51 protein-coding genes (2 of these 51 running past the window's edge) are annotated in these 57671 nt (G+C 60.8%); 28 read left to right on the forward strand and 23 right to left on the reverse strand.

The genetic code is table 11. The annotated features are described in order from the left end of the window. Positions 1-1405 carry the 5' portion of a sensor domain-containing diguanylate cyclase gene (locus tag H045_RS13820; protein ID WP_015372673.1) on the reverse strand. 977 nt of this gene lie to the left of the window's left edge, so the window shows 1405 of its 2382 coding nt (coding positions 1-1405); its start codon is at positions 1403-1405; its stop codon lies off the left edge, out of view. Positions 1406-1541: 136 nt separating this feature from the next. After that, the gene (gene rlmKL, locus H045_RS13825; RefSeq protein WP_015372674.1) at positions 1542-3806 is read right to left on the reverse strand and encodes a bifunctional 23S rRNA (guanine(2069)-N(7))-methyltransferase RlmK/23S rRNA (guanine(2445)-N(2))-methyltransferase RlmL; all 2265 of its coding nucleotides are present in this window, start codon (positions 3804-3806) and stop codon (positions 1542-1544) included. A gap of 531 nt (positions 3807-4337) precedes the next feature. Here rlmKL and rmf point away from each other — a divergent pair. Further along, positions 4338-4553: a ribosome modulation factor gene (gene rmf, locus H045_RS24585; RefSeq protein WP_002553055.1), complete on the forward strand. Its 216-nt coding sequence runs from the start codon at positions 4338-4340 to the stop codon at positions 4551-4553. A gap of 447 nt (positions 4554-5000) precedes the next feature. Here rmf and H045_RS13830 read toward each other — a convergent pair whose 3' ends face one another. From H045_RS13830 to sctC, 4 genes are all read right to left on the reverse strand, one after another. Further along, on the reverse strand, positions 5001-6041 hold the full coding sequence (locus H045_RS13830) for a quinone-dependent dihydroorotate dehydrogenase (RefSeq protein WP_015372675.1): 1041 nt from the start codon (positions 6039-6041) through the stop codon (positions 5001-5003). A gap of 85 nt (positions 6042-6126) precedes the next feature. Next, positions 6127-6588 (reverse strand): transglycosylase SLT domain-containing protein, encoded by a 462-nt coding sequence (locus tag H045_RS13835; RefSeq protein WP_015372676.1) that lies wholly within the window; start codon positions 6586-6588, stop codon positions 6127-6129. Continuing rightward, the gene (locus H045_RS13840) at positions 6581-6976 is read right to left on the reverse strand and encodes a winged helix-turn-helix domain-containing protein (protein ID WP_003230338.1); all 396 of its coding nucleotides are present in this window, start codon (positions 6974-6976) and stop codon (positions 6581-6583) included. Before H045_RS13840 ends, H045_RS13835 begins: the two co-directional genes overlap by 8 nt. A 166-nt stretch (positions 6977-7142) precedes the next feature. Continuing rightward, entirely contained in the window at positions 7143-8600 is a 1458-nt protein-coding gene (gene sctC, locus H045_RS13845; protein ID WP_015372677.1) for a type III secretion system outer membrane ring subunit SctC, read from the reverse strand. Positions 8601-8751: 151 nt separating this feature from the next. Between sctC and H045_RS13850 the strand changes: the two genes are divergently transcribed. The 8 genes from H045_RS13850 to cobA all read left to right on the forward strand — a co-directional run bounded on the left by H045_RS13850 (position 8752) and on the right by cobA (position 20315). Beyond that, on the forward strand, positions 8752-9978 hold the full coding sequence (locus tag H045_RS13850; RefSeq protein WP_015372678.1) for a CmpA/NrtA family ABC transporter substrate-binding protein: 1227 nt from the start codon (positions 8752-8754) through the stop codon (positions 9976-9978). A gap of 13 nt (positions 9979-9991) precedes the next feature. Then, a complete protein-coding gene (locus H045_RS13855) occupies positions 9992-10567 on the forward strand; it encodes an ANTAR domain-containing response regulator (protein WP_003230332.1) in 576 nt (191 codons plus the stop codon). 412 nt (positions 10568-10979) lie between these two features. Further along, the gene (locus H045_RS13860; protein ID WP_015372679.1) at positions 10980-12191 is read left to right on the forward strand and encodes a nitrate/nitrite transporter; all 1212 of its coding nucleotides are present in this window, start codon (positions 10980-10982) and stop codon (positions 12189-12191) included. Further along, the gene (locus H045_RS13865; RefSeq protein ID WP_041931632.1) at positions 12191-13861 is read left to right on the forward strand and encodes a bifunctional protein-serine/threonine kinase/phosphatase; all 1671 of its coding nucleotides are present in this window, start codon (positions 12191-12193) and stop codon (positions 13859-13861) included. Before H045_RS13860 ends, H045_RS13865 begins: the two co-directional genes overlap by 1 nt. 224 nt (positions 13862-14085) lie before the next feature. Beyond that, a complete protein-coding gene (nirB, locus tag H045_RS13870; protein ID WP_003230327.1) occupies positions 14086-16539 on the forward strand; it encodes a nitrite reductase large subunit NirB in 2454 nt (817 codons plus the stop codon). After that, positions 16536-16853: a nitrite reductase small subunit NirD gene (gene nirD / locus H045_RS13875; protein ID WP_003230326.1), complete on the forward strand. Its 318-nt coding sequence runs from the start codon at positions 16536-16538 to the stop codon at positions 16851-16853. The genes nirB and nirD overlap by 4 nt, the downstream gene beginning before the upstream one ends. After that, complete coding sequence (locus H045_RS13880; RefSeq protein ID WP_003230324.1) at positions 16853-19561, forward strand: nitrate reductase; 2709 nt, start codon at positions 16853-16855, stop codon at positions 19559-19561. Before nirD ends, H045_RS13880 begins: the two co-directional genes overlap by 1 nt. A gap of 10 nt (positions 19562-19571) precedes the next feature. Beyond that, a complete protein-coding gene (gene cobA / locus H045_RS13885) occupies positions 19572-20315 on the forward strand; it encodes a uroporphyrinogen-III C-methyltransferase (protein ID WP_041931513.1) in 744 nt (247 codons plus the stop codon). A gap of 60 nt (positions 20316-20375) precedes the next feature. On the opposite strand, the gene H045_RS13890 is transcribed toward cobA, so the two are convergent. From H045_RS13890 to ppsA, 8 genes are all read right to left on the reverse strand, one after another. Continuing rightward, positions 20376-21356, reverse strand: a complete 981-nt coding sequence (locus H045_RS13890; protein ID WP_003230320.1) for an OmpA family protein — start codon at positions 21354-21356, stop codon at positions 20376-20378. 107 nt (positions 21357-21463) lie between these two features. Further along, positions 21464-22054, reverse strand: coding sequence for an RNA polymerase sigma factor SigX (gene sigX / locus H045_RS13895; protein WP_003230319.1), 591 nt, complete (start codon positions 22052-22054; stop codon positions 21464-21466). An 85-nt stretch (positions 22055-22139) separates the two neighbouring features. Then, positions 22140-22964, reverse strand: coding sequence for a mechanosensitive ion channel family protein (locus H045_RS13900; protein ID WP_003193288.1), 825 nt, complete (start codon positions 22962-22964; stop codon positions 22140-22142). A gap of 2 nt (positions 22965-22966) precedes the next feature. Then, positions 22967-23212 (reverse strand): hypothetical protein, encoded by a 246-nt coding sequence (locus H045_RS13905; protein ID WP_003230316.1) that lies wholly within the window; start codon positions 23210-23212, stop codon positions 22967-22969. A gap of 87 nt (positions 23213-23299) precedes the next feature. Next, positions 23300-24295, reverse strand: coding sequence for a zinc transporter ZntB (locus H045_RS13910; RefSeq protein ID WP_015372682.1), 996 nt, complete (start codon positions 24293-24295; stop codon positions 23300-23302). A gap of 25 nt (positions 24296-24320) precedes the next feature. Then, on the reverse strand, positions 24321-24809 hold the full coding sequence (rraA, locus tag H045_RS13915; protein ID WP_085986475.1) for a ribonuclease E activity regulator RraA: 489 nt from the start codon (positions 24807-24809) through the stop codon (positions 24321-24323). Between the two features lie 178 nt (positions 24810-24987). After that, positions 24988-25977 carry an alpha/beta fold hydrolase gene (locus H045_RS13920; protein WP_003230313.1) on the reverse strand — a complete coding sequence of 330 codons (990 nt, stop codon included), beginning with the start codon at positions 25975-25977 and terminating at the stop codon, positions 24988-24990. Between the two features lie 105 nt (positions 25978-26082). Next, positions 26083-28458, reverse strand: coding sequence for a phosphoenolpyruvate synthase (gene ppsA, locus H045_RS13925; protein WP_003230312.1), 2376 nt, complete (start codon positions 28456-28458; stop codon positions 26083-26085). A gap of 179 nt (positions 28459-28637) precedes the next feature. Here ppsA and ppsR point away from each other — a divergent pair, with 179 nt between their 5' ends. Continuing rightward, a complete protein-coding gene (ppsR, locus tag H045_RS13930; protein WP_003230310.1) occupies positions 28638-29456 on the forward strand; it encodes a posphoenolpyruvate synthetase regulatory kinase/phosphorylase PpsR in 819 nt (272 codons plus the stop codon). Positions 29457-29517: 61 nt separating this feature from the next. Here ppsR and H045_RS13935 read toward each other — a convergent pair whose 3' ends face one another. Beyond that, positions 29518-30942 carry an aminotransferase-like domain-containing protein gene (locus H045_RS13935; protein ID WP_032869684.1) on the reverse strand — a complete coding sequence of 475 codons (1425 nt, stop codon included), beginning with the start codon at positions 30940-30942 and terminating at the stop codon, positions 29518-29520. 109 nt (positions 30943-31051) lie between these two features. Here H045_RS13935 and H045_RS13940 point away from each other — a divergent pair, with 109 nt between their 5' ends. The 5 genes from H045_RS13940 to H045_RS13960 are packed head-to-tail and all read left to right on the forward strand — an operon-like array spanning position 31052 to position 36576. Continuing rightward, the gene (locus tag H045_RS13940) at positions 31052-31996 is read left to right on the forward strand and encodes a DMT family transporter (RefSeq protein WP_003230305.1); all 945 of its coding nucleotides are present in this window, start codon (positions 31052-31054) and stop codon (positions 31994-31996) included. 26 nt (positions 31997-32022) lie between these two features. Continuing rightward, positions 32023-33885, forward strand: coding sequence for a molybdopterin-synthase adenylyltransferase MoeB (gene moeB, locus H045_RS13945; protein ID WP_015372683.1), 1863 nt, complete (start codon positions 32023-32025; stop codon positions 33883-33885). 15 nt (positions 33886-33900) lie between these two features. After that, complete coding sequence (locus H045_RS13950; RefSeq protein ID WP_003230301.1) at positions 33901-34815, forward strand: PLP-dependent cysteine synthase family protein; 915 nt, start codon at positions 33901-33903, stop codon at positions 34813-34815. 37 nt (positions 34816-34852) lie between these two features. Beyond that, positions 34853-35845: a serine O-acetyltransferase gene (locus H045_RS13955; RefSeq protein ID WP_003230299.1), complete on the forward strand. Its 993-nt coding sequence runs from the start codon at positions 34853-34855 to the stop codon at positions 35843-35845. A 2-nt stretch (positions 35846-35847) separates the two neighbouring features. Then, the gene (locus H045_RS13960) at positions 35848-36576 is read left to right on the forward strand and encodes an alanyl-tRNA editing protein (protein WP_015372684.1); all 729 of its coding nucleotides are present in this window, start codon (positions 35848-35850) and stop codon (positions 36574-36576) included. Between the two features lie 65 nt (positions 36577-36641). Here H045_RS13960 and H045_RS13965 read toward each other — a convergent pair whose 3' ends face one another. From H045_RS13965 to H045_RS13990, 6 genes are all read right to left on the reverse strand, one after another. Next, positions 36642-37505, reverse strand: coding sequence for an MlaD/PqiB family protein (locus H045_RS13965; protein ID WP_236277817.1), 864 nt, complete (start codon positions 37503-37505; stop codon positions 36642-36644). A gap of 197 nt (positions 37506-37702) precedes the next feature. Then, positions 37703-38893, reverse strand: a complete 1191-nt coding sequence (gene prpF / locus H045_RS13970; protein ID WP_003230293.1) for a 2-methylaconitate cis-trans isomerase PrpF — start codon at positions 38891-38893, stop codon at positions 37703-37705. A gap of 11 nt (positions 38894-38904) precedes the next feature. Next, positions 38905-41499 carry a Fe/S-dependent 2-methylisocitrate dehydratase AcnD gene (gene acnD / locus H045_RS13975; protein WP_015372686.1) on the reverse strand — a complete coding sequence of 865 codons (2595 nt, stop codon included), beginning with the start codon at positions 41497-41499 and terminating at the stop codon, positions 38905-38907. A gap of 139 nt (positions 41500-41638) precedes the next feature. Beyond that, on the reverse strand, positions 41639-42766 hold the full coding sequence (prpC, locus tag H045_RS13980) for a bifunctional 2-methylcitrate synthase/citrate synthase (RefSeq protein WP_003230290.1): 1128 nt from the start codon (positions 42764-42766) through the stop codon (positions 41639-41641). Between the two features lie 43 nt (positions 42767-42809). Then, positions 42810-43703 carry a methylisocitrate lyase gene (gene prpB, locus H045_RS13985; protein ID WP_003230289.1) on the reverse strand — a complete coding sequence of 298 codons (894 nt, stop codon included), beginning with the start codon at positions 43701-43703 and terminating at the stop codon, positions 42810-42812. Further along, a complete protein-coding gene (locus H045_RS13990) occupies positions 43700-44413 on the reverse strand; it encodes a GntR family transcriptional regulator (protein WP_015372687.1) in 714 nt (237 codons plus the stop codon). The genes prpB and H045_RS13990 overlap by 4 nt, the downstream gene beginning before the upstream one ends. 271 nt (positions 44414-44684) lie before the next feature. Here H045_RS13990 and rloA point away from each other — a divergent pair, with 271 nt between their 5' ends. The 8 genes from rloA (at position 44685) to H045_RS14030 (ending at position 51717) form a co-directional block, all read left to right on the forward strand. Next, positions 44685-45221 carry a retropepsin-like aspartic peptidase RloA gene (gene rloA, locus H045_RS13995; protein ID WP_015372688.1) on the forward strand — a complete coding sequence of 179 codons (537 nt, stop codon included), beginning with the start codon at positions 44685-44687 and terminating at the stop codon, positions 45219-45221. Positions 45222-45226: 5 nt separating this feature from the next. After that, complete coding sequence (rloB, locus tag H045_RS14000) at positions 45227-46759, forward strand: osmotic stress tolerance membrane protein RloB (protein WP_003230283.1); 1533 nt, start codon at positions 45227-45229, stop codon at positions 46757-46759. Next, positions 46759-47745 carry an alpha-L-glutamate ligase-like protein gene (locus H045_RS14005; RefSeq protein WP_003230282.1) on the forward strand — a complete coding sequence of 329 codons (987 nt, stop codon included), beginning with the start codon at positions 46759-46761 and terminating at the stop codon, positions 47743-47745. Before rloB ends, H045_RS14005 begins: the two co-directional genes overlap by 1 nt. A 102-nt stretch (positions 47746-47847) precedes the next feature. Then, positions 47848-49191 carry an aminodeoxychorismate synthase component I gene (pabB, locus tag H045_RS14010; RefSeq protein WP_015372689.1) on the forward strand — a complete coding sequence of 448 codons (1344 nt, stop codon included), beginning with the start codon at positions 47848-47850 and terminating at the stop codon, positions 49189-49191. A 225-nt stretch (positions 49192-49416) separates the two neighbouring features. Further along, the gene (locus H045_RS14015) at positions 49417-49719 is read left to right on the forward strand and encodes a type II toxin-antitoxin system HigB family toxin (protein WP_015372690.1); all 303 of its coding nucleotides are present in this window, start codon (positions 49417-49419) and stop codon (positions 49717-49719) included. Continuing rightward, positions 49719-50075 carry a helix-turn-helix domain-containing protein gene (locus H045_RS14020; protein ID WP_015372691.1) on the forward strand — a complete coding sequence of 119 codons (357 nt, stop codon included), beginning with the start codon at positions 49719-49721 and terminating at the stop codon, positions 50073-50075. Before H045_RS14015 ends, H045_RS14020 begins: the two co-directional genes overlap by 1 nt. 147 nt (positions 50076-50222) lie before the next feature. Beyond that, the gene (locus H045_RS14025) at positions 50223-50957 is read left to right on the forward strand and encodes a phosphoadenylyl-sulfate reductase (RefSeq protein ID WP_003230278.1); all 735 of its coding nucleotides are present in this window, start codon (positions 50223-50225) and stop codon (positions 50955-50957) included. A 31-nt stretch (positions 50958-50988) separates the two neighbouring features. Continuing rightward, complete coding sequence (locus H045_RS14030; protein WP_015372692.1) at positions 50989-51717, forward strand: aspartate/glutamate racemase family protein; 729 nt, start codon at positions 50989-50991, stop codon at positions 51715-51717. Positions 51718-51734: 17 nt separating this feature from the next. Here the strand turns inward: H045_RS14030 and H045_RS14035 are convergent, their stop codons facing one another. Next, on the reverse strand, positions 51735-52421 hold the full coding sequence (locus tag H045_RS14035) for an HAD-IA family hydrolase (RefSeq protein ID WP_015372693.1): 687 nt from the start codon (positions 52419-52421) through the stop codon (positions 51735-51737). A 303-nt stretch (positions 52422-52724) separates the two neighbouring features. On the opposite strand from H045_RS14035, the gene H045_RS14040 reads away from it, so the two are divergent. The 4 genes from H045_RS14040 (at position 52725) to H045_RS14055 (ending at position 54830) form a co-directional block, all read left to right on the forward strand. Next, on the forward strand, positions 52725-53081 hold the full coding sequence (locus H045_RS14040; RefSeq protein ID WP_049818587.1) for a helix-turn-helix domain-containing protein: 357 nt from the start codon (positions 52725-52727) through the stop codon (positions 53079-53081). Between the two features lie 50 nt (positions 53082-53131). After that, positions 53132-53497 carry a DUF2784 domain-containing protein gene (locus H045_RS14045; protein WP_003230271.1) on the forward strand — a complete coding sequence of 122 codons (366 nt, stop codon included), beginning with the start codon at positions 53132-53134 and terminating at the stop codon, positions 53495-53497. Between the two features lie 54 nt (positions 53498-53551). Beyond that, positions 53552-54130: a DUF4337 domain-containing protein gene (locus H045_RS14050; RefSeq protein ID WP_003230268.1), complete on the forward strand. Its 579-nt coding sequence runs from the start codon at positions 53552-53554 to the stop codon at positions 54128-54130. A gap of 364 nt (positions 54131-54494) precedes the next feature. After that, positions 54495-54830 (forward strand): hypothetical protein, encoded by a 336-nt coding sequence (locus H045_RS14055; protein ID WP_003230266.1) that lies wholly within the window; start codon positions 54495-54497, stop codon positions 54828-54830. 1095 nt (positions 54831-55925) lie between these two features. Here H045_RS14055 and H045_RS14060 read toward each other — a convergent pair. Further along, positions 55926-56567: a hypothetical protein gene (locus tag H045_RS14060; RefSeq protein ID WP_015372695.1), complete on the reverse strand. Its 642-nt coding sequence runs from the start codon at positions 56565-56567 to the stop codon at positions 55926-55928. A gap of 796 nt (positions 56568-57363) precedes the next feature. Here H045_RS14060 and H045_RS14070 point away from each other — a divergent pair. Continuing rightward, positions 57364-57671: the 5' end (the start) of a hypothetical protein gene (locus H045_RS14070; RefSeq protein ID WP_015372697.1), read on the forward strand. Its footprint extends 427 nt past the window's final position; 308 of the gene's 735 nt are visible here — the first part of the coding sequence; the start codon lies at positions 57364-57366; the stop codon falls past the right edge of the window.

Raw genomic sequence — 57671 nt, forward strand, 5'->3', positions numbered from 1 at the left:
CAGTGCCGAGCATATTGACGATCAACTGGCTGCCATCTTCGCGGACCAGGGTCCATTCGCGCGCCTCGTGCAGGCTGTCCGGGCTCTGCACCAGCATGGCCTGGCTCGGCGGGATACGCTTGCCCAGCAACAGGCTCACGCTCGCGGCGCTGGCTTCCAGCTCCGACGCTAAGTGCAGGCTTTCGAGGGTGGCGCGCCCAACCACTTCGGCGGCCTTGAACCCAAGCATCTGTTCAGCACCGGCGTTGAAGGTAGTGATCACGCCGCGCAGGTCGGTGGCGATAATGGCGACTTGAGTGGCGGCATTCAGCACGCTGCGCAGCTGGCTATGGGCGCCGCGCAGTTCCTGCTCGCGCACGCGCAGTTGCACGGTGCGCTGCTCCACCAGTTTGAGCGCACGCTGACGCTGGCTGACCAGCACGTAGAGCAAGGCTGCAACCAGCAGGCTGAGCAGCCCGCCCATGCTCAAAATGCTGGCCATCGAGGAGCGGCTGGACCGGTCAAACACCTGACTGGGACGCAGGGTCAGGGCGTAGACATGGTCGCCCAGGGTCAGGCGCCGAGTCACGTTAAGGTCGCCGTCGCTTGGCGTGTTGCCTGACTCATACAGCATGCGTTGCTGCAGGTCAGAGGTGTCGACGATCTGCGTCACCAGGTTATCGCGGTCGGGCCTGGGCAGGCCGTCGGCCACCAACTGGCGCATGCTGATCGCAGCCATCACGAAACCGAACGGCTCCCCTGCCGGGGAAGCGACCGGCGCAACCAGCAGCACTCCCGGCGCGTAGGCCGGCTCCACGCCGACCAGTTGGATGGGTTGGGACACCGCCAGCTTGCCGCTCTTCTGCGCCCGCTCAAGGGTCGAGCGCCGCATGGGCTGGGCCAGCAGGTCGAACCCCAGTGGCGAGCCGAACAGGCTCTGGGTCTGGCTGTACAGCACCGGCACGTATTCATCACGCTCGGCCGCCGGGGCCAGTTCGCCGACCGCATTGAGTTCACGGATGGCAAAGGGCGTACCGTGCGCGCGAGACATGTCCTGCTCAAACCGGCTGCGCTGTTCGTGCAATACGCGGGGCGCCCACGCATAGGCGCGCGCATGCAGCAGCAAGGGCTGGGCGAAGCCGTCGAACTCTGCGCGGGTGACGTCCTGGGAATTGATGAAGAAACGTTGCAGGCTGCCCAGGCGTTGCTCCTGGTCTTCGAAGCGTTCCTGCAGGCGGCTGAAGCGCTCGCCGACCAACAATTGGAAGCGTTGGCGCACTTGCTGCTGATTGAGTTCGCGCGCGGCCCACGCAACCACGATGGTCAAGGCAACCCCTGCCAGGAATACCACCGACGCCACCATCCAGGCGGAGGCCTGCTCACTGATAAAGCCTAGTATTTTTGGGCGGACGGCTTGCAACGGCATGGACAACACTCAAGGCGCCAACGTGCGGGGATGTCACGTTGGCCAGGCCTTAGTTATAGCCATAGGCCCGGGGTTTGACCAGCCTCAAACCACTGCAGGAGCAAGTAAACTCGCGCCTGCAGTGGACAAGCATCGATCAACGCGCGGTGATTTTCCAGGCGCGGTGGATCTTGGCGTTGCGCGCAAAATCCGGGTCGAGGGTCTTGTCGCTGATTTCCTCGACGGCGTAGCGCTCGCTGAGGTTGTCCTCGAGCACGAACTTGCGGAAGTTGTTCGAGAAATACAGCACGCCGCCCGGCGCCAGACGCGCCATGGCCAGGTCGAGCAACTGCACGTGGTCGCGCTGTACATCGAAGATGCCTTCCATGCGTTTGGAGTTGGAGAAGGTCGGCGGGTCGATGAAGATCAGGTCGAACTCATCGCGGCTCGCCTCCAGCCACGCCATCACATCGCCCTGCTCCAGGCGGTTCTTGTCGGAGAAGCCGTTGAGCGAGAAGTTGCGACGCGCCCAGTCCAGGTAGGTCTTGGACAGGTCGACGCTGGTGGTGCTGCGCGCGCCACCTTTGGCGGCGTGCACGCTGGCAGTGGCGGTGTAGCAGTACAGATTGAGAAAGCGCTTGCCGGCCGCTTCCTTCTGGATGCGCATGCGCATCGGCCGGTGGTCGAGGAACAGGCCGGTGTCCAGGTAGTCGGTGAGGTTGACCAGCAGCTTCACGCCACCTTCGCTGACCTCGGTGAATTTGCCCTGGGCGCTTTGGCGCTCGTACTGCTTGGTGCCGCTCTGGCGCTCGCGACGCTTGACCACCACGCGGCTCTTGTCGATGTTGAGCGCCTGGGGAATCGCGGCCAGGGCATCGAACATGCGCGCCGAGGCTTTTTCCGGGTCGATGGACTTGGGCGCGGCGTATTCCTGCACATGGACCCAATCGTGGTACAGGTCGATGGCCATGGAGTATTCCGGCATATCGGCGTCGTACACGCGGTAGCAATCCACGCCTTCACGCTTGGCCCACTTGCCCAGCAGCTTGAGGTTTTTCTGCAGGCGGTTGGCAAACATCTGCCCGCCTTCGCTCAAGCGTGCCTGCTCGACGACAGGCGCTGGCGCCGGTTTGATCGGGTTGCCGTTCTTGTTGTACTGGCGCTCCTGCGGCTCGAGCGGGGCCTGGTCGTAAGCGGCCTGCTCGCGTTCGGCCTGGCGCTGCTCGGGGGTGCGACGCTCGCCGGTGACGAACTGATCCGGGTTGACCTTGATCAGCAGCAGCTTGCACGGCAATGCGCCGTTCCAGAACGAATACTGTTTGTGGCTGCGGATGCCCATGCGCTTGCCAAGGTCCGGCGCGCCGGTAAACACCGCCGCTTCCCAGCCCATGCAGGCCTGACGCAGACGCTCGCCGAGGTTCTGATAAAGGTACAACAGGCTGGCTTCGTCACCCAGACGCTCGCCGTAGGGCGGGTTGCAGATGACAAGGCCTTTCTGGTTCTGGTCCGGACGCGGCTCGAAGGTGCCGACTTCGCCCTGGTACACCTTGATCCAGTGGCTTAAGCCTGCGCGTTCGATGTTGTTACGCGCGGGCTGGATCAGGCGCGGGTCGGCTTCGTAGCCACGCACCCACAGCGGCGGTTTGTTCATGCCGATGGCGGCGCGTTCCGACGCTTCGGCGTGAAGCTTCTTCCACAGCGCCGGCACGTGGCCGAGCCAGGTGGTGAAGCCCCACAGTTCGCGGTTGAGGTTGGGCGCCATGTCGGCGGCGATCATTGCGCCTTCGACCAGGAAGGTGCCCACGCCGCACATCGGGTCAGTCAGCGCGCCGCCTTCAGCGGCAATGCGCGGCCAGCCGGCACGGATCAGGATTGCGGCCGCGAGGTTTTCCTTCAGCGGCGCGGCGCCCTGCTGCAAGCGGTAACCGCGCTGGTGCAGGCTGTGGCCGGACAGGTCGAGGGAGAGGATGGCTTCGCCACGGTCCAGGCGCAGGTGGATGCGCAGGTCCGGGTTGATCTTGTCGATGGACGGTCGTTCGCCAGTGGGGGTGCGCAGTTTGTCGACAATCGCATCCTTGACCTTCAGCGCGCCGAAGTGGGTGTTGTCGATGCCCGAACCATGGCCGCTGAATTCAACGGCAAGGGTGCCGTCGGGGACCATGTGCTCGGCCCACTCGATGTCCAGCACGCCGTGATAGAGGTCTTCGGCGTCCTTCATCGGGAAGCGCTTGAGCACCAGCAGCACGCGGTTGGCCAGACGCGACCAGAGGCACAGGCGGTAGGCGGTCTCCATGTCGGCCATGCCGCGCACGGCCGAGGTGTGCTCGCGGGCGTCCTCAAGGCCAAGCCCGACGGCTTCCTCGATCAGCAGGCCTTCGAGGCCTTTGGGGCAAGTGAGGAAGAGTTCAAAACGGTCCGACATGGGGCATTCCAGGCTTTTCAGCAATAAATGAACGGGCGACGCATCGCCGGTTCGGTTTTCAATCAAGCACTTTTCTTGAAGAGTGCTCGCGTGGCACGAATGTGCCGTTCCACCCCGGCGATAGGACCCGTGGGCCCTGAATACAGAGGCAGATCAATAATGTTAGGCAACAAAAAGAAATATTCCGACCCTTCGTCGAATAATAACCGACTGCAACGGGCGGGCATTCTCACCAAGGGATTGAACCCATGGCCATCGCGGGGCACATCATAGCTGGCTTTGCCGATAAAAAGGGGCGAAAAGCCATCCCAGCTTATGGCTATAGCATCCAAAACGTTACGTGCTTATGACAAAACGATCATTGAATCCATGTGACCTATTGGTTAGAACTCAACACAGGTTGGCGCCGTAACGACGCCGACACACAGGCTCGCCACGCCGGCAGCGAGCCCACCAACGGCAGAACACTCTGCCCGGCCCCAGACGAGGCCGAAGGATATCTAGACAGTCAACCAGTGAGGGAAACACCCTATGAGAAGACTCAAGCGTGATCCGTTGGAAAGAGCATTTTTACGCGGATATCAATATGGCGTTCATGGCAAATCCCGTGAGCTTTGCCCATTTACTCTACCGTCGGTACGCCAAGCCTGGATCAACGGCTGGCGAGAAGGACGTGGCGACAACTGGGACGGTATGACTGGCACTGCGGGCATCCACAGACTCAACGAACTTCACGCCGTCGGCTAATCAGGGCATCTAATTCCGACATACCACCTTTGACTATGTAACGACTTAACCACGCACGCCTTACCCAGGCGGCGGGCTTCGGCCCAGGGGCTCCTTATGGAGCCCTTTTTATTGGATGGCAAAACCCATTGAGGCTAGCGCTTTTTGTGGGTTACCCCTTGCGCGCTCAGTTAAGCGTGATTCCCTGTGGCGAGCAGGCTTGCCCTGCGTTGGGTTGCGCAGCAGCCCCAAAACCAGGCGCTGAGCCGTATCAGGTACACCGCGGTTTGCTGGCTTGGGGGCGGCGCTTCGCACCCCAACGCGGGGCAAGCCCTAATGCCAGTCAGTTAAGCGCAGATTCCCTGTGGGAGCGGTGGGTCAGTCGACCTCAATGTTTGCTGGGCCGACGCCTTCGCAGGCAAGCCCGCTCCCACATTTGATCTTGGTTACTTTGGGCATCGCGTTCGCTTAACTGAACGGCACTGGGGCAAGCCCGCTCGCCACGATGGCATCCACCGATTCGCGGATCAGCGCCGGTCCCTTGTAGATAAAGCCGGAGTACAGCTGCACCAGGCTTGCGCCGGCCGCTATTTTCTCGGCGGCGTGCTTGCCTTCGGTAATGCCGCCCACGGCGATGATGGGCAAGCGCCCGGCAAGTTCAGCCGCCAGCACCCTGACGATGTGGGTGCTCTGATCGCGAACCGGTGCGCCCGAAAGCCCGCCCGCCTCATCCCCATGGGCCAGGCCTTCGACACCTGCGCGGCTCAGGGTGGTGTTGGTCGCGATCACCGCATCCATCCCCGAATCCACCAGGGCCTGGGCTACCAGGATCGTCTCCGCGTCGCTCATGTCCGGGGCAATCTTGATCGCCAGCGGCACGCGCTTGCCATGCCGCACGGCCAGGTCTTCCTGGCGCTGGCGCAGGGCTTCGAGCAACTGTTTGAGCGAGTCGCCGAACTGCAGGCTGCGCAGGCCCGGCGTGTTGGGCGAGCTGACGTTGACGGTGACGTAGCTGGCGTGGGCGTAGACCTTGTCCAGGCAGATCAGGTAGTCATCCACTGCGCGCTCGACCGGGGTGTCGAAGTTCTTGCCGATATTGATGCCCAGGATGCCCTTGTACTTCGCCGCCTGGACCCGCGACAGCAGGTGATCGACGCCCAGGTTGTTGAAGCCCATGCGGTTGATGATCGCCTCGGCTTCCGGCAGGCGGAAGATGCGTGGCTTGGGATTACCCGGTTGCGGCCGTGGCGTCACGGTGCCGATTTCGACAAAGCCGAAACCCAACTGTGCAAAACCGTCAATCGCGGCGCCGTTCTTGTCCAGGCCGGCGGCCAGCCCGACCGGGTTGGGAAACTCGAGCCCCATCACCGACACCGGCATTTTCGCCGGCGCCTTGCAGACCAGGCCATTGAGCCCCAGGCGGCCGCCGGCACCGATCAGGTCCAGGGACAGATCGTGGGAGGTTTCCGGGGAGAGTTTGAACAACAGCTGGCGGGCCAGGTTATACATGGGCGGGCTAGACTCGGATGGCGGCGAAAGGTGGCGCGATTATAGCCGGGGTGACCACCCTGGCGCGAGGCATGCCGCCTGATCGTCAGTGACGCAGCGCAACCAGCGCCTCATACCGGGCCCAGATTTTTTGCGCATATTGCTCGCGCAATGCATCACGCTGCGGCCCCGACCCTGCTCCCGCGTTGTAGGAACCCACGGCCGTCCAGTTGTAACCGAACCGCTGGATAAACCCGGCGAGGATCGATGCGCCCACTTCCACCGACAGACAGGGTTCGCTCAGCAGCCGCTCTTCGGTAATACCCTGTTTGAGCAAGCGTGGCAGGTGCACGCTGTTGATCTGCATCAAGCCGATATCGCGGCTGCCGTCGCTGTTCGCGTTGTTCATCGCGTTCGCGCGGTATCCCGACTCCACCGCCGCGATGGCCTGCAGCAGTTCCGGTTCAATATCGTAGCGACCGGCCACGTCTTCCCAGCAATCGGCCAAGGCTCGGCTGCTGACCAGCACCGCACTCAACACGGCGCTGCTGGCCAGGCGCTTAATCATGCTGCACCTGACCACAGGCCGAGCAGAGACGCTGCTCGCGCGTCCCCTCCAACAGCGCTCTGTGCTGGACGTTCACAGGGCAAGTGAAGCGATAGCCCTTGCCATAAATCGTCTTGATAAAGCCCTTGTCGGCCTTCAGGTGTTTGCGCAGTGCATAAATGCAGCGGGTGAGCGACTCCTCGGACACCTCTCTACGGGGCCAGGCCGACTCCAGCAAATGGTCCTTGGTCATCAACGCACCACCGGATGCCAGCAGCAACCGCAGCACATGCCACTCTTTGGGCGGTAATTGAAGGTCCACATTCTGCCCGGTCAAGCGGCCATAACCATGCAAGGTCCACCCGGCAAATACCCATGAGGCTGTCAGCTCATCATTTGCGATGGCCATGGGCACCTCGGTATTGATCTACTGACATTGAATTTCTGGCTTCCTGAATCAACCGATACGGCAACGGCAGGACTATAAAAACCTGACCACCGAACCGAGCTAGGAAACGACTTATGCGCCTGAGGATTTCGATAGTCGCTACGTAGGACTTTTCGCCATACGAAGGTCACTCAGCGGACTCTGGGCTTGCGCGGTTGAAGGCACGTTGCACCCGCTCGTATTGGGCCCCGGTCAGTGGCGGCGGCCCCACGGCGCCTGCCAGCAGCTTCGGCTCGCCGCCCACCGCGCGCGCCTGGATCACAAACAGCCGCACCTGGGCGCCGCGCGCGCGGCGCGCGCCCTCGTCATCACGGCGAAAAGCCCCCAGCCACAGGCGCCGGCCCTGGGGCACACGCACCACCGTGCTGATCGCGATGCGGCCCACCGCCCCAGCCGAACCTGCCTTGAGCTTGCCGGCCATGGGCCGCCCATCCTCCAGGCTCAGTTGCATCTCGATCTGGCTCGCATCGGCAAAACGCGGCAGCACACTGGCTTCGGTGCGATAGCGCACCGGTTGCCACTGGGCATCGTCTTGCGCGGATTTGGGCAGGTAAAACGTGTGGGCGTCATGGAACACTGCCGGAACGTTTTCCTGGGTAAGGATCACCGGAAACGCCACCACTCTGGCCTTGCGACGACGTTCCAGCGCAGCCAGCTGCGTCATCAGACGGTTGTCGTCCAGAGGGTCCAGCACCTGTGTCACTGAGGGCGCGTCGTCACCCTCCCCGGACCAGGACGTCTTCAGCTTTTCCAGTTCATTACGGTCCACGTCGATCTGCCACAGCGTCACTTCAATCGGTCGCCTGGGCGTGTCGAGTTGCGTCACCAGCTCCTCGATCACCTTGACCTGAGCCGGCTTGCCCTTGATCAGCAGGCTGTTGGAGTCAGGATAAGCAATCACCAACAGGCGCTTGTCAGCCAGCGGACCACGCGCACCTTGCTCACGCTCGGCAGCCAGCACGGTCTCGATCATCGAGGCCATGCCGGGAACATTGACCTGCTCATCGCCCAGGGCGTATTGGCGATCGGCCACATGGGTATTGAACACCTGCACCACGCCAAACGCCTGATCGCCCACCGGCACCTGGGTGCGCTGGCGATCCATCAGTTGCGCCAGGTGCAGCACCTGATCCACGTAGTTGGGCGGGCCGGACACATAAAAGGTGCGCCCGGCGCTCTCGCGCAGGGGAAAGCGTGATTCATCCAACCCCGAGCGGCGCATGAACTCGCGCAGCCGGTCGACCGAGATATGCCGCAGTGTCACCGCAGAGCTTTTCGCCTCGCTGGCGTCATACACACGGAGCACCTGGCCGTCGCTGTACCAGATCAGGCCATGCTGCTCGGCGAGGGCCTGCAGGGTGTGCTGCGCCGCCTTCAGGTCGAACACGCCGGAAACGCGCGTGCGCGAGACATCGCGGCTGACCACCACGGGCAACCCCAAGGGCACTGACAACGCGGTAAAGACGGTATGCAGGCTTTCATCCTGCGCCCGATACGCCTCGGCCGAGGCGAACGTGCTTGCCCACAGCACGGCCAGGCACAGTAACCAGCGCAAGCGGGTCATGACAGGGGAATCGATCGTCACTTTGGATGTTCCTCGCAAAGAGGCGGCCATACTGAAAGCCGGCCGGGTTTCAATCTTGATGAAAACCTGACGGCCTGCCGCGGCCGCGAGGCCGTGGCATGTGCCTTGCTAAGCCTTGCTCACTGGTTTTTTGATTGAAAAGGCGGCATTGATGAACGATTCGGCAGGCAGCGGCCCGACCAGCGATCCATTGGCCTGGGTCCACGGCAGTGACGCCCCGGAAAAGAGCAGCCTCGACCTCGGATTCATGGCCTTGAGCGATTGCGCCTCGCTGGTGGTGGCGGCCACTCAGGGCTTTGCCCAACCCTACGGCTTGACCCTGAACCTCAAGCGCCAGTCATCCTGGGCCAACCTGCGCGACAGGCTGGTCAGCGGTGAACTGGATGCCGCCCACAGCCTGTATGGGCTGATCTACGCGGTGCACCTGGGCATCGGCGGCGTGGCGTCCACCGACATGGCGGTGCTGATGGGCCTGAACCAGAACGGCCAGAGCATCAATCTGTCTCACGGTCTGCAGGCACAGGGGGTGACCACTCCTGAGGCGCTGGACCACCACGTGCACCAAAGCCGTACAAAACTGACCTTCGCCCAGACATTTCCCACCGGCACCCACGCCATGTGGCTGTATTACTGGCTCGCAAGCCAGGGCATTCACCCCTTGCAGGATGTCGACAGCGTGGTGGTGCCGCCGCCGCAGATGGTTGCGCACCTGCAGGCAGGGCGCATTGACGGTTTCTGTGCCGGCGAACCCTGGGCCGCCAGCGCGGTGAAGCACAATCAGGGCTTCACCCTGGCGACCAGCCAGACGATCTGGCCAAACCACCCGGAAAAAGTGCTGGGCTGCACCCAGGCTTTCGTCGACCAATACCCCAACACCGCGCGCGTGCTGGTGATGGCTGTGCTCGAAGCCAGCCGTTTTATCGAGCAGAGCCAGGAAAACCGCCGTTCCACCGCGCAGCTACTCAGCGCCCGCGAGTACCTCGACGCCCCGCTCGACTGCATCGAGCCTCGCCTGCTCGGCCATTATGACGACGGCCTGGGCAACCAGTGGCAGGATCCCCATGCGCTGCGCTTTTTCGCCAAGGGCGAGGTCAACCTGCCGTACCTGTGCGACGGCATGTGGTTCATGACCCAGTTCCGCCGCTGGGGTCTGCTGCGTGAAGACCCGGACTACCTTCAGGTTGCCCGCCAGGTGCAGCAACTGAACCTCTATCGCCAGGCCGCCGCCGCCGTTGACGTGCCGGCAAGCCGCCAGGACATGCGCAGCAGCCAGTTGATCGACGGCAAAATCTGGGACGGCTCCGACCCCGCCGCCTACGCACGCAGCTTCCGCCTGCACGCCCTGGCGGATCACCCCAACCGCCAGGCTCAGCGCTGACAGGAGGCCACCCATGCTGCGAATCCTGTTGATCAACGACACCCCGCGCAAGGTCGGGCGGCTCAAGGCGGCGCTGGTCGAGGCCGGCTTCGAGGTCATCGATGAGTCCGGCCTGACCATCGACCTGCCCGCCCGCGTCGAAACGGTGCGCCCGGACGTGATCCTGATCGATACCGAGTCAGCCGGGCGCGATGTGATGGAGCAAGTGGTGCTGGTGACGCGCGACCAGCCGCGACCGATTGTGATGTTCACCGATGAGCACGACCCGAATGTGATGCGCCAGGCGATCAAGTCCGGCGTCAGCGCCTATATAGTTGAAGGCATCCAGGCCCAGCGCCTGCAACCGATCCTCGACGTGGCCATGGCCCGCTTCGAAAGCGACCAGGCCCTGCGCGCCCAGTTGCAGGCCCGCGACCAGCAATTGGCCGAGCGCAAGCGCATCGAACTGGCCAAGGGCATGCTGATGAAAATGAAAAACTGCAACGAGGAAGAGGCCTACACCCTGATGCGCCGCCAAGCCATGAGCCGCCAGCAGAAACTGATCCAGGTGGCCGAGCAGATTATTGCCATGAGTGAGCTGCTGGGCTGACTGTGGCAAGCCTTGTGATGGGCAGACTGGTTTTGATTGTGGTTGTGGCGAGCAGGCTTGCCCTCATGCCGTTCAGTTAAGCGCAGATTCCCTGTGGCGAGCAGGCTTGTCCTGCGTTGGGCTGCGCAGCAGCCCCAAAACCAGGCGCTGAGCCGTATCAGGTTCACCGTGTTTTGCAGGATTGGGGGCGCTTCGCACCCCAACGCGGGGCAAGCCCGCTCGCCACGGGGGCTCGTTCTTCACAAAGTTTAGTGTTGGCACAGGACTTGCCATGCATTCATCACAGGTAGCCAACGGCGGTTGCCCTTCCACGACAAAGACGTCGCACATCCGGTTTGCTTTCGCGAACCCGATGGCGGCGTTTTTTTTCGTTTTGGCCTTCTGACAAGACCCCCTACCGTTGAGGTGCGTGATGAAATCAAGCTTCTGGAAATCCGGGCACACCCCGACCCTGTTTGCCGCGTTCCTGTATTTCGACCTGAGTTTCATGGTCTGGTATCTGCTGGGCCCGCTGGCCGTGCAGATTGCCGCCGACCTGCACCTGACCACCCAGCAACGTGGCCTGGTAGTGGCAACGCCGATCCTGGCGGGCGCGGTGCTGCGCTTTCTGATGGGCATGCTGGCCGACAAGTTGTCGCCCAAGACCGCTGGGCTGATTGGCCAGGTGATCGTGATCGTTGCGTTGTTCGGCGCGTGGAAACTGGGTATTCATAGTTATGAGCAAGCCCTGCTGCTGGGCTTGTTCCTCGGCATGGCCGGCGCATCCTTTGCCGTCGCCCTGCCCCTGGCCTCGCAGTGGTACCCCGCTGAGCATCAGGGCAAGGCCATGGGCATCGCCGGGACAGGCAACTCCGGCACGGTGTTCGCCGCGTTGCTGGCCCCGGTGTTGGCCGCCGCCTTTGGCTGGAGCAATGTCTTCGGTTTTGCGCTGATTCCGTTGGTCCTCACGCTGATCGTGTTCGCCTGGCTGGCACGCAATGCTCCGCAACGCCCGAAAGCCAAAGCCATGGCCGACTATTTCAAGGCGCTGGGCGACCGTGACAGCTGGTGGTTCATGTTTTTCTACAGCGTGACCTTCGGCGGTTTCATCGGCCTGGCCAGCGCCCTGCCCGGCTACTTCAACGACCAGTATGGCCTGAGCCCGGTGACCGCCGGCTACTACACCGCCGCCTGCGTGTTCGGCGGCAGCCTGATGCGCCCGTTGGGCGGCGCCCTGGCGGACCGTTTCGGCGGCATCCGCACGCTGCTGGGCATGTACAGCGTGGCGGCGGTGTGCATCGCGGCGGTGGGTTTCAACCTGCCAAGTTCCTACGCCGCCCTGGCACTGTTCGTGTGCACCATGCTCGGACTGGGCGCGGGCAACGGTGCGGTCTTCCAACTGGTACCCCAGCGTTTTCGCAGCGAAATCGGCGTAATGACCGGCCTGATCGGCATGGCCGGCGGCATCGGCGGCTTCGCCCTCGCCGCTGGCATGGGCGCGATCAAGCAAAGCACCGGCAGTTATCAACTGGCCCTGTGGCTGTTCGCCAGCCTCGGCGTGCTGGCCTGGTTCGGCCTCTACGGCGTGAAACGCCGCTGGAGAACGACGTGGGGTTCGGCCGCAGTGACTGCCGCGCGCGTCTGATGAGTCTGCAACTAAGCGTCGCCCAGGCCAGCGCCATGGGTCCGCGCAGCGAAAACCAGGATGCCCTGCGCGTGGTCACGCCCAGCGCGGAACTGGCTGCGAGCAAAGGTTACCTGTGCGCCCTCGCCGATGGCGTCAGCCAATGTGCCGACGGCGGCCTGGCCGCGCGTTCAAGCCTGCAGGCGCTGGCCCTGGACTACTACGCCACGCCGCAGACCTGGGGCGTGGCCCAGGCGCTCGAACGGTTATTGCTCGCGCAGAATCGCTGGCTGCAAGCCAACGGCGGCGGCCAGCCGTTACTGACCACCCTCAGCGCCCTGGTGTTTCGCGGCCGGCGCTTCACCCTCGCCCATGTCGGCGACTGTCGCGTGTATCGCTGGCTGGACGGCGAGTTGCAGCGCATCAGCGAAGACCATGTGTGGGAGCAACCGGGCATGCAGCATGTGCTCAAGCGCGCCCTTGGCCTGGATCAACACCTGGTGCTGGATTTTCTCGACGGCGAACTGCGCGCGGGCGAGTGTTTCCTGCTGCTCAGCGACGGCGTATGGGCCACGCTGAGCGAACACAGCATCTGCGCCATCCTGCGCGAGCAAACCAACCTCGACATGGCCGTCAACACCCTGGTGAGCGCCGCGCACCTGGCCGGCAGCCAGGACAACGCCAGCGCGCTGCTGGTGCGCATTGACGCGCTCGGCGCCGCCACCCTGGGCGATGCGCTGGTGCAGTTGCAGCAATGGCCACTACCGCCGCCGCTCAAGCCTGGCCAGCCGTTCGAAGGCTGGGAGGTGGAAAGCCTGGTCGCGCAGAGCCGACAATCGTTGCTGTACCGAGTGCGCGACGCCCAGCAACAGCCCTGGCTGCTGAAAACCCTGCCGCGCGGCCACGACAACGACACCGATGCGGGCCAGGCGCTGCTGTCGGAGGAATGGTTTCTGCGCCGGGTGGCCGGACGCGCGTTTCCGGACGTTCACCCGGCCAGCGGGCGTCAGCATCTTTACTATGTGATGCGCGAGTACCCAGGGCTCACCCTGGCCGAGCTGTTCAAGCAGCAAGGCCCGTTGCCCCTGGCGCAATGGCAATCCATCGCCGAGCGTTTGCTGCGCGCGGTCGGCCTGCTGCATCGCCGGCAGATCCTGCACCGCGATATCAAGCCGGAAAACCTGCTGCTGGGCGACGACGGTGAACTGCGGGTGCTGGATTTTGGCCTGGCCTACTGCCCGGGCCTTTCCGAAGACCCAATGAACACACTGCCCGGCACGCCGAGCTTTATTGCCCCCGAAGCGTTCAATGGCGAGCGTCCTGCGCCTCAGCAGGATTTGTACAGTGTCGGCATTACGCTGTATTACCTGCTGACGGGACATTATCCCTACGGCGAAATCGAAGCCTTCCAACGTCCCCGCTTCCATCAACCGATCAGCGCCAGCCGCTATCGCCCCGACCTGCCGGATTGGCTGCCCCTGAGCCTTGAACGCGCCGTGGCCGCGCAACCCGCGCAGCGTTATGAAACCGCCGAAGAATGGCTGCTGGTGCTGGAGCAGGCCGACCGCCGCGAACTGAGCGTACGCCCGCGACCGCTGCTGGAGCGCGAACCGCTGAGGGTGTGGCGCACGTTGGCGCTGGTGTCGCTGCTGATCAATCTGGTGCTGCTGTACGGACTGTTGCACCACTAACGGGCAAAACGCTTCGGCTGTGAGGTTAAACGCCCAGTAAAACTGCGGTTATGCCGACTTGGCACAACCGCTGCATTAGCTCTGGCAACAACCCACATACAGCCGCCCCTTCAACGACGAAGGATCGAGCTTCCCGAGAGAACGGGACCCGGACAAAGGCGTCCTCGCTAGCTGACTAGCGGGGACGCCTTTTTTTGTTTGCGCGTGATTGGTCGGAGAGCGACATGAAAAAACTCAAATTGGTGATGATCGGCAACGGCATGGCCGGGGTGCGTACCCTTGAAGAACTGCTCAAGCTGAGCAGCGATCTCTACGACATCACCGTGTTCGGCGCCGAACCCCACACCAACTACAACCGCATCCTGCTGTCGCCGGTGCTGGCTGGTGAACAAACCTTCGAAGAGATCGTGCTCAACGACCTGGACTGGTACCTGGACAATAACGTCAAGCTGCTGCTCAACCGCAAGGTCGTGCAGATCGACCGGGTCAAGCGCAAAGTCATCGCCGAGGACGGCACCGAGGCCGAGTACGATCGTTTGCTGATCGCGACCGGTTCCACACCGTTTATCCTGCCGATCCCCGGCAACACCTTGCAGGGCGTGATCGGCTATCGCGACATCGCCGACACCCAGGCCATGATCGACACCGCCAAGACCCACAAGCACGCGGTGGTCATCGGTGGCGGCCTGCTTGGCCTGGAAGCGGCCAACGGCCTGATGCTGCGCGGCATGCACGTGACCGTGGTGCACATCGGCGAATGGTTGCTGGAACGCCAGCTGGACAAGACCAGTGGCCAACTGCTGCAAACCGAACTGGAAAGCCGTGGTCTGGTATTTCGCCTGGGCGAACACACCCAGGCCCTGCACGATGCCGGCAATGGTCGCGTTGGCTCGGTGCAGTTCAAGAACGGCGACATCATCCCCGCCGACCTGGTGGTGATGGCCGCCGGCATTCGGCCCAATACCGAACTCGCGGAAACATCAGGCATCCCGTGCAACCGCGGGATTCTGGTCAACGACACGATGCAAACCTACGACCCGCGTATTTATGCGATCGGCGAATGCGCCAGCCATCGCGGGATTGCCTACGGCCTGGTTGCGCCGCTGTTCGAACAGGCCAAGGTCTGCGCCAACCACCTGGCTCAGCTCGGCTTTGCCACCTACAAAGGTTCGGTCACCTCGACCAAGCTGAAAGTCACTGGCATCGACCTGTTTTCAGCCGGCGATTTCATGGGCGGCGAAGGCACCGAGACCATCACCCTCTCCGACCCGATTGGCGGCGTGTACAAAAAACTGGTGATCAAGGACGACATCCTCGTCGGCGCCTGCCTGTACGGCGACACCGCCGATGGCGGTTGGTACTTCCGCCAGATCCGTGAGAACCATGCCATCGGCGAGATCCGCGATCACCTGATGTTCGGCGAAAACGCCTTGGGCGACGTAGGCCATCAGGGCCAGGACAAGGCCATGAGCATGGCCGACAGCGCTGAAGTCTGCGGCTGCAACGGCGTGTGCAAGGGCACCATCGTCAAGGCGATCCAGGAACAGGGCCTGTTCAGTGTCGACGAGGTGAAAAAACACACTAAAGCCGCCAGTTCCTGCGGCTCCTGCGTGGGGCTGGTGGAACAGATCCTGATCAACACCGTGGGCGGCGCGGCCGATGTAAAACCCAAGAGCGAAAAAGCCATCTGCGGGTGCAGCGACCTCAACCACGGGCAAATCCGCCAGGCTATCCGCGAACAGCATTTGCTGACCATCGCCGGCACCATGAGCTACCTGAACTGGCGCACCCCCAACGGCTGCGCCACCTGCCGCCCGGCGCTGAACTATTACCTGATCTCCACCTGGCCCGGCGAAGCCAAGGACGACCCGCAATCGCGCCTGATCAACGAACGGGCCCACGCCAACATCCAGAAAGACGGCACCTACTCTGTGGTCCCAAGGATGTGGGGCGGTGTGACCAATCCTTCGGAACTGCGCCGTATCGCCGACGTGGCCGACAAGTACAACGTGCCGATGGTCAAGGTCACCGGCGGTCAGCGCATCGACTTGCTCGGCATCAAGAAGCAGGACTTGCCCGGCGTGTGGAAAGACCTCGACATGCCGTCCGGCCACGCCTACGGCAAATCCATCCGCACCGTGAAAACCTGCGTCGGCAGCGAGTTCTGCCGCTTCGGCACGCAGAATTCCACGCAACTGGGCATTGAGCTGGAGCACGACCTGTTCAACATGTGGTCGCCGCACAAGGTCAAGCTGGCGGTGTCCGGTTGCCCGCGCAATTGCTCGGAAGCCGGCATCAAGGATGTCGGCATCATTGGCGTCGACTCCGGCTGGGAGATGTATATCGGCGGCAACGGCGGCATCAAGACCGAAGTCGCGGAATTCTTCGTCAAGCTCAAAACCGCCGACGAAGTGCGCGAGTACAACGGCGCATTCCTGCAGTTGTACCGCGAGGAGGCCTTCTACCTGGAGCGCACCGTGCATTACCTGCAGCGCGTGGGCATGGAGCATATCAAGAAAGCCGTGCTGGAAGACCCGGCCCGGCGCAAGGCGCTGAACGAGCGCCTGCAATTCTCGCTGTCATTCGAGCAGGACCCGTGGAAAGAACGGCTTGAACAGCCGCTGCTGAAAAAGGAATTCGAGGTGATCCCCGTCAAACACCTGGAGGTGCAGGCATGAACTGGCTGGATATTTGCGCCCTCGACGACATCAACGCACTGGGCTCGCGCATCATCAACGGCCCCAAGGGCGACATCGCGATCTTTCGTACCAGTGACGACGAAGTCTTCGCCCTCGACGACCGCTGCCCGCACAAGGGCGGCCCGCTGTCCCAAGGACTGATCTACGGCAAGCGCGTGGCCTGCCCGCTGCACAACTGGCAGATCGACCTGGCCTCCGGCGAAGCCCAGGCGCCGGATATCGGCTGCGCCCACCATCATCCCGCCCGTGTCGAAAACGGCCGGGTGATGCTGGCCCTGCGGGACGCCGGTTGATGGACCGTCAGGTCACCGCGTCCACCTGCTGCTACTGCGGGGTGGGCTGCGGCGTGCTGATCGAGCATGACGGCACGCAGATCCTCGGTGTGCAGGGCGACCCGAGCCATCCGGCCAATTTCGGCAAGTTGTGCAGCAAAGGCGCCAGCCTGCACCTGACGGGCGACCTGAGCGCGCGCGCCTTGTACCCGGAGTTGCGCCTGGGCAAAGGCCTGGCCCGTAGCCGTACCAGTTGGGATACCGCGCTGGACCACGCGGCCAGCGTGTTTGCCGACACCATCGCCGAACACGGGCCGGACAGCGTGGCCTTCTATATTTCCGGGCAACTGCTTACCGAGGACTATTACAGCTTCAACAAACTGGCGCGGGCTCTGGTGGGCACCAACAATCTGGACAGTAATTCACGGTTGTGCATGTCTTCGGCGGTGGTCGGCTACAAGCGCAGTCTGGGCGCCGACGCGCCGCCGTGCAGTTATGAAGACCTCGACACCAGCGACTGCGTGATGATAGTCGGCAGCAACATGGCTTACGCCCATCCGGTATTGTTCCGACGCCTGGAGGAAGCCAAGGCCCGGCGTCCGCAGATGAAAGTCGTGGTGATCGACCCTCGGCGCACCGACACCTGCGAATTGGCTGACATGCACCTGGCCATCCTGCCAGGCACGGATGTGGCACTGTTCCATGGGATTTTGCATCTGCTGCTGTGGGAAGACTGGATCGACCGTGACTTTATCCAGGCCCATACCGATGGATTGACGGAGCTTAAACGCCTGGTGCATGACTACACACCGCAGATGGTCACGCAGCTGTGCGGGATCAGTGTCGAGCAATTGCGGTTGTGCGCTGAATGGGTGGGTACCTCCCCTGGCTTTTTGTCGCTGTGGTGCATGGGGCTCAACCAGTCCACCGCCGGCAGCGCTAAAAACAGCGCGCTGATCAATCTGCACCTGGCCACCGGCACGATTGGTCGACCGGGCTGCGGGCCGTTCTCACTGACCGGCCAGCCCAACGCCATGGGCGGGCGCGAAACCGGCAGTTTGTCGAACCTGTTGCCGGGTCACCGGGAAGCCGCCAATCCTGAACATCGCGCAGAAGTTGCCAGTTACTGGGGCGTGGATGCGTTGCCGGAGCCGACCGGGCTGACGGCCATTGAGCTGTTCGAACAGGTACAGGCCGGCAAAATCAAGGCGTTGTGGATCGCGTGCACCAACCCTGCGCAATCGCTGCCGGACCAGACGGCCGTACGCGCCGCCCTCGCAGCCTGCCCGTTCGTGGTGTTACAGGAAGCCTTTCGCACCACCGAGACCGCCGCCTACGCCGACCTGCTGTTGCCAGCCGCCAGCTGGGGGGAGAAAGAAGGCACGGTGACCAACTCCGAACGGCGTATTTCCCACGTGCGCCGCGCCATTGCCCCTCCCGCAGAAGCACGGCCGGACTGGGCAATCACCGTGGATTTTGCCCAACGTCTGCAACAGCGTCTGCGTCCGGGGACGCCGAGTCTGTTCGCCTTCGAGCACCCGGCGCAGATTTTTGATGAATTCAAGCTGCTGACCTGTGGCCGTGATTTGGATTTGTCGGGTATCAGTCATGCCCTGCTCGACGAACTGGGCCCGCAGCAGTGGCCGTTTCCCATGGGCTCACGCAGCGGCACTTCGCGCCTGTATACCGACGGAATCTTCCCGACCGAAGGGGGGCGCGCGCACTTTATCGCCGACCCTTATCGCGCAGCCAAGGAACAGCGCGACGCGCGCTTCCCCCTGACCCTGATCACCGGCCGCCTGCGCGATCAATGGCACGGCATGAGTCGCACCGGCACGGCGGCGCAGTTGTTTGGGCATGTGAACGAGGCATTGTTGAGCCTGCACCCGGATGAACTGCGCCGCCATCGTTTCAAGGAAGGCGACCTGGTGAACCTCAAAAGCCGGCGCGGCAATGTGATCGTCGCCGTGAGCAGTGACGACAGCGTGCGCCCCGGCCAGGCATTCCTGCCGATGCACTGGGGCGACCGGTTTCTCAAGGGCGGCGTGAATACCCTCACACAGCCGGCGTTCGACCCGCTGTCAAAACAGCCTGAACTCAAGCACAGCGGCGTGCGGCTGGAGGCGGTGCAGTTGCCATGGCAACTATTTGCCCTGATCGAGGGCAATGTGCAGCAACACTTCGAGGCACTGCGCCCGCTATGCGAGGGTTTTGCCTATGTGAGCCTGAGCCTGGCCGGGCGGGAACGGCCGGCGTTGCTGTTACGCGCGGCACATACCGCAGCGCCCGAGCTTGAGCTGCTGACGCGAATCGACCAAATGCTGGGCCTGCACGATGGCCCCGTCATGGCCTACGACGATCCGCGCCGCTCGATCGGCAAGCGAGTGAAGATTGAAAAAGGCCGCATCACGGCGGTGCGCCTGGCCGGTGAAACCCTGGCCCGTCATTGGCTGCAGAGCCTGTGGCTGGAAGGCCGCACCGATGACCAACTGCGCCGCTGGCTGCTCGCGCCCTTGAGCGCTGCGCCGGGTGGTGCGGCGCCAAACAGCAAAGTGCTGTGCAACTGCATGAACGTCAGTGAAAGCGCCGTGTGTGCCGGTATCGCTCAGGGCATGGACCTCAATGGGCTCAAGCAGTCCCTGGGATGCGGTACGCAATGTGGCTCCTGTGTGCCGGAAATCAAACGTCTGTTGGCAAGCCGTCCGCAGCCAATCGCTATCAGTGTGTGAGGACAGGAATATGAGCGCAAAAGTCTGGCTGGTAGGCGCAGGGCCGGGAGACCCGGAGCTGTTGACCCTCAAGGCGGTACGGGCGATGAACGAAGCCGACGTGGTGCTGATTGACGACCTGGTCAACCCGGCAGTGCTGGAGCATTGCGGCAACGCGCGCGTGATTACGGTGGGCAAGCGTGGCGGCTGTCGTTCGACGCCACAGGATTTCATCCATCGCCTGATGCTGCGTTATGCACGTCAGGGCAAGTGTGTGGTGCGACTCAAAGGCGGCGATCCGTGCATTTTCGGACGTGGCGGCGAAGAGGCGATGTGGCTGCGCGAGCGCGGGATCGAGGCGCAGGTGGTCAATGGCATTACGTCCGGCCTGGCAGGCGCAACCCAGTGCGATATCCCGCTGACGTTGCGCGGTGTCAGCCGTGGCGTAACGCTGGTCACCGCGCATACCCAGGACGACAGCCGCCTGAACTGGCGCGCGCTGGCTGAAGGCGGGACGACGCTGGTGGTGTACATGGGCGTGGCGAAGCTGGAAGAGATACGCCAGCAATTGCTCGAAGGCGGCATGACGGCGGATATGCCGGTGGCGATGATTGAGAATGCATCGCTGCCCCAGCAGAGGGAGTGCCGCAGCGTACTGTGGCGCATGCAGGATGATGCCCAGGCTTTTGCATTGAAGAGCCCGGCAATCCTGGTGATTGGCAAGGTGGCAGCGGCTGAGCAGGCGGCCTATGTAGCAGTGGTGGCGAGCGCCTGAGGCAAATTGCAGACGAAAAAAAGCCCGGCCTGAGCCGGGCTTTTTTCTACTACTCAGTAATTACTGAGCGGTAGCTTCAACCGACGCTTCTACGCGACGGTTAACAGCGCGACCAGCTTCAGTTGCGTTGTCAGCAACTGGGCGGGATTCGCCGTAACCTACAGCAGTTACACGGCTAGGAGCCACGCCGTCTTTAACCAGGACTTGCTTGACAGCGTCAGCACGACGCTGGGACAGCTTCTGGTTGTAAGCGTCTGGACCTACGGAGTCAGTGTGACCAGCAACTTCTACGTTGGTGGACGGGTACTGAGCCATGAAGTCGGCCAGGTTTTTCACGTCGCCGTAGCTGTTAGGCTTAACAACGGCTTTGTCGAAGTCGAACTTAACGTCCAGCTCAACACGAACAACCTGAGCAACTGGAGCTTCTGGCTCTGGAGTTGGCTCTGGAGCTGGTGCTGGGGTAGGAGCTGGAGCAACTGCGCCAGCGTTACCGCCGAAGTTCACGCCCAGGCCGACCAGTGCGGAGTAGTCCCACTTGCCGTTGTCCAGACCGTAGTCAGCTTCAACACCGGCACGAGCGTACAGGTTGTTGGTGAAGTAGTACTTCACGCCGGTACCGACGGTGGCGAAAGTGGTCTGATCGCGACCGCTGTGGCCGTCAGCTTGCACGTTGCCACGGCTCTGGTGGCCGAAACCGCCTTCAACGTATGGACGCAGGCTGTCAACGCCGGCCTGACCGAAGTGGTACTGAGCCACGAGGCTGCCAGTGTCACCTTTGATCTTCTGGCTACCAGTACCGTCGTTCGAACGGGTGTGGTTGGTCTTGTCGTAGGACAAGTTCAAGGACAGATCGTCGGTCAGGAAGTAACCAATGCGAGCGCCTGGGTTGAAGCCGTCTTCGATGTGCTTGACGCTATCGTTGTACTGCTTCTTGTAGAACAGCTCGCCTTCAACTGCGCCTTGGCCTTGTGCCAGAACGCCGAAAGAAGTTGCGGCAATAAGAGAACCAATGGCCAAGCCCAAGGTGTTTTTCAGTTTCATCCGTTAAATCCCCATCTGGTGATTGTAAAGCAGTCCCACAAACCGGGGGACAACTCGGCGACAAGTCTAACAGAACTTGCCTACACGTAAGAGATATTTGCCACGCACTAAGTTTCAGTCTCGTCCGCAAATTTCTCACGTAATTTATCTAGAGCACGTTTGTACCGCATTTTTGTAGCACTCAAACCCATGTGCATGATGTCAGCGATTTCCTGGAACTCAAGCTCTGCGACGAATCGCAGCACCAGAATCTCCCGGTCAATCGGGTTCACATACACCAGCCAGCGATCGAGTCCGCCCTTGTCCTCGGGTGTCGGCGCCTTTTCTTCAGACGCTTCCTCAAGGGGGTCCAGACTCAAGGCGTCCATCAAGCGACGCTTTCGCCGTTCCTTCCGATACTGCGTGATGCACTCGTTGTACGTGATGCTGTAAAGCCAGGTCTTGAACTTCGATTTACCCTCGAAGTTCTTGAGGCCATACAGCACCTTGAGCATCACTTCCTGACAGACATCGTCCGCATCTCTATCGTTCCCCAAATATCTTGAACAAACGTTGAACAGAGTGCGTTGATACCTGCGCATCAATTCTTCATAGGCGCGCGTGATGTGAAACAGCTCCGTATGTGCACGCGCGACCAGCTCCTCATCAGAGAGCTCACGGGGGTCATAGCGCGTGGACAGCGTTTGAGCTTTATTCAAAACAAGTCGTGCCGACAGTCAGGTCAATGTCCGCTACGGCCCGGCAAGCCGGGTTCGCGGCGGCGTACATTAGCAGGGTGCCGGGTCAGCGGCTACTGACCTGCTGCTCAAGGAGTATCCGATTGGACAGCGACACCAGCTCGCCATCATCGGTCAGCACTGTCGTTTTGACAGTACCGATTTCCTCGATTTGCCCTTCGACCTCGCCCACACGCACCTGTTGCCCTACTTGATACAGTTCACGCACGTAGATTCCCGCAAGAATCTGACCGGCAATTTCCCGGCTTCCCAACCCCATGGCCAGCGCAACTGCCAGACCAACGGTAATCAAAACAATCACAATCACGTGGTTGAGCAGGTCAGTCTTGACCTCCAACTGGCTGATCGCGACCGAAATACTGATGATGATCACCAGCCCCTGGGCAATTCGCCCCAGGCCGGCGGCATAGTCCAGCCCCACGCCTTCGGCGGCTCCGCGCACCAGCCCATTGGCCAATTGCGCAAGGAGAACCCCTACCAGCAGTACCAGCGCGCCGCCGAAAACCTTGGGCAAATACAGCGCCAGCATGTCGAGCGTAGCTGAAACTCGCTCAAGTCCAAGGGACTGAGCCGCCGAAACCAGAAATATCAGCAAAACGAACCAATAGACAATCTTGCCGATCAAGGTGGAGATCGGCACTTGCAGCCCGGCGCGGCCCAGTAGCTTGGTCAGGCCGGTGCCTGCCATCAAGCGATCCAGCCCCAGTTTCGCGAGCAGTTTGGACAGCAAGGTGTCGAGCAGCTTGGCCACGACAAACCCGAGCAATACCAGCACCAGGGCACCAAACAGGTTGGGAATGAAATTCGCCACCTTGGTCCACAATGCCGTCATCGCGGTGACCAGGCTCTGGGTCCAGAGATCAAGTTCCATATTCAATCAGCCTTATCAGCAGTGCGAGCAAGAGGTTTGCCACGGGAAACCGGGGAGACGTGAGCCGAACCGTTGTTCAGGGCCATCATCAACGCCGGCACCCAACGCCCGAGCAGCCCGAACAGGTCTCCCGCCCCAACCTGACGGTTGGCGGTTTTCAATACGCGACCCAGGCACGCATCGTCATCACGGTTGGATGGCGAAGCATTCAGCATGTCACGCAAAGACTGTTCAAACGGATCGTGCATAAAGGACCTCTCGCAAGTGAATTAAAAGACGAGGGTTAAATTCCTGAGGTCACATCCGACCCTTCCTACGTTCAGCTCGTATTCAGGTCAAACCCAACGCAAACGTCGAAACAGCCACCATTGCCCGAGCGCCACGGACACCATCAGCAGGCACGCTATCGCAAATCCGTAGGGGCTGGAGGAGAAAGGAATACCTCCCACATTTATACCCAGCAGGCCTGTGAGAAAACTCATCGGCAAAAAGATTCCGGTGATGATTCCGAAGCGGTACATCGTGCGGTTCATGCGCACGCTCAAGCGTCGGTCTTCTGCTTCAAGTACAAGCCCCACGCGCTCCCGGGTCAATTCAAGCTCTTCCAGGTAGCGGGTCAGGCTGTTGTTCAATTCGTTCCAGTAGTCGGCATCGTCGTCACAGAACCACGGCAATTTGATGCGCGTCAGCTGACCGAAAATATCCCGCTGCGGCGCCAGGAATCGCTTCAGCCCAGCGGCTCTGCGACGGATCTGCAGGATGCTGCCATGCTCCGGAGTATACCGTTCGTCGGCATCGAGTTTTTCTTCTTCTGAATCGACGATTTCAAACAGGTCGGTCACCAGATCCTGCACTTTATGGGTCAGGTACTGCGCCATATAAAGGATGAGTTCAGAGGTGTTTTTTGGCCCTTTGCCTTCCGCCAGTTGCACCAGCAGCTCATCGGTGGCGCGCAGAGGGCGCAAACGCAGGGAGATCACCCGGCTGGCAGCCGCGAAGATGCGCGCTGAGACCATATCCTCCGGCTCGGCGCCCGGGTTGAGATTGACTCCGCGCAGAAACAGCAGCAATTCGTCATCCGGCAGCGGCAATAGCCGTGGACGGGTGTTCTCCTCCAGCAGCAGGTCACAGGCGAACTCGCTCAAGCCGCTGGAGTGGCGCAGCCAGGTCCGGGTTTGCGGATGACTGCGATCCCAATGCAGCCACAGGCTTTCCCGGGGCTGCAGTTGCAGGTCGTCCAGTTCAGTCCGGGCAATCGAACGCGCGCCGCCTTTACCGTCCAGCACCAGGGCATGTACCAGCCCCCATTGCGCGTTTTCTTCCTCGAACATCCTCACCCCTGTCGGCTATTGCAGTTTATTCAGGCATTTTCAGCGGGCTGGGTGACACGATCACACCGTTATTGTCGGCGTAGATGTATTCGCCCGGACGGAACGTAACGCCCGCAAAGGTCACCACCACGTTAAGGTCCCCGATGCCGCGCTTGTCGGTTTTCATCGGGTGACTGGCCAGCGCCTGCACGCCCAGATCGGTCTGGGCGATCACGTCGACGTCACGGATGCAACCGTAGATCACCATGCCTTCCCAACCGTTTTTTGCGGCTTTCTCAGCGAGCATATCGCCCAGCAATGCGCGACGCAGCGACCCCCCACCGTCTACCACAAGCACCTTGCCGGCACCCGGCAGGTCGACCTGTTCCCTGACCAGGGAGTTGTCTTCGAAACACTTGAGGGTGACGATCTCGCCGCCAAAGGAATCGCGGCCACCGAAATTGCTGAACATCGGCTCGACCACCTGCACCAGGTCCGGGTAGGCATCGCACAGGTCGGGGGTTGCGTAATGGATCATGGAAAGAGTCCCTTGCGTCAAAAAGCTGTCTTTGGAAAGAAGCGTCTGCCTCGCAGGTACGCAACATCCCATCCGCTTCGCCGCAACGCAAGCGCGAGGCGGCGACTGAATATGACCAGAAGCGTTTAACGCGTCATAGCTTAGCCGCAACCGCAGATCAGCGAAAAGCCCCGGATCAAACCGTGGCCATCAGCTCGGGCCGGGCCGCGAGCAACGGTGTCAGCGGATCTTTCAGCCATTGCGCCGCCAACGGCCAGACTTCAGCCTGGGCGGCCTTGCTGACGAGCATTTCCACATGCCCGAAATCCCCGTTGAACCCTTGCCCGCGCCCCAGGCACAGGTATTGGCGATGCTCGCTGCCGACTTGTTCGAACAGCTTGCGGCAGGCCCAGTCCGGGTCTTGTTCGTCGCCCGCGGCGCTCACCGCCAGCAACGGCACATCGACCTGCGCCAGGCCCTTCCACCAGTCGGCGTCGGCATCGCCAAACCGGCCGAACAGGCCATTCCAGCGCAACGCCTCGATCATCACGCCTGCCGGTTCATCTTCGGGCCCGCGCTTGAAACGCGGCCCGGACACTCGAGCAAAGCGCTTGAGCAGCCAGCGAGCACACCACTCCACAGGCGGAATTTTCAACGGCCAGTGCGTTCGGCTGACCTGGCAGCCGAACAACGCCACCGAGGCCACCGCCGATGCGTCCAGATGGCGCGCGCCCAAGGCTGCAGCCAGGGTGATGGCACCGAGGGAATGTCCGATCCAATGCGGCGTCTGCGCGCTTTGCTCATGCACAAAAGCGCCGATGGCCGGCAAGTCGTAACGCGCGTAGTCGGCCACGCGATTTTTCGCATAGTCCTGGTTGCGCCTGGACAGCCCGTGCCCGCGCATTTCCGGGATCCACACATCAAACCCCTGGCGCGCCAGGTGAGCGCCGAGGCCGAGGCCTTTGGGCGAATACCAGAAACGCCGGTTGGAAAAGCTGCCGTGCAACAAGATAACCGGAACGCCCCGGTTTTCCGGCACATCGGCCAGGCCCAAACGGGTAACGGCCAGCTCGACGGTGCCGTCGGGGCTGTTGCCGGGTTTGAGCCGATAGACGTCTTCACTCAGGTCGCCACGACGTTCAGCACTGATCAAGGCGACGGGAAACAGATTGCTGCTGCTTTGCATAATGCTCTTGCACAAAAAAGGGCGGCGTCCGCGAGGATTCCCGCCCTGTACAGATAAGAATGCCGGTCGCCCGCGAGGGTAACCGGCACTTTTGACGTAGCGACTTTAAGCGGACGCTTGGCCTTCCGCGAGGAAGAACCAGGTTTCCAATACCGAATCGGGGTTCAGCGAGACGCTTTCGATGCCCTGTTCCATCAGCCACTTGGCCAGGTCCGGGTGATCGGAAGGGCCCTGGCCGCAGATGCCGATGTACTTTCCGGCCTTGTTACAGGCCTGGATGGCGTTGGCCAGCAGCTTCTTGACCGCCGGGTTACGCTCGTCGAACAAGTGCGCGATGATCCCCGAGTCGCGGTCCAGGCCCAGGGTCAACTGGGTCAGGTCGTTGGAGCCGATGGAGAACCCGTCGAAGAACTCCAGGAACTCTTCGGCCAGGATGGCATTGGACGGCAACTCGCACATCATGATCACGCGCAGGCCGTTTTCGCCACGGGACAGGCCGTTTTCGGCCAGCAGGTCGACCACTTGGCTCGCCTCGCCCAGGGTGCGCACGAACGGCACCATGATTTCGACGTTGGTCAGGCCCATCTCGTTGCGTACACGTTTGAGCGCGCGGCATTCGAGTTCGAAGCAGTCACGGAACGCTTCGCTGATGTAACGCGAGGCGCCGCGAAAGCCCAGCATCGGGTTTTCTTCTTCAGGCTCGTAAAGCTTGCCGCCGATCAGGTTGGCGTACTCGTTGGATTTGAAGTCCGACAGGCGCACGATCACCTTTTTCGGGTAGAACGCCGCCGCCAGGGTGCTGATGCCTTCCACCAGTTTGTCGACATAGAACCCCACCGGGTCGTTGTAGCCGGCGATGCGCTTGTCGACGCTCTCTTTGATGTCCAGCGGCAGTCCGTCGTAGTTCAACAGGGCCTTGGGGTGCACGCCGATCATGCGGTTGATGATGAATTCCAGACGGGCCAGGCCCACACCAGCGTTCGGCAACTGCGCGAAATCGAAGGCGCGGTCCGGGTTGCCGACGTTCATCATGATCTTGAACGGCAGGTCGGGCATGGCGTCGATGGAGTTTTGCTTGATATCGAAGCCCAACTCGCCTTCGAAGATGAAACCGGTATCGCCTTCGGCGCAGGACACGGTCACGCCCTGGCCGTCTTTCAACAATTGGGTGGCGTTGCCGCAACCCACGACCGCCGGGATACCCAGCTCACGGGCGATGATCGCCGCGTGGCAGGTACGCCCGCCACGGTTGGTGACGATAGCGCTGGCACGTTTCATCACCGGTTCCCAGTCCGGGTCGGTCATGTCGGAGACCAGCACGTCACCGGGCTGAACCTTGTCCATCTCGGACACGTCCTTGATGATCCGCACCTTGCCCGCGCCGATGCGCTGGCCGATGGCACGGCCTTCCACCAGCACGGTGCCGGTCTCTTTCAGCAGGTAGCGTTCCATGACGTTGGCCGAGGTGCGGCTCTTCACGGTTTCCGGACGGGCCTGCACGATGTACAGCTTGCCGTCGTCACCGTCCTTGGCCCACTCGATGTCCATCGGGCACTTGTAGTGCTTTTCGATGATCATCGCTTGTTTGGCCAGTTCGCTGACCTCGGCATCGCTCAGGCAAAACCGCGCGCGATCGGCCTTGTCCACGTCCACAGTCTTGACCGAGCGTCCGGCCTTGGCCTCGTCGCCGTAGATCATCTTGATGGCCTTGCTGCCCAGATTGCGGCGCAGGATGGCCGGACGACCAGCCTCAAGGGTGTGCTTGTGCACATAGAATTCGTCCGGGTTGACCGCGCCTTGTACAACGGTTTCGCCCAGGCCGTAAGCGCCGGTGATGAACACCACGTCACGGAAGCCCGATTCGGTATCGAGCGTGAACATCACGCCGGCGGTGCCGGTTTCCGAACGGACCATGCGCTGCACGCCGGCAGACAGGGCCACCAGCTTGTGGTCGAAACCCTGGTGCACGCGGTAGGAAATGGCGCGATCGTTGAACAGCGAGGCAAACACTTCCTTGGCCGCGCGGATCACGTTTTCCACGCCACGGATGTTCAGGAAGGTTTCCTGCTGACCGGCAAAGGAGGCGTCGGGCAAGTCTTCGGCGGTGGCCGAAGAACGCACGGCCACGGCCATGTCCGGGTTGCCGGCCGACAGGGTGGCGAAGGCGGTGCGAATTTCTTCGTTGAGCTTTTCAGGGAACTCGGCCTCCATGATCCATTGGCGGATCTGGCTGCCGGTTTTGGCGAGGGCGTTGACGTCATCGACGTCCAGAGCGTCCAGCGCGGCGTGGATCTGAGCATTGAGGCCGCTCAGTTCGAGGAAATCACGGTAGGCCTGGGCCGTGGTGGCGAAACCACCGGGCACCGACACACCTGCGCCAGCAAGATTACTGATCATCTCGCCGAGGGATGCGTTCTTGCCCCCTACGTGCTCTACATCATGGACGCCGAGCTTATCGAGGGAAACTACGTACTCTACCAAGGTGATCTCTCCACTTTCTGTGTTGGAAAAGCTCATGGACGCCAGCGGCTCTGTAGGAGCATTCGCCAGCGCTTGTGGCCTGGGCCTGGAAAATAAGTGAGAATGCGGCCCACTGCGGGACAGCAAAATCGCGCCTATCATATCCAAGATTCGCCATCAGCTTAAGGCCCAGGGCTCAAATGAAACGATCTGCTTTCTTTATCTCCGACGGCACCGGCATTACTGCCGAAACCCTGGGCCAAAGCCTGCTCGCGCAGTTCGAAAACATTACCTTCGCCAAATTCACCCGGCCTTATATAGACAGCGTGGACAAAGCGCGGGCCATGGTACAACAAATCAATCTGGCGGCTGAAAAAGACGGCTGCCGCCCGATCATTTTCGACACCATCGTCAACCAGGACATTCGTGAGATTCTCGCGACCTCCAATGGTTTCATGATCGACATCTTCTCCACCTTCCTGGCGCCGCTGGAGCAGGAGCTGAGCGAACATTCCTCTTATTCGGTAGGAAAGTCCCACTCCATCGGGCACAACTCCAACTATATGGAGCGTATCGAGGCCGTCAACTTCGCCCTCGACAACGACGACGGCGCGCGCACGCACTACTACGACAAGGCCGACCTGATCCTGGTGGGCGTATCGCGTTGCGGCAAGACGCCGACCTGTCTGTACATGGCCATGCAATTCGGCATCCGTGCGGCCAACTACCCGCTGACCGAAGACGACATGGAACACCTGACCCTGCCCGCCGCCCTGCGCGCGCACTCGCACAAGCTGTTCGGCCTGACCATCGACCCGGACCGCCTGACCGCGATCCGCAACGAGCGCAAGCCCAACAGCCGCTATTCGAGCTATGCCCAATGCGAGTTCGAGGTGCGTGAAGTGGAAAATCTGTTCCGTCGCGAAAATATTGCGCATATCAACTCCACGCATTTTTCGGTGGAGGAGATCTCGGCGAAGATCCTGGTGGAGAAAGGTGTCGAGCGCAGATTCAAGTAATCAACGCCCGCATGACCTGTGGAAGGGGGCTTGCGCCCTCCCACAGAAAGCCTGATCAGCCTTACAGATGAAACCTTCCCCCACCCTGCCCCAACGCCGTTGCCAACGCATCGAACCCCGCCCGCAACAACTGATCATCCCCCGACGTGTTGCAGATACTCGCGCGAATAAACTGCGGCACCGCCGTCTGCCCGACGGCAAAGGCTTCTGCGGTGGCGATCAGATAATTGTTCTGCTTGAGTTCGGCTTCGATCTCCGACGCGCGCCAGGGCTCCGGCACTTCGATCCAGAAGTGCGGGCTGTTGAGGTGGGTGCGGTAAGCCAGGCCCGCCAGCAAATCCTGCACCAGCGCCTTGCGCCGGCTGATCTCGCTGATCTGCTGGCGCAACAGGTACTCCGCCGTGCCGTTTTCGATCCACTGGGTGGCCAGTTCCAGGGTCACTGGCGTGGCCATCCAGCAGGTGGAGCGCAAGGCGGCGGAAATGCGGCTGACCAGCGCGGGCGGCGCATGCACATAGCCCACGCGCAGCCCGGCTGACACCGCCTTGCTCAGGCTGCTGATCAAAATCGTACGCTCGGGCGCGAAATAGCTGAGGGGCGGCGGCCGGTCCTCCACCAGAACGCCGTGGGCTTCATCCTCAAAAATCAACAAATTGTGTTCACGGCAGACTTTGGACAGCGCCTCACGGCGCGCCACCGACAACACCGCCGTCGTAGGATTCTGAATAGTAGGTGTGCAGTACAACGCAGAAATTCGGTGATTACGACAGACTTCATCCAGCGCACCCGGCAGCACACCCTCTTCATCCATCTCCAGGCCGATAAGGCGGATACCGAGCATGCGTGCCGCGGTGATCAATCCCGGATAAGTCAGTTGCTCGGTGACCACCGTATCGCCAGCCCGCAGCAGGGCCATCATGGCGCAGAGCAAGCCATGCTGACCGCCATTGACGCAGATGACCTGCTCGGGAATCGGATGAAAATCGCGCTGTACCAGCCACTGCGCACCGGCTTCGCGGTAGCGCGGCAGGCCTGCGTCAGGGGTGTAGGCGCTGATTTCCTGGAGAAACTTGGCGTTGGTCGACAGGGTCTGGAAGCTCTGCGCCAGGAACACCGTCTCCTGCCCGGGAATATGCATGTTTCGGCTCATGTCGAAGTACTGGCGCGGCTCCTCGCTGACATTGCGAAAACCTTCATCGCGCTGACGCTCCATTCCGCGCTTGCGCACGAAGGTGCCATCGCCGACCCGCGCCACTACCAGCCCGAGGCGCTCCAGCTCACCGTAGGCGCGGCTGATGGTGCCAATGGTGACGCCCAGATTGTCCGAAAGCACCCGATGGGGCGGCAGTTTTCGTCCCGGTTCAATCAGGCCTTCAAGGATGCCGCGCTCCATGACATCGGACAGGCGCTTGTACTTGACGCCCTGACCGTTGGACAACCCCTCACGCATAATTGACACCATGTCAATATTTGTTTTGACAGTCATCTTTCGCCCTAATAGTGTGCTTTTACGGGTTCAATCGCCGATTTTTACTGCTTGTTACACGCTCAATATAGAGTTCAATGTCGGCTCAGGGAAGCAATAAACGATGCCAATGTCCGCCGTTCTCGAAAACACCGCCAAAACAAAAACGCCCAAACAGTGGCTGCCTGGCCTGATAACCAGCGTGATGTTTCTTATCGTGTGCCTGAGCTGGGGCACCACTTGGCTGGGCATCAAGATTGCAGTGGAAAGCGTGCCACCGCTCACATCGGCCGGCCTGCGGTTTCTGATCGCGTTCCCGCTGTTCCTGTGTTTTGCCAGGGTGCGCCGCGAGCCAATCCTGTTTCCCCGGGAAAGCCGCTGGTTTTTCGTATTCGTGACGCTGTCCTACTTCAGCGTTCCGTACTACTTGCTCAACTACGGCGAGATGCATGTCTCGTCGGGCCTCACCGCCCTGCTGTTCAGCTGCATGCCGGTGTTCATCCTGATTTTTTCCGCGCTGTTCTTGCGCGAACGCATCTACTTTTCCCAGGTGGTCGGGATCGGTATCGGTTTCGGCAGTCTCTACATGATCATCCGCAGCCAGGGCCTGCACCTGGATCACGCCGAGTTCTTCGGCGTGCTGGCGATCCTCACCGCCGCGATCATGCATGCGTTGTGCTATGTGATTACCAAGCAAAAAGGCAGCGCCATCAGCGTGATCACTTACAACACCCTGCCCATCGGGATTGCCGGCCTGATGCTGTTCGTGGCCGGTCTGTGGTTTGAAACGCCGACGTTCGAAGACATTACCCTGCGCTCCTGGAGCGCGCTGTTCTACCTGGGGCTGGTGGCGTCGGTGGGCGGCTTCATCGTTTACTTCATGCTGCTCAAGCGCCTGAGTCCGATCATTCTGTCGTTTGTGTTCATCATCTTCCCGGTGTTCGCAGTGATCATCGGCGCGTGGTATGAGGGCGTGGCGCTGTCCCGTGACCTGATGCTCTACTCGGCGATCCTGCTGGCCGGCTTTGCGATCACCAAGTTGCCCATCGAAAAACTCCTGGCCAAGAAAAATTGAGCCTTCCACCACGACGCGAGAGCAACATGGATGTCCTTCGTCCCACCGCCCTGGAACAGATCTACGCCCACGCCGACCGCTGCTACCCCGAAGAGTGCTGCGGTTTCGTTTTCGCCGATGGCAGCGTGTACCCGGGCAGCAATATCCAGAACGAACTGCACCGCAAAAACCCCGACAGGTACCCACGCAGCGCGGCCAACGGCTACACCTTTGCCGTGGCCGACACCCTGCTGCTGAACAAGGCGTTGCGCAGCGACAACCCGGTGGTGGTGATCTACCACTCGCACCCAGATGTCGGCGCCTATTTCAGCGATGAAGACCAGGACAAGGCGCTGTTCATGGGCGAACCGATCCACCCGGTCAGTTACCTCGTGGTCGATGTCCGCCAGGGCCAATCCCTGGGCTCCAAACTGTTTGCCTGGGATGGCAAGCATTTCGCCCTCACCCCTTTCAACGACTTGCATGCGGAGCTGTCCATGAACGCTGTCTCTTTCCCCGACATTCTGGTTCGCGTGGCCAAGTTGCCGGAGTCGACCCTCGAAAGCGCCGGATCGACATTGCGCGAGGTCATGGAAAACCTGTGTAGCCGCCACCCGCAGTTGCGCGCGCACCTGTTTCACGAGAAGAACAACCAGCTCAAGGAACACTTTCTGTTCACCGCTGAAGAAGCCTTGATCGACGCCGACGAGCCACTGCCGGAAAAAGCCCGGATCGAGGTGCTGCTCGCCACGTCTGGCGGCATGGACATCGACACGCTGAGCAATGAAGAAGTGCAACGCTACGTGCGGCATATCACCCTGCCCGGCGTCGGTCGCGAGGGTCAGTTGAGGCTCAAGAAGGCCAGGGTGCTGATCATCGGCACCGGTGGCCTGGGCTCACCCATCAGCCTGTACCTGGCCGCCGCCGGTATCGGCACCCTGGGCCTGGTGGATTTCGACGTGGTGGAAAGCAGCAACCTGCAACGCCAGATCGTTCATGGCAACAGCAGCCTGGGCCTGCCCAAGGTCGAGTCCGCCAAACGACGCCTGCAGGACCTCAACAGCCATATCCGGATCAACACCCACGACACCGCTTTCAACGCCGATAACGCCCTTGAGCTGGTCGACGCCTACGACCTGGTGATCGACGGCACCGACAATTTCGATACGCGCTACCGGGTCAACGATGCCTGCGTACAGCTGGGCAAACCGCTGGTGTACGGCGCCATCTATCGCTTCGACGGCCAGATCAGCGTGTTCAACCACCAGGGCGGGCCGTGCTATCGCTGCCTTTTTCCCAGCCCACCGCCAGCCGAACTTGCGCCCAACTGCAGCGCCGGCGGGGTGATCGGCGTGCTGCCGGGGGTGGTGGGGATGATCCAGGCCACCGAGGCGATCAAGCTGCTGATCGGCATTGGCGAGCCGTTGTCCGGGCGCCTGATGCGCTTCGATGCCCTGGCGATGAAATTCACTGAAGTGAGCTTCAAGCGCCGCGCCGATTGCCCGTGCTGCTCAGCGCAGCGCCGCAGCCACACCATTGCCCCGGCAGTCTGTGCCGACGCCGTGGCGCCCCAGCCGTCCCTGGCCGAAGAGCGCTACATCAAGCCGCGCACCCTCAAGCAAGTGCTGGAACACCCGAGCAGCGCCGATGTGCTGGTGGATGTGCGCGATGCCAGCGAGCTGGAGGTGTGCAAACTGCCGGGCGTGGTGCACATCCCTCTCGACGAACTGGATTCGCAGCTCGGTCGCCTGAGCCGCGACAACACTCATTACCTGATCTGCTACGCCGGCACGCGCGCCGAGCAAGCGGCGAGTACCCTGCTGGCGGCCGGTTTTGCCAACACCAAGGTGTTGCAGGGCGGCATGAAACACTGGGTGCGCGACGTCGAACCCGACATGCCGTTGTATTGAGCGGGGGGCAGAGCGATGTTGCATAACTCGATTATCGACGCCATCGGCCACACGCCGACCGTGCGCCTGGCGCAGTTTTCCGAAGACCTCGGCATCGAGGTCTACGCCAAGCTCGAATCCCTCAACCCCGGCGGCAGCCACAAGGCGCGCATTGCCCTGGGCATGATTCTCGACGCCGAACGCCGTGGCGTGCTCATCCGTGATTCCGGGCAAACCCTGATCGAACCCAGCGGCGGCAACACCGGCATCGGCCTGGTAATGGCCGCCAATGTGCTGGGCTACAAAGTGGTGTTGGTGATCCCCGACAACTACAGTCCGGAAAAACAGAAACTGCTGCGCCTCTACGGCGCCAAAGTGGTGTTGTCGGACAGCCGCCTGGGCAACAACTCCCACGGCGAGAAATGCATGGAGTTGCAGCTGGAAAACCCGAGCTACGTGATGCTCAACCAGCAACGCAACGGTGCCAACCCGCAGACCCACCGCGACACCACCGCGCCGGAGATCCTGCGCGATTTCGGTGAGCTGCGTGCGGACTATTTCGTCAGCGGCATCGGCACCGGCGGCCATATCACGGGCATCGGCGAAACCCTCAAGGCCGCGTGGCCGGGCCTGCGCGTGATGGGCGTGGAGCCCGAAGAATGCGACCTGCTCAACGACCGGCATGCGCCGCACGACATTCAGGGCCTGTCGATCGGGCTGATCCCGAGCATTCTCAACCTGGACGTGATCGACGGCATGCTCAAGGTCTCGCACCGGGCGTGCGTCGACATGATCAAACGCATCATGCGCACCGACGCCATCAGCCTGGGCCTGTCCTCGGCCGCCAACATGGTCGCCATCGCCCAACTTGCCCCCGAACTGCCGCCTGAAACGGTGGTACTGACCATGGTCTACGACAATGCCGACAGCTACCTGCCAAACTTCGAGTAACCGGCCTTCCAACTATCCAGACTGCGGAGGTGGCTCCATGGGGGGCTTTATCGACATGCAACTGCTGCACGATGAGCTGCTCACGCACCTCATCAAGACGCTCACGCCCGCGCAGATGAAGCAGCTCGAGGCGCACCTGGCGCCATTGATCCAGGACGCGGCGCAGGCGGTGGCCGAAGACCTGATCGCCTACGCCAGTCGCGACCCGGCTTCACGCGGGCGCGGCGAGTTGATCCTGGAGTCCTACGCCTCGTTCAAGGCGGTGTTGTACTACCGGCTCGCGCACCGTGTGTGGAATTTTCCGGACCAGGCCAACGGGGCGTTTGCGCACATCGCCTCGCACCTGAGCAACCAGGGCAAGATGCTGTCCGGCGCCGACATTCACCCGGCGGCGCGCATTGGGCGGCGATTTGTGCTCGACCACGGCTACGGCACAGTGATCGGCGAAACCTGCGAAATCGGCAACGACTGCTACATCCTCTGCGGCGTGACCCTCGGCGCGCGTGGCATTGCCAACAACCCCGACGGCAAGCGCCACCCGCGCCTGGGCAATAACGTCGAGATCGGCTCCGGCGCAAGGGTGCTGGGCTACGTGCTGATTGGCGACAACGTGTTTATCAGCCCGTCCTGCGTGATCACCCAGGACGTGCCGGCGGGCACCAAGGTCAAGGTGGTCAACCAGATCCAGATGCAGAAGAACGATGCGTCGGAGCACAGTACCTACCTCGGCGCATTCGCTTTGGAGGAGCGCCTGCATGTGGTCGGTGAAATCACCGCCGGACACAAGGTCACGGTGCTGGACGCCGATTTTCATCCCCTGCCCGGGCTGATGCTGGAGCCCACAATGAAGGAGCGCCACCACCTGCAATTTCGCCTGCATCGCACCGAACCGAACTACCCGCTGCCACGCCTGCCGCTGAACCTGAAAGTCTGTGGGCCGGAGTTTGAAATCACCCTGCTGTCGCCGCCGGGCTTGAGTGCGATGGTGCGCTCGGTGTTGCAGGCCAGCCCATTGATCGTCGGAGGTTGAACATGTCCGTGAACATCCTGGAAACCCTGGCGCTGTTCGACAGCGCGCCCTACCAGAACACGTTCAGCGCCCGGGTCACTGCCGTTGGTGAACAGGGTATCGCCCTGGAGCAAACGTTGTTCTATCCCACTGGCGGCGGGCAACCGGGCGACACCGGCCACCTCATCCTGGCCGATGGCTCGAGTGTCGAGGTGATCGGCACCGTGCGCGACCCGGTATCGCGCACGATCATCTGGCACCAGGTGCAACAATGCCCTGAGCAGTTGGTCGCAGGCGCGCAGGTGAACGCTGAAATTGATTGGGACCGGCGCTATCGGCACATGAAGATGCACACCTGCCTGCACCTGTTGTGCTCAATCATCGATGCGCCGGTGACCGGCTGCAGCATCAGCGCCGACAAGGGTCGCCTGGACTTCGACCTGCCGGAAATGACCCTGGACAAGGACAGCATCACCCGCGACCTGAACGCGCTGATCGAACAGGCCCACGAAGTAAAAACCCTGTCGATGCCGGCGTCGGAGTACGCCACGCTGCTGCAGATCACCCGTACCCAGGCGGTGGCACCGCCAGTGATTCAGGGCTCGGTGCGGGTGATCGACATCGCCGGCGTCGATATCCAGCCGTGCGGCGGCACCCATGTGGCCAACACCAAGGAAATCGGCCAGGTGTTCTGCGAGAAGATCGAAAAGAAGAGCAAGCACAACCGTAGGGTCATACTGCGGTTTGAATGAACCTCGGTGCTGACGCGATTAAATGCACGGGGCAGCCCCTGCATTTAATCGCAACGTGCTGAAGCCTATTTCTTTTGTTGACTGACCTGCTGACTCAAGCTGTCAACTTTCTGCTGAAGTTGGGCAATGAATTGCTCGTAAGCCTCTGCCGATTTATCAAGGTGGGTGTTGAGCTGCTCGTTTTCTCTCATCAACTCTTCAATGGTGCGGGTGGCAGACGCTTCGGGCTGGGTGACCGGAGTCGTTTCTTCGCTTTTCCTGGCGGCAGGTGCTTGAGGCTGCAGGCCGTCCGACTCAATGGTCTTGTCGTAATCCGCCGGCAGGGTCGGAGTATCGTTGGCGGAGCCACCCGCTCCGCTGATCCTTTGGAACAAACCATCAATTTGTTGACTCAGCTCCATCAGCAGCCCCGCGAGCCTCCTGAGTGCCTCATTGACATGCTGGTAAAATTGATCGTTTTGGCTGCTCAGTGCTTCAAGATCGGACGTCTGCGCAGGGTTCTGCCTCTCGACTGGGGCATGCCTGACTTGGCTGCCGTTATCAAAAGGGGTTTCTTGAGTGGCTTCTTTCGGGTGTTCAAGTTGCCGGGTCAGGTCGGCGATTCGCTGCTGAAGTCCTTTTATCATCGACTCAAACCTGGCGATCAATGCGTTGAACTTCTCATTGAGTGCTTGATTTTGTCGGGTCAGTTGCGCCAGTTGGCCGGTTTGAGCGCCTTTCATTTGCCCGTGGTTGACCAGTGCAGTGTGACTCGAAAAGTTACCGCGCTGTTGGGCTGTCATGACGTTACGGGGCGGCGTCGAATCCTGAGTGGCAGCCGAATATTCATTGTCATCCGCGCTGTGCTCATGACGGACGGGGGCCGGATTGGGCGACATGTCGTAACCAGGGGTATAAGGCGTTTGTGGCTGAGTATTTATGCGGGTCATAGGTACTTCCAGGATTCAGGTAGGGGGTTCACAAGGCCTGCTGGAGCAAGCCTCATGGCTACCTGATTGGGTGTTTATCTGGAAGAAGTTCCACCTGTTCAGGCGTCGTAAGTAGCAACCTGTTTCGAGTAAAAAACAGGGTGCCAGATGCCGGAACTGTTAGCTCGCCACGGCGGCTCTCGGGACGGTGCAGGGTGTTAGAACGCATCGCCAGGGACGCGTACGAAGCCCTCCATCAGCACCCGCGCACTGCGGCTCATGATGGCTTTTTTGACCACCCATTCACCGTTCTCCTGAGTGGCCTCGGCGCCCACACGCAGGGTGCCGGAGGGATGCCCGAAGCGCACCGCGCTACGCTCCACGCCGCCTGCCGCCAGGTTGACCAGGGTCCCGGGAATCGCCGCTGCGGTGCCAATCGCCACCGCCGCCGTGCCCATCATGGCGTGGTGCAGCTTGCCCATGGACAGCGCGCGCACCAGCAGGTCCACGTCAGCGGCCTTGATCGGCTTGCCGCTGGAGGCCACGTAGTCCAAAGGCCTGGCCACGAACGCCACTTTCGGCGTGTGCTGGCGCTGGGCGGCCTCGTCCAGGTGGCTGATCAGGCCCATGCGCAGCGCGCCGTGAGCGCGCACGGTTTCGAACATCGCCAGGGCCTTGGGGTCGCCGTTGATCGCGCCCTGCAATTCGGTGCCGGTATAGCCGAGGTCTGCGGCGTTGATGAAAATCGTCGGGATACCGGCGTTGATCAATGTCGCCTTGAAGGTCCCCACGCCCGGCACTTGCAGCTCGTCGACGAGATTGCCGGTGGGGAACATCGCACCACCACCGCCTTCCTCTTCCGCCGCCGGATCGATGAATTCCAGCTGCACTTCGGCGGCCGGGAACGTCACGCCGTCCAGTTCGAAGTCGCCGGTTTCCTGCACCGCACCGTCGGTGATCGGCACGTGGGCAATGATGGTTTTGCCGATATTGGCCTGCCACACGCGCACCACGGCCACACCGTTGTGCGGCACGCGCTCGGCATCGACCAGCCCGGCGCTGATGGCGAACGCACCGACCGCCGCCGACAGGTTGCCGCAGTTGCCGCTCCAGTCGACGAAGGGCTTGTCGATGGCGACCTGGCCGAACAGGTAATCCACGTCATGCTCGGCGCGGCTGCTGCGGGACAGGATTACGGTTTTGCTGGTGCTGGAGGTCGCGCCGCCCATGCCGTCGATCTGCTTGTCATAGGGGTCGGGGCTGCCGATCACCCGCAACAACAGGGCATCGCGCGCCGCGCCGGGCACCTGCGCCGTGGCGGGCAGGTCCTGGAGGCTGAAAAACACCCCCTTGCTGGTGCCGCCACGCATGTAGGTGGCGGGGATTCTGATTTGCGCTGCATGTGCCATGGTTAGCCCCCTCAAGCGGTCGCCGTCGATGCCAGGAAGTCCTGGGCAAAACGCTGCAACACGCCGCCCGCCTCGTAGATCGATACTTCTTCGGCGGTGTCCAGACGGCAGGTCACCGGCACATCGACACGTTCGCCATTTTTACGATTGATCACCAGGGTCAACTGCGCACCCGGAGTGCGCGCGCCGAGCACGTCATAGGTTTCACTGCCGTCGATCTGCAGGGTGTGACGGTCGGTGCCCGGCAGAAACTCCAGCGGCAGCACGCCCATGCCCACCAGGTTGGTGCGGTGGATGCGCTCGAAGCCTTCGGCGGCAATCGCTTCCACCCCGGCCAGGCGCACGCCCTTGGCCGCCCAGTCGCGGGACGAGCCCTGGCCATAGTCAGCGCCTGCGATGATGATCAGTGGCTGCTTGCGCTGCATGTAGGTTTCGATGGCTTCCCACATGCGCGTGACCTGGCCTTCGGGTTCGACGCGCGCCAGTGAGCCCTGCTTGACCTTGCCGTTTTCCACCACCATTTCGTTGAACAGCTTCGGGTTGGCGAAGGTGGCGCGCTGGGCGGTCAAATGGTCGCCCCGGTGGGTCGCGTAGGAGTTGAAGTCGACTTCCGGCAGGCCCATTTTCGCCAGGTATTCGCCAGCGGCGCTGTCGAGCATGATGGCGTTGGACGGCGACAGGTGATCGGTGGTGATGTTGTCCGGCAGCACCGCCAGCGGGCGCATGCCCTTGAGCGGCCGCGCCCCGGCCAGCGCGCCTTCCCAATACGGCGGGCGGCGAATATAGGTGCTTTGCGGGCGCCAGTCGTACAGGGGCGCCACCTTGGGGCCGGTGTCTTCGTGAATCGCGAACATCGGGATGTACACCGCGCGGAACTGCTCCGGTTTGACCGAAGCCTCGACCACCGCGTCGATCTCTTCATCGCTTGGCCAGAGGTCCTGCAAGCGGATTTCATTGCCCTGGGCGTCGAGCCCGAGCACATCCTTTTCGATGTCGAAGCGGATGGTGCCGGCAATCGCGTAGGCCACCACCAGCGGCGGCGAAGCCAGGAATGCTTGCCTGGCGTACGGGTGAATCCGCCCGTCGAAGTTGCGGTTGCCCGACAACACGGCGGTGGCATACAGGTCGCGGTCGATGATTTCCTGCTGGATCAGCGGGTCCAGCGCGCCGGACATGCCATTGCAGGTGGTGCAGGCAAAAGCCACCACGCCAAAGCCGAGCTTTTCCAGCTCGTCAGCCAGGCCCGCCTCTTCCAGGTACATGGCCACGGTTTTCGAGCCCGGTGCCAGGGACGACTTGACCCACGGCTTGCGCGTCAACCCCAGTCGGTTGGCGTTGCGCGCCAAGAGGCCGGCGGCGATCACATTGCGCGGGTTGCTGGTGTTGGTGCAGCTGGTGATGGCGGCGATGATCACCGCACCGTCAGGCATCTGCCCTGGCACTTCGTCCCATTGGCCGCTGATGCCTTTGGAGGCCAGGTCACGGGTGGCAACACGGGCGTGAGGATTGCTCGGCCCGGCCATGTTGCGCACCACGCTGGACAGATCGAACGTGAGGCCGCGCTCGTAGTGCGCGCCCTTCAGGTCATCGGCCCACAGGCCGGTGTGGCGGGCGTACTGCTCGACCAGGGCGACCTGTTCGTCTTCACGGCCGGTGAGTTTGAGGTAGGTGATGGTCTGCTGGTCGATGTAGAACATCGCCGCCGTGGCGCCGTATTCCGGGGCCATGTTGGAGATGGTCGCGCGGTCGCCCAGAGTGAGGTTCGCAGCGCCTTCGCCGAAGAACTCCAGCCATGCACCGACCACTTTTTGCTTGCGCAGGAACTCGGTCAGCGCCAGCACCATGTCGGTGGCGGTGATGCCCGGCAGCAACTTGCCGGTCAGCTCGACGCCGATGATTTCCGGCAGGCGCATCCACGACGCGCGGCCCAGCATCACGCTTTCGGCTTCCAGACCGCCGACGCCGATGGCGATCACGCCCAGCGCGTCCACATGCGGAGTGTGGCTGTCGGTGCCGACGCAGGTATCCGGGAAGGCCACACCGTCGCGCACCTGGATCACCGGGGACATTTTCTCCAGGTTGATCTGGTGCATGATGCCGTTGCCCGGCGGGATCACGTCGACGTTCTTGAAGGCTTTTTTGCTCCACTCGATAAAGTGGAAGCGGTCTTCGTTGCGGCGGTCTTCGATGGCGCGGTTTTTCTCGAACGCGTCCGGGTCGGCACCGCCGGCTTCGACGGCCAGGGAGTGATCGACGATCAACTGCGTCGGCACCACCGGGTTGACCTGCGCCGGGTCGCCACCTTGCAGGGCGATGGCGTCACGCAGCCCGGCGAGGTCGACCAGCGCGGTCTGGCCGAGGATGTCGTGGCACACCACGCGGGCCGGAAACCATGGAAAGTCGAGGTCGCGCTTGCGCTCGATCAGTTGGCTAAGGGACGCGTTGAGGGTGGCCGGATCGCAGCGGCGCACTAGGTTTTCGGCGAGCACGCGGGAGGTGTAGGGCAAGCTGGCGTAGGCGCCGGGGGTAATGGCTTCGACGGCCGCGCGGGTGTCGAAGTAATCCAGACGGCTGCCGGGGAGCGGTTTGCGAAATTCAGTGTTCATCGTCAGGACTCGGTCACGGTAGTTGCAAAAGGAAGAACCGCTGCTGATCCAAGGTGGAATGCGATCAAAATGTGGGAGCGGGCTTGCTCGCTCCCACCTTTTTAAACCGTTTTCACCCCGAGATCAGCGGTTTCTCCACTCAGCGACGTTCGATTGGCACGAACTTGCGCTGCTCTACGCCGATGTACTCGGCGCTCGGACGGATGATGCGGTTATTGGCACGCTGCTCAAACACGTGCGCGGCCCAGCCGGTAAGGCGCGAGCAGACAAAGATCGGCGTGAACAGCTTGGTCGGGATGCCCATGAAGTGGTACGCCGAGGCATGGTAGAAGTCGGCGTTGGGGAACAGTTTTTTCTGGTCCCACATGGTTTTGTCGATGGCCTCCGAGACCGGGAACAACACCTTGTCGCCCACCTCATCGGCGAGTTTTTTCGCCCAGCCCTTGATCACTTCATTGCGCGGGTCGCTGTCTTTGTAGATCGCGTGGCCAAACCCCATGATCTTGTCCTTGCGCGCCAGCATGCCGAGGGTGCCCTCCACCGCTTCTTCGGCCGAGCCGAAACGCTCGATCATTTCCATCGCCGCTTCGTTGGCGCCTCCATGCAGAGGGCCGCGCAGTGAGCCGATGGCCGCGGTGACGCAGGAATACAGGTCGGACAAGGTCGAGGCACACACCCGTGCGGTGAAGGTGGAGGCGTTGAATTCGTGTTCGGCGTAGAGGATCAGCGACACGTTCATCACTTTGACGTGCAGGTCGCTGGGTTTCTTGCCATGCAACAGGTGCAGGAAATGGCCGCCGATGCTCGGCTCGTCAGTCACGCAGTCGATGCGCTGGCCTTCGTGGCTAAAGCGATACCAGTAGCACATGATCGCCGGGAAGGCGGCGAGCAGGCGGTCGGTGACATCGTGCTGCGCGCTGAAGTCCTTTTCCGGCTCGATATTGCCGAGGAACGAGCAGCCGGTGCGCATCACGTCCATCGGGTGGGCGTCGGCGGGGATGCGTTCGAGTACTTCCTTCAAGGCTTGCGGCAGATCGCGCAGCTTGCTCAGTTTTTTGCTGTAGTCAGCCAATTCGGTTTTGGTTGGCAGTTCGCCGTACAACAGCAGGTAGGCCACTTCTTCAAACTGCGCGTCGGCGGCCAGTTCACGTACGTCATAGCCACGGTAGGTAAGACCGGCGCCGGCCTGGCCCACGGTGGACAGCGCGGTCTGCCCGGCCACCTGGCCACGCAGGCCGGCGCCACTCAACACTTTTGCTTCAGCCATGTTCGTTCTCCAATTTTTGTCGTTATTCAGGGCGGCGCGTTCGTTACTTTTTCGCGGCGAACAGCGCGTCGAGCTTCTGCTCGAAGGTGTGGTAGTCGATACGATCATAGAGCTCCATGCGGGTCTGCATGGTGTCGATCACGTTCTGTTGGGTGCCGTCGCGACGGATCGCGGTGTAGACATTCTCGGCGGCCTTGTTCATGGCGCGGAAGGCCGAGAGCGGGTACAGCACGATGGAAACATCGGCAGATTTCAACTGTTCGGTGGTGTAGAGCGGGGTCGAACCGAACTCTGTGATGTTGGCCAGGATCGGCGCTTTTACCCGCGAGGCGAACAGCTTGTACATCTCCAGTTCGGTGATGGCTTCGGGGAACACCATATCGGCGCCGGCCTCGATGCACGCGGCGGCGCGCTCCAGGGCGGACTCCAATCCCTCGACGGCCAGCGCGTCGGTGCGCGCCATGATCACGAAGCTGTCATCGGTGCGCGCGTCCACGGCGGCCTTGATGCGGTCGACCATTTCCTGTTGGGACACGATTTCCTTGTTGGGACGGTGGCCGCAACGCTTGGCGCCGACCTGATCCTCAATGTGGATGGCGGCGGCGCCGAACTTGATCATGGACTTGACGGTGCGCGCCACGTTGAACGCCGAGGAGCCGAAACCGGTGTCCACGTCCACCAGCAGCGGCAGGTCGCACACGTCGGTGATGCGACGCACGTCGGTGAGCACGTCGTCCAGGCCAGTGATGCCCAGGTCCGGCACGCCCAGGGAGCCGGCGGCGACGCCGCCGCCCGACAGGTAGATCGCCTTGAAGCCGGCGCGCTTGGCCAGCAGGGCGTGGTTGGCGTTGATCGCGCCGACCACCTGCAAAGGGTGCTCGCTGGCGACGGCGTCACGGAAACGCTGGCCCGGCGTACTTTTAGTGTTGGAACTCATGACTCACCTCGTGATTGGGCAGCACCGTCGGGGAAGTGACGGGCAATGTTGCGTTTGGAAGCGCCGATATGGCGGCGCATCAGCAGTTCGGCCAGTTCACCGTCGCGCTCGGCAATCGCGTCAAGAATGCGGTGATGTTCGGCAAAGGCCTGGCGTGGGCGATTGGGCGTGGCGGAAAACTGGATGCGGTACATGCGCACCAGTTGGTACAGCTCGCCGCAGAGCATTTGGGTCAGGGTGCGGTTACCGGCGCCTTGAATTATCCGGTAATGAAAATCGAAGTCGCCTTCCTGCTGGTAGTAACCCAGGCCAGCTTGAAAAGCTTCGTCGCGCTCATGGGTGTGCAGCACCTCACGCAGCTCTTCGATCTCGACGTCGGTCATGCGCTCGGCGGCGAGGCGACACGCCATGCCTTCGAGGGATTCACGGATTTCGTAGAGCTCGACCAGCTCGGCGTGGCTCAAGGACACCACTCTCGCGCCGACGTGAGGCACCCGCACCAGCAGGCGCTGGCCTTCGAGACGGTGGATCGCTTCACGCAACGGCCCGCGACTGATGCCATAGGTGCGCGCCAGCTCCGGCTCGGAGATCTTGCTGCCGGGGGCGATCTCGCCCTTGACGATGGCGGCCTGAATACGGCGGAACACGTTCTCGGACATGGTCTGGGAATCGTCTTGGGCCGGCACCGTGACTTGCAGCTGATCCAGCATATTGTCGACACCTTTAAAAGCAATGTCGCAAAAACTAGCCAATCAACCCCAGTTAGTCAAAGAATAAATCCACATTGTCGACAATCGTCTAATAACCTCCGGCGCGCTCTGGCAGGACATGGCCGCCTGCCAGCGCTGGCGTCGAAAAAGCATCATGTTAGAATGCCCGCCGCTTTTGCCTGACATCATTGGATGAAATGGCGCACGAGGGAGTTTGCGCAGCAATGCCAGTCGCCTTGAATCGAACATCGCACTGCACGCCTCAGGATCTATGAGACTCAAGCCCTTCCTTTTATTGATGTGCCTGCTGGCCGTACCGGGCCTTGGCGTCGCTGCCGAGAAAACCGTGTATGGCCTCAACGAATACGCACAATTGGCCGGCATCGACCTGGAAGTCGCCGCCAAACTGGACACTGGAGCCAAGACCGCCTCCCTCAGCGCCCGCGATATCAAGCGTTTCAAACGCAACGGCGAATCCTGGGTGCGCTTTTACCTGGCCATCGACACCGCCCATTCCCACCCCATCGAACGGCCTCTGGCTCGCGTCAGCAAAATCAAGCGCCGGGCCGGTGACTACGACCCGGATGAAGACAAGAACTACACCGCCCGTCCGGTGATTGCCCTGAATATCTGCATGGGCAGCGCTTTGCGCAGCATAGAAGTGAACTTGACTGACCGAAGTGCCTTCCAATACCCGCTGTTGATCGGCTCCGAAGCGCTTAAACGCTTTGATGCGCTGGTCGACCCCAGTCTTAAATACGCAGCGGGCAAGCCTGCCTGCGCCGCCGACGCTCATACCGCCGAGTAAACCGAATGCGCTCTTTGACCCTGCACCTGAAAATCCTCATCGCCATCCTGGTGGTGCTGGGTATTTCGGTCACCTGCTACCAGATCTTCGTGCTGGGCATTCCTGTTACCGAGGATGCCACCGACGATCTGTGGAACATCGACGCCAAGGTCGAGTTTGTCGCCAATCCGAAAGACCCGGTGAAGATCCAGATGTTCGTGCCGCCCCTGAGCCGCGACTTCGTGAGCCTTAACGAGAGCTTCATCTCGAACAACTACGGGGTCAGCGTCAACCGCACCGATGGCAACCGCAAGGTCACCTGGTCGGCACGCCGCGCCAAAGGCAACCAGACGCTGTATTACCGCCTGGTGCTGACCAAGCGCTACAGCGGCGAAAAGATCAAGGTCAAGGGTCCGACCTTCCGCGATAGCATTGCCGTGGAAGGCCCGGAAAAAATCGCTGCCGAAGCCCTGCTGGCGCCGATCCGCCAGCACTCGGCGGACGTCGAGACCTTCATCACCGAGGCGATCAAGCGCACCAACAACCTCAGCGACGACAACGTGAAGCTGCTGCTGGCGGGCGACCCGTCCACGGCGCACAAAGCCAAGATCGTCGAGCTGCTGCTGTCCATCGCCCATGTGCCGGTGGAAAAGGTCCACACCATTCGCCTGGTCGCCGACCAGCCGCAAAGCCCGGAACTGTGGCTGCGCAGCTTCAACGGCAGCGACTGGCTGTATTTCAATCCGGAAACCGGCGAACAGGGCCTGCCCGCCGACCGCCTGTTGTGGTGGACCGGCGATGAGAACCTGATCACCGTGGACGGCGGCAAGAAAGCCGTGGTGACCTTCAGCCTGAATAACAGCGAGATGAACGCGATTCGCCTGGCCAAGCTGACGGACGAGAACACCGACGCCAACTTCCTCGAATACTCGCTGTACGGCCTGCCGCTGCAGACCCAGCAGACATTCATGATCATGGTGATGATCCCCATTGGCGTGCTGGTGATCCTGATCCTGCGCAACCTGATCGGCCTGCAGACCCTGGGCACTTTCACGCCAGTGCTGATTGCCCTGGCGTTCCGCGAGACGCAGCTGGGCTTCGGGATTGTGCTGTTCACGATTATCACGGCGCTGGGGCTGTCGTTGCGTTCTTACCTGGAGCACCTGAAGCTGCAGATGCTGCCAAGGCTGTCGGTGGTACTGACCTTCGTGGTGGTGCTGATTGCGGCCATCAGTCTGTTCAGCCACAAACTGGGGTTGGAGCGCGGGCTGTCGGTGGCGCTGTTCCCGATGGTGATCCTGACCATGACCATCGAACGCCTGTCGATCACCTGGGAAGAACGCGGCGCCAACCACGCACTGAAAGTGGCGATCGGCACGCTGTTCGCGGCGTCGCTGGCGCACATCATCATGAGCGTGCCGGAGTTGATCTACTTCGTGTTCACCTTCCCGGCGATCCTGTTGATCCTGGTGGGCTTCATGCTGGCCATGGGTCGTTATCGCGGCTACCGCCTGACCGAGCTGGTGCGTTTCAAAGCCTTCCTGAAGGCTGACCAGTAATGTTCGGTTTCTGGAAGACCTGGAAGGCCCTCGAAGCGCGCGGGATCATGGGCATCAACCGGCGTAACGCCGACTACGTGCTCAAGTACAACAAGCGCAGCCTTTATCCGTTGGTGGATGACAAGATCATCACCAAGGAGCGCGCGCTCGCCGCCGGCCTGCACGTGCCGCAAATGTACGGGGTGATTTCCACCGAAAAAGGCATCGACAAGCTCGACGAGATCATCGGCGGGCGCAGTGACTTCGTGATCAAACCGGCCCAGGGCGCCGGCGGTGACGGCATCCTGGTGGTGGCGGACCGTTTTGAGGGGCGCTATCGCACGGTGTCGGGCAAGATCATCAGCCATGAAGAAATCGAACACCAGATATCCAGCATCCTGACCGGCCTGTATTCCCTGGGCGGGCACCGCGACCGCGCGCTGATCGAATACCGTGTGGTGCCCGACCAGATTTTCAAGAGCATCAGCTACGAAGGCGTGCCAGACATCCGCATCATCGTGCTGATGGGCTACCCGGTCATGGCCATGCTGCGGCTGCCGACCCGTCAGTCCGGCGGCAAGGCCAACCTGCACCAGGGCGCGATCGGCGTTGGCGTGGACCTGGCCACCGGCCTGACCCTGCGCGGCACCTGGCTGAACAGCATCATCACCAAGCACCCGGACACCACCAACGCCGTGGACGGCGTGCAGTTGCCCAACTGGGACGGCTTCATGAAGCTGGCAGCCGGCTGCTATGAGTTGTGCGGGCTGGGCTATATCGGCGTGGACATGGTGCTGGACCAGGAGAAAGGCCCACTGATTCTGGAGCTGAATGCGCGGCCGGGGTTGAACATTCAGATCGCCAACGACTGCGGCTTGACCCTGCGCACCCATGCCGTGGAAGCGCATCTGGAAACCCTGAAAGCCGCTGGCGTGACGGAAACGCCGGAGGAGCGAGTGAGGTTTGCGCAGGAAATGTTCGGGCATATTGCAGCTTTCGCCGGTTGAAAGCTGCAAGCTGTGAGCGTCAAGAAAGAGCAACTGCGTTTTAACTTTCAGCTTTAAGCTAGCAACTTGTAGCTTTTAGCTGCCGTCAAGGCTCCCCCCCGCATGTCGACCTGCTCCGTCCACCCGTTGCCTTACCAGGCAAACCCCGCCCAGTACTTTGCGGCGATCCGTCATGCCCCCGGCGCGGTGCTGCTGGACAGCGGCCGGCCTACAGCCGAGCGCGGGCGGTATGACCTGCTGAGCGCCTGGCCGCAGGCCACCCTGACGGTAGCGCCGGACGAAAGCGGCAGCGATTTTCTGCAACGCTTGCGCAAAAGCCTGACCCAGTTAGGTGAAGCAAATGTGCCCGCCGGCTACGAATTACCCTTTGCCGGCGGCCTGATCGGTTATCTGAGCTACGACTTCGGTCGCCATCTGGAGCAGATGCCGCAGCTGGCTGCGGACGACCTCCATCTGCCGGACGCACGTCTGGGCCTGTATGCCTGGGCGCTGGTCAGTGATCACTTGGTGCAGACCAGCCAGCTGGTTTTTCATCCAGCCCTGCCAGAGAGCGAACGACAACGGCTAATTGACGTATTCAATCAGCCAGTCGCGGCCTCAAAGGCCAGTTTCAAGCTCCGTGGCCCCATGGCACCGGACCTGAGTGCCGAGGCTTATCGCGATGCCATCGCGCGCATCCACGACTATATCCAGGCCGGTGACTGCTACCAGGTCAACTTCGCGCAACGCTTTCGCGCGCCCTGCCTTGGCGATCCGTGGGCGGCCTACTGCGCCCTGCGCGAGGCTTGCCCAACGCCATTTTCCGGCTTCCAGAGCCTGCCCGATCATGGCGCGGTGCTGAGCCTGTCGCCAGAACGCTTTGTCAAAATCAGCCGGCGGCAGGTCGAAACCCGGCCGATCAAAGGCACCCGACCACGCGGCCTCACGCCAGAGGAAGATGCGGCCAACGCCGCCGAACTGCTGGCCAGCCCCAAGGATCGCGCCGAGAACCTGATGATTGTCGACCTGCTGCGCAACGACTTGGGCCGCAGTTGCCGCACCGGTTCGGTCAAAGTGCCGGAACTGTTCAGCCTGGAAAGCTACCCCAACGTGCACCATCTGGTGAGCAGCGTGACCGCTGAGCTGGCAAGCGACAAGGACGCACTCGACCTGATCGCCGGCAGCTTCCCCGGCGGCTCCATCACCGGCGCACCGAAGATCCGCGCCATGCAGATCATCGACGAGCTGGAACCCACCCGACGCGGCTTGTACTGCGGCTCGCTGGTGTACCTGGACGTACGTGGCGAGATGGACAGCTCGATCGCCATCCGCAGCCTGCTGGTCAAGGATGATCAGGTGTGCTGCTGGGGCGGCGGCGGGATTGTGGCGGATTCGCAGTGGGAGGCGGAGTATCAGGAGTCGATGACGAAGGTGCGGGTTTTGTTACAGACGCTGGAAAGCCTGTAGTCCCCCCGGCACTCCGTCCTCTGACCTCAAGAAGCGCAAGGCACGAAAAAACCTGAATCAGTACGTTTGTGGACGGCCCGCCAGCACGCCTATAGCGTCGCCGGCTACTGCCTATGCGCCGTCTGTGAAGGATCACATAGGCGATTGCCTACTCGTCAGAATTTGTTTCCGGAGTTGCATCCCGTTCTGCCCACGCCTAATCTCCCAAATCGGGAGGTCTGCACGATGCGAATAATCGCGCTATCGACCTTTCGACGGTTCTGGGAAAGCCACCCAAACCATGCCGACGCGAGAACGCCGTTGGTCGAACTGTATCGGTACATGGAGAACGCCACCTACCCGACGCCACAGGCGCTGAAGGCAATGCTCAGAACAGCGAGCATTCTCAAGGCTGGCAGGGTCGTCTTCAACGTAGGCGGCAACAAATATCGAGTCATCATGGCCATCGATTATCAACGCCAGCTTGGGTTCATACGCTTTTTAGGCACTCATGCGCAATACGATCAAATAAACGCGGAGACCGTGTGATGAACATCAAACCCATTCATACCCCTGAAGACCTGACCGCCGCGCTCGCGCGAGTGGAGCAGCTATGGGGAGCGCAGATCGGCTCACCCGAGGGCGACGAACTGGAAATTCTCGCCGTGCTCATCGAAAAGTACGAAGCGGAACATTTTCCCATGCCGGCGTCGGATCCAGTGGAAGCGATCAAATTTCGCATGGAGCAAATGGGCCTGACAGCCCGCGACCTGGAGCTATTTATCGGGACCAGTGGGCGGGTCTCGGAAGTTTTGAATCACAAGCGCAAGTTGAGTCTGGCCATGATCAAGCGTCTGCACGATGGCTTGAGCATTCCTTATGAGCGGCTGCTGGCAGGCGTTTGAGCAGAACAGGTCATCAGAACCGCCGAATACCGGCAGCCAGTTGGCGGACCCGATAGCTCAAGCGCAGCCCCGCAACCCCAGGCTGATTTTGATACCATCGCTCCCCTATAGAGCGCTCAGCGCCACTGACCTGTAGGAACCGTCCTGATGAACCAAGCCTTCGACGTCGTTGAACTCGCCACGACCTATGCCAACAAGTCTGCCCAGGACATTCTCAAGCTGGCTTTCAGCCAGTTTGGTGATGACCTGTGGATTTCCTTCAGCGGTGCCGAAGACGTGGTGCTGGTGGACATGGCCTGGAAGCTGAACAAGAACGTCAAGGTGTTCAGCCTCGACACAGGCCGCCTGCACCCGGAGACCTACCGGTTTATCGAGCAGGTACGCGATTTCTACAAGATCGACATCGAACTGATCTCGCCGGACCAGAGCAAGCTGGAACCCTTCGTCAAGGAAAAGGGCCTGTTCAGCTTCTACCGGGACGGCCACGGCGAGTGCTGCGGCATACGCAAGATCGAACCGCTGCGCCGCAAGCTGTCCGGCGTCAGCGCCTGGGCCACCGGCCAGCGCCGCGACCAGAGCCCCGGCACGCGCAGCCAGGTCGCGGTGCTGGAAATCGACACGGCCTTTTCCACACCTGAGCGCACCCTGTACAAATTCAACCCGCTGGCGCAGATGACCAGCGAAGAAATCTGGGGCTATATCCGCATGCTGGAGTTGCCGTACAACAGCCTGCATGAGCGCGGGTTTATCAGCATTGGCTGCGAGCCGTGCACGCGCCCGGTGTTGCCGAATCAGCATGAGCGCGAAGGTCGCTGGTGGTGGGAAGAGGCAACGCAGAAGGAATGCGGGCTGCATGCCGGGAATATCATCAGCAAGGCTTGAGGCGACGTCTGTCACTCGTCAAGGAGGTTTCATGCGCATCCTCGTGGTCAACGTCAACACCACCCAATCCATCACCGACGCCATCGCCGAGCAGGCGCGGACCGTGGCGTCTGCGGGCACCGAGATTGTCGGACTCACGCCGTACTTTGGCGCCGAGTCGGTGGAGGGCAATTTCGAAAGCTACCTGGCGGCCATTGCGGTCATGGACCGGGTGATGGCCTACGACCAGCCGTTCGATGCGGTCATCCAGGCCGGCTATGGCGAGCATGGACGCGAGGGACTGCAGGAATTGTTGAACGTGCCGGTGGTGGACATCACCGAAGCGGCCGCCAGCACAGCGATGTTCCTGGGCCATGCGTATTCGGTGGTGACAACCCTGGACCGCACCGTGCCGCTGATTGAAGACCGGCTAAAACTCGCCGGCTTGTATCAGCGCTGTGCGTCGGTGCGTGCCAGTGGCATGGCGGTGCTGGAACTGGAGGAAGATCCGCTGGCCGCCATGGAAGCCATCGTTCGCCAAGCCCAATTGGCAATCACCGAGGACAAGGCCGAGGTGATCTGCCTGGGCTGTGGCGGCATGGCCGGCCTTGACGAACAGATCCGCCAGCGCACCGGCGTGCCGGTGGTGGACGGCGTGACCGCGGCGGTGACGATTGCCGAGGGCCTTGTGCGCCTGGGCTTGTCGACCTCGAAGGTGCGCACCTACGCGACGCCGAGGCCGAAGAAAGTCATTGGCTGGCCGGGCACGTTCAGCCGCTGAAGATCAGATCTGCCTGTTCAAGGCAGAGACGGCAGGCCATAGGCGGCCAGGTCGAAGTCCGCCAGCTTGCGGATGATCTGATCGGCATGCTGGTACTTGCTGTCGGCCATGGCTTCATCGGGCACCGCAATGGCCGTCATCTGCGCGGCTTTGGCAGCCGTGACGCCGAACGGCGAGTCTTCGAACACCAGGCAATCCTGCGGCGCCACGCCCAGGCGGCGGGCGGCCGTGAGGAAGATGTCCGGCGCAGGCTTGGCGGCGCCGACCTCCGGGTCGTCAGCAGTGACGATGGTGCCGAACAGGCCAAACCATTCGCGGTGCAAGGTGGTCTTGTGACCAAACGAGTTTCGCGACGAACTGGTGCCCACGGCAATCGGAATATTGTGCGCCTTCAAATGCCGCACCAGCGCCTCGGCGCCCGGCATGCCCAGGGCTTTGGGGAAACGCTCGCTCATCAGCGGCTCACGGATTTCCAGGAACTCCGCCGGGGTGATCGGCAGGTCCAGTGCCTTGACGACGTACTCTGCCAGATCCTGTGAGCCGCGCCCGATGATGTGCTGCTTGATCCCCCAGTCATAGGTGCGACCGTAGCGCTCCGCGATGATCTGGGTGACTTCGGTATAGATGCCTTCAGTGTCCAGCAGCAAACCGTCCATATCGAAAATCACGGCCTTGATCGGGACAGCGGTACGCGGTGCACTCATCGGAGAAGGATCCTTGGACGGACTAGAGAGATCAGCACAATAGCGGCCACGCTTGCCTGCAAGCAACCTCCTTCATTCGGGATTGTGCTCGGCTCAGATGACGGTGAGGTATTCATATCGCGTCACAGTTTTACCAGCCGGCGTGCATAACGGCCGTCCAGGATTTGTGAGAACGGCGCGATCACCTGCGTAAAAAGGTGTGAAAAAGCCCCTTGTAAACCTTATAAAAGACTTATTGCTCTTCAATGAACTCAATCCACTGGACCAGAAAATCCGTCAAATTCGACTGGGACGGCGGCATCCATGTGGTCAGCATTCAAGAGGTCAAAAAACGTGACGAACGAACCTACTGCCGTACAGATCATCCACAATACGGAGGGCAGCCCAGCCTTCGTGGTAGTTCCTTATGAACATTATCTGGCCCAGCAGAACGACCCGAATCTGGTCCCCCACGCGGTCGTAAGCCGCTTGGTGGATGGAGCAACGCCGATCAGGGCGTGGCGCGAGCACTTGGGCCTGACCCAGGAAGAGGTCGCCGGTCGCTTGGGTATTTCACAATCCGCATTTGCCCAGCAAGAGGTCGTCAGTAAACCTCGCCGGACCACTCGGGAAAAAATTGCCAAGGCGTTCGGGATAAACGCCATTCAACTTGAGCTATAACGTCATTCACGCGACACCTCGCCCTCGGCCACTTTATAGCGGAATCAAAAATGCTCTACCGTCTGGCCGCCGATGGCCTCGTGCTGTTCCACCTGTGTTTCATCCTGTTCGCGCTGTTCGGCGGGCTGCTCGCCTTGAAATGGCGACCGATCCTATGGCTGCACCTGCCGGCAGCCGCGTGGGGCGTTGTTGTCGAGGTGTTTCATCTGCCCTGCCCGCTGACACGCTGGGAAAACCTGTTTCGCCACCTGGCCGGCCAAGACGGCTACGGCGGCGGCTTTGTCGAGCACTACATTCTCGCGCTGATTTACCCGGCCGCGCTCACACCGCAGATTCAACTGGGCTTGGGCGCGTTGGTACTGCTGATCAATATCGCGGTGTATGTGCGAATTTTCCGACGTTACGGACAGGCTTGAGACAGCCTTAACGGTGAAGAATCAGACTCCCTCAGTCCGCTTGTAGCCGCCGCCATGTCCGAAGCCTTCGAAGTCCCCAGCCCCCACGAAAAGCACATCGAACACACTACTGAACATGCCCACGGTCGCGGGGACAGGTTCGCCAGCCGCATTGCCGTGATGACCGCGCTGATGGCCACCCTCGGCGCCATGCTCAGCTACCAGGCCGGCTCCACCGAGAGCGAAGCGGCGATGGACAAGAACAACGCCGCCATCTTCAAGACCGAAGCCGCCAACCAGTGGAATTACTACCAGGCCAAATCCAGCCGCCAGAATCTGGCCGAACTGGCCACCCACATCCCCGGCGTCGACGTCGCCCATTACACAGATGAAATCCAGCGCTATAAAGGCCAGAAGGAGGACGTACGCAAACAGGCGGAGAAACTTGAAGCGACCTCCAAAGAATGGAATGACAAGTCCGAGGAGGCCCTGCACCAGCATCACCGCTGGGCCCAGGCGATGACCGCGATTCAGATCGCGATCTCGTTGGCAGCGATTACCTTGCTCACGCGCAAGGAATGGCTCAAGCGCCTGTCGTATACCGCCGGCGGCGTGGCCGTGGTACTTGGCAGCCTGGCCTGGTTGCATCTGTGATTGAATGCGGGACGCGCCTTGTGGCGAGCGGGCAAGCCCCAATGCCGTTCAGTTAAGCGCAGATTCCTTGTGGCGAGCAGGCTTGTCCTGCGCTGGGCTGCGCAGCAGCCCCAAAACCAGGCGCTGAGCCGTATCAGGTACACCGCGTTTTGCTGGATTGGGGGCGCTTCGCACCCCAACGCGGGGCAAGCCCGCTCGCCACAATAAGCCGACACATGTTCCTTAAATGAACGGCATTAGGGTTTGCCCGCTCGCCACAGAAATCCAGGAAATTTCCTACGATGGATTTCAATCCGACCTTCACGCCATTAGAGTGTCGCGCCTTCGAGAATTGAATCTCGATATTCAGCCCATGGAGTTACCAATGAAGTACGCCCGTCAAGCAGTTGCAGCAGCCGTTCTCGGCTTCACCCTCGCCGGCTGCACCGGCACCGCCATCAAATCCCCGCAATACGACAGCAGCCAGTACACCGTTCTGGGCCACAGCGAAGCCAGCGCCACCGGCGTCATGCTGTTCGGCATCATCCCGATCGGCCAGAACAGCCGCTTCGTACGCGCACAGACCGCCGCCATCCAAGCCAAAGGCGGTGATGCGCTGATCAATACACAAATTCAGGAGAAGTGGTTCTGGGCGTGGGTGTTGAGCGGCTATACCACGAAAATTTCGGGTGATGTGGTCAAATTGAAGGCTGCGCAGTAAGCAGGGACTGTCAGAGTCAGCACTCTGGCACGCGACGTATCATGGGCCAGACCTCAGCGGATGGCCCATGATGTTGCGAGTTGCCTGAACGCGCCTTTGCAAGGGCCAGAAACTACAAAACCCCTGGTTTCTCTCGAAACCAGGGGTTTTGTTTACATCGAATTTGGCGGTGAAGGAGAGATTCGAAAGTACCCGCACCCGCAATCTCGCAGCCGAGGCCCCGGAATACAAGGGCTCCAGCGGTGCCAGTTGCGCAAAAGTATTCCCACGCCATTCCCAAGGGCATCAGCATGCATCTCTGTACGCGTGCGCATCACACGTATAGGGGCCTGACGTCCGGTGTCTGGAGGAGGTCAAAAAAAAGAGTAACATAAGTAATCTTGACCGTTTTTTAAGCTCAACCCATTGAAATTAAAGGGTTTTATGTTTCGAGCAAAAGGTAATATTTAAGTAATATTGAAGTAATCTGATTACTCTTTATAAATGTAATTCTCTACTTTAATAAAAACCTTTAAAATCAATAGATTGATAGAAAATTACCTTTTCAATTACTACTTTGTTACTCCTTTTTGTAATACCACCCCCCACGAAATACGGGGCCTCCAGCCCATTACCCCAACGTGGTTACTGAAATTACTCTTTTTGAAATATCCCCCCTCTAACTGCACCGCAGCACCCCCAGACCTTTCTGGCCCCCCTTAGCGGCAAGGAAAAGTGGGACTGATTTATTAACACTGGGTTTTCGCGTCGAATGATCAAGACACAGCCCCCTTTGACCCACTCCTGATACGCTGCCAACCCTTCGCATCATCCGTCCAAGATCCCAACGGCCTCAGACCTCCACCGCGATCCCTCTCGCGCCGCTTCTCCGTCGCCCCCATAATGGATTAGAACACTTAAGCCGACGAACCTCATAGAACAGAAACTGCAATACCTTCGTTATCCATATTTGCCACTTTCGTACCACGCTAATAACTATAAGAGAATGCTTTGCCGCAGCAGGAAAATGATTGCGCTATCATTAGCGAGCTTAATGTTCAGCATTATTGAAAACACAATAAAAATCTAACATACATGCCGCCCACACACAGTTAGTTACCTCAGGGATTTTGCCATTTTTTCTAAATCCGAAGCTACGTCATAGTATCCATAGCTAGTAACAGGATCGTCATACCTCGCATCCATATTTTCATCCGTTTTATAGTCTTTTAGCCTACTTAGCAGTTCACCACGGAGTATCTGTGATTCAGACCGGAAATGTCGTTGATATTCACTACGTTCCTCTGAATTCTGCAACTGAAGATTGTGATGATAGCGGGACAAAAGTCGCTGTTTTTCCTCATCCGTCTCTGCGTATATAGCCGGATCCCACTCCGAACTTTTCAGCAAATACCCGCGCTGCATGTATCTATCTACGAAACTTCTAAGCCGCTCAACGAATTGAAGCGTCTTCTCTCTCAGAGCGGCGCTATCTGCGTTGACTACCTCACTGACTTTCTCGCGCCATTTTGCGGCATCGGCTCTATTGACTTCAGCTTCTTCTGCTCTAAGCTGAACCCGTTGGGTGAGCGATTCTATGCCGCTTCTTAATCCATCAATGACTCCACCGTATCTCCATTTGGCAAAAATATATCCGAGGACGAAAAAAATTACTGAAAATCTTATAAACACCCATGGCGCTTGTGACATTAGAGCCCATTGAACTTCAAACCAATTAAAAAATGCGTCAATATCCATAACATCTCCTTTTGCATATATTTTTCAGTTAATGATGATCAAAACATTTACTCTATACTAGGCTATTTAAGCTCTATACCCTTTTATTCCGTCGCCCAATCTATACCCGCATAGGGCCTTCGTTACGATTAAATCGGGTTAAGCCACGATATCTTGAGCGTACCTAGACGTTTATCCGCTCTCTTTTCCCTTTCTCCGATAATTTTGACTACTGATTCTATGATATTTGGGATCTGGCGCAGTATGAGCGTTGCGAAAAACATCCACCTTCGCAGGGTTCTGCAGGTTTCTGACCTCTCCAAAACGCCAAGCAAGCGCCCAGCTGAAGCCGCCGCGAGTGGGCCGCAGGGCCGCAGAAAAAACGCCCCATTTAGCCCGCAGGCGTGGTGGGGGGACGACGGCGCGCGCCGGGTGAAGACAGCCCTGCCCGACCGCCTGTAGCACGCCACTGCCCCGATTTGTGGCACGTCGTTGGCCCGCCCCTGATGTGGCACGCCAACTCCCCCAACGTGCGGCATGCGACAACCGCAAGCGGCAGGCCGGCCAGTCTTGAGCCAGCCGTCGAAACCCAGCATTTGCTGGGCGAAGCCCTCGTTTTCCATTGCTTGGCAAGCATGAAAATGCTATGTTGGAATGGGTTTTTTCGTCGCCTTGAAGCGCGAAAGTTCATCGCCTCCCCGCTTAGTTTCCAGCTCCACAGGCCTCCCCCTCGCCTACAGTTCGTCGCCTCAAATCGCGTGATGGTCAATCCTCGATTACTGTATGCGCATACAGTTAAATATAAGCAGTCAACCGTATGACCCCTTCTCAACTCAAGACGGCTTGGCTCGCCAAGTGGCGTCGAATCCTCGACGACGATGTTTACCGGATCGATAACCCGGAGGCCCATAGAACGGTGTGCCGCTGGGAAACCCGGGACATGCTGGAGGCGGGCGTGATTGATCAAATGGAAAAGTTCGAAATGGACGAACAGGCTGATGCGGCGTATTGGCATGCCGTCGAAGAACTGGCCGCCCTCGCTGAGGGGTACTTTTTTGGCGGCCACTACGACGTCGTTAGCAGAGAGCGCTCGGTGTGCATTGGACGGATAATGGCCAACACTTA

Source organism: Pseudomonas poae RE*1-1-14 (assembly GCF_000336465.1).
In the GTDB taxonomy this organism is placed as follows: domain Bacteria; phylum Pseudomonadota; class Gammaproteobacteria; order Pseudomonadales; family Pseudomonadaceae; genus Aquipseudomonas; species Aquipseudomonas poae.

Excerpts from the sequence above, each read along its gene's own strand:
- rlmKL (WP_015372674.1), bottom strand. The coding sequence starts at position 3,806 with ATGTCGGACCGTTTTGAACTCTTCCTCACTTGCCCCAAAGGCCTCGAA.
- rmf (WP_002553055.1), top strand. The coding sequence starts at position 4,338 with ATGAGAAGACTCAAGCGTGATCCGTTGGAAAGAGCATTTTTACGCGGA.
- H045_RS13830 (WP_015372675.1), bottom strand. The coding sequence starts at position 6,041 with ATGTATAACCTGGCCCGCCAGCTGTTGTTCAAACTCTCCCCGGAAACC.
- H045_RS13835 (WP_015372676.1), bottom strand. The coding sequence starts at position 6,588 with ATGATTAAGCGCCTGGCCAGCAGCGCCGTGTTGAGTGCGGTGCTGGTC.
- H045_RS13840 (WP_003230338.1), bottom strand. The coding sequence starts at position 6,976 with ATGGCCATCGCAAATGATGAGCTGACAGCCTCATGGGTATTTGCCGGG.
- H045_RS13850 (WP_015372678.1), top strand. The coding sequence starts at position 8,752 with ATGAACGATTCGGCAGGCAGCGGCCCGACCAGCGATCCATTGGCCTGG.
- H045_RS13855 (WP_003230332.1), top strand. The coding sequence starts at position 9,992 with ATGCTGCGAATCCTGTTGATCAACGACACCCCGCGCAAGGTCGGGCGG.
- H045_RS13860 (WP_015372679.1), top strand. The coding sequence starts at position 10,980 with ATGAAATCAAGCTTCTGGAAATCCGGGCACACCCCGACCCTGTTTGCC.
- H045_RS13865 (WP_041931632.1), top strand. The coding sequence starts at position 12,191 with ATGAGTCTGCAACTAAGCGTCGCCCAGGCCAGCGCCATGGGTCCGCGC.
- nirB (WP_003230327.1), top strand. The coding sequence starts at position 14,086 with ATGAAAAAACTCAAATTGGTGATGATCGGCAACGGCATGGCCGGGGTG.
- nirD (WP_003230326.1), top strand. The coding sequence starts at position 16,536 with ATGAACTGGCTGGATATTTGCGCCCTCGACGACATCAACGCACTGGGC.
- H045_RS13880 (WP_003230324.1), top strand. The coding sequence starts at position 16,853 with ATGGACCGTCAGGTCACCGCGTCCACCTGCTGCTACTGCGGGGTGGGC.
- cobA (WP_041931513.1), top strand. The coding sequence starts at position 19,572 with ATGAGCGCAAAAGTCTGGCTGGTAGGCGCAGGGCCGGGAGACCCGGAG.
- H045_RS13890 (WP_003230320.1), bottom strand. The coding sequence starts at position 21,356 with ATGAAACTGAAAAACACCTTGGGCTTGGCCATTGGTTCTCTTATTGCC.
- H045_RS13900 (WP_003193288.1), bottom strand. The coding sequence starts at position 22,964 with ATGGAACTTGATCTCTGGACCCAGAGCCTGGTCACCGCGATGACGGCA.
- H045_RS13905 (WP_003230316.1), bottom strand. The coding sequence starts at position 23,212 with ATGCACGATCCGTTTGAACAGTCTTTGCGTGACATGCTGAATGCTTCG.
- H045_RS13910 (WP_015372682.1), bottom strand. The coding sequence starts at position 24,295 with ATGTTCGAGGAAGAAAACGCGCAATGGGGGCTGGTACATGCCCTGGTG.
- H045_RS13920 (WP_003230313.1), bottom strand. The coding sequence starts at position 25,977 with ATGCAAAGCAGCAGCAATCTGTTTCCCGTCGCCTTGATCAGTGCTGAA.
- ppsR (WP_003230310.1), top strand. The coding sequence starts at position 28,638 with ATGAAACGATCTGCTTTCTTTATCTCCGACGGCACCGGCATTACTGCC.
- H045_RS13935 (WP_032869684.1), bottom strand. The coding sequence starts at position 30,942 with ATGACTGTCAAAACAAATATTGACATGGTGTCAATTATGCGTGAGGGG.
- H045_RS13940 (WP_003230305.1), top strand. The coding sequence starts at position 31,052 with ATGTCCGCCGTTCTCGAAAACACCGCCAAAACAAAAACGCCCAAACAG.
- moeB (WP_015372683.1), top strand. The coding sequence starts at position 32,023 with ATGGATGTCCTTCGTCCCACCGCCCTGGAACAGATCTACGCCCACGCC.
- H045_RS13950 (WP_003230301.1), top strand. The coding sequence starts at position 33,901 with ATGTTGCATAACTCGATTATCGACGCCATCGGCCACACGCCGACCGTG.
- H045_RS13955 (WP_003230299.1), top strand. The coding sequence starts at position 34,853 with ATGGGGGGCTTTATCGACATGCAACTGCTGCACGATGAGCTGCTCACG.
- H045_RS13960 (WP_015372684.1), top strand. The coding sequence starts at position 35,848 with ATGTCCGTGAACATCCTGGAAACCCTGGCGCTGTTCGACAGCGCGCCC.
- H045_RS13965 (WP_236277817.1), bottom strand. The coding sequence starts at position 37,505 with ATGACCCGCATAAATACTCAGCCACAAACGCCTTATACCCCTGGTTAC.
- prpF (WP_003230293.1), bottom strand. The coding sequence starts at position 38,893 with ATGGCACATGCAGCGCAAATCAGAATCCCCGCCACCTACATGCGTGGC.
- acnD (WP_015372686.1), bottom strand. The coding sequence starts at position 41,499 with ATGAACACTGAATTTCGCAAACCGCTCCCCGGCAGCCGTCTGGATTAC.
- prpC (WP_003230290.1), bottom strand. The coding sequence starts at position 42,766 with ATGGCTGAAGCAAAAGTGTTGAGTGGCGCCGGCCTGCGTGGCCAGGTG.
- prpB (WP_003230289.1), bottom strand. The coding sequence starts at position 43,703 with ATGAGTTCCAACACTAAAAGTACGCCGGGCCAGCGTTTCCGTGACGCC.
- H045_RS13990 (WP_015372687.1), bottom strand. The coding sequence starts at position 44,413 with ATGCTGGATCAGCTGCAAGTCACGGTGCCGGCCCAAGACGATTCCCAG.
- rloA (WP_015372688.1), top strand. The coding sequence starts at position 44,685 with ATGAGACTCAAGCCCTTCCTTTTATTGATGTGCCTGCTGGCCGTACCG.
- rloB (WP_003230283.1), top strand. The coding sequence starts at position 45,227 with ATGCGCTCTTTGACCCTGCACCTGAAAATCCTCATCGCCATCCTGGTG.
- H045_RS14005 (WP_003230282.1), top strand. The coding sequence starts at position 46,759 with ATGTTCGGTTTCTGGAAGACCTGGAAGGCCCTCGAAGCGCGCGGGATC.
- pabB (WP_015372689.1), top strand. The coding sequence starts at position 47,848 with ATGTCGACCTGCTCCGTCCACCCGTTGCCTTACCAGGCAAACCCCGCC.
- H045_RS14015 (WP_015372690.1), top strand. The coding sequence starts at position 49,417 with ATGCGAATAATCGCGCTATCGACCTTTCGACGGTTCTGGGAAAGCCAC.
- H045_RS14020 (WP_015372691.1), top strand. The coding sequence starts at position 49,719 with ATGAACATCAAACCCATTCATACCCCTGAAGACCTGACCGCCGCGCTC.
- H045_RS14025 (WP_003230278.1), top strand. The coding sequence starts at position 50,223 with ATGAACCAAGCCTTCGACGTCGTTGAACTCGCCACGACCTATGCCAAC.
- H045_RS14030 (WP_015372692.1), top strand. The coding sequence starts at position 50,989 with ATGCGCATCCTCGTGGTCAACGTCAACACCACCCAATCCATCACCGAC.
- H045_RS14035 (WP_015372693.1), bottom strand. The coding sequence starts at position 52,421 with ATGAGTGCACCGCGTACCGCTGTCCCGATCAAGGCCGTGATTTTCGAT.
- H045_RS14040 (WP_049818587.1), top strand. The coding sequence starts at position 52,725 with ATGTGGTCAGCATTCAAGAGGTCAAAAAACGTGACGAACGAACCTACT.
- H045_RS14045 (WP_003230271.1), top strand. The coding sequence starts at position 53,132 with ATGCTCTACCGTCTGGCCGCCGATGGCCTCGTGCTGTTCCACCTGTGT.
- H045_RS14050 (WP_003230268.1), top strand. The coding sequence starts at position 53,552 with ATGTCCGAAGCCTTCGAAGTCCCCAGCCCCCACGAAAAGCACATCGAA.
- H045_RS14055 (WP_003230266.1), top strand. The coding sequence starts at position 54,495 with ATGAAGTACGCCCGTCAAGCAGTTGCAGCAGCCGTTCTCGGCTTCACC.
- H045_RS14060 (WP_015372695.1), bottom strand. The coding sequence starts at position 56,567 with ATGGATATTGACGCATTTTTTAATTGGTTTGAAGTTCAATGGGCTCTA.